Source organism: Paenibacillus phocaeensis, assembly GCF_900021165.1.
Lineage (GTDB): Bacteria > Bacillota > Bacilli > Paenibacillales > Paenibacillaceae > Fontibacillus > Fontibacillus phocaensis.
Genome location: NZ_FCOQ01000009.1, coordinates 339,162 through 396,832 on the forward strand (window position 1 = coordinate 339,162; position 57,671 = coordinate 396,832).

The following is a 57,671-nucleotide window of genomic DNA, read 5'->3' on the forward strand; positions in this document are numbered from 1 at the left end:
CGAAACAGGAAATATGTAACCACAGCTAAACGAACGGAAAACATGATATAATGTTTGATTAAGTCCGCAGCGATCGTCGCTTTTTTTTGTGGAGGGGGATCCATAACTAATACGGCAAAGGAGGAAGGGCTGTGGCATTCGGAGTGTCGCGAGAGGAATTGGAAGCATGGAAACGGACGGTGGCTCGCGGCGAAATCGGCTTCCTGACCCATTTTTGGCTGGATCCGCGGTTTCCCGGCGCCAAGACCGTCACCAAGGTCGGCTGCTCCGATTTGGAGCGGCTTAGAGCCTGGTGCGAAGCCCACGACCTTCCTGCCCGCTATATTCATCAGCGTTCGCCATTTCCCCATTTCGATCTCATCGGACCGAAACAACGGGAAGTGCTGCAGGAGGAAGGGCTCTGGGATCAATTAGAACGGTTCCGCCTCTTATGATAAAAGGCTGTTCGCCGGGTTCATTCCCTAGCGAGCAGCCTTTTGATTTTGATAGATTAATGCCCCGATGGGGCCGACAACCCCACCCGCTCGATCAGGATCGAGCTTTCCTCGTTTAATCCGATAATTTGGATTTCCTTACCGAGCTGGCGATATTTAAGGATCAGCTTCGAGACGGCATTCACCGCCGATTGATCCCATACATGGGACTTCGAGAAATCCACCGCCACCCGCTCCGGGTCACCAGCGGCATCAAACTCCTGCAAAAAATGACTTACCGTCCCGAAGAACAGCTGGCCGGCTACGACATAGGTTTTCACGCCCTGCTCTTCGCGGACGGAGGTCCGGATCCGGGCCATTTTCCAGGCGAAAGAAAGAGCGCTAAGCAAGACGCCGATGCCGATGGACAGGTTATCCGTTGCTACCACGGCCACCACCGTTACAACCATGTCGAGAGCGTCCGAAACGGGAACCTTGCGCAGCGATTTCAGCGAACTCCAATCGAAGGTGCCGATCGAGACCATAAACATGACGCCGACAAGCGCCGCCATGGGAATCCGTTGAACCACGTCACCTAGCACGATCACCAGAAACAGAAGGCCTACGCCGGACACCAGCGTCGACAGCCTCGTGCGTCCGCCGGACTTCATGTTGATCATCGATTGGCCAATCATGGCGCAGCCCGCCATCCCCCCGAAAAATCCGGTCACGACGTTCTTGCGTTTTAAAGTGTATCCTTTTATAATAACAAAGTAATCAAATGTTTAATCATTTGAATTTATTGAGGTGTAAACATGGAAATTGATCAGAGTAGTATAGAGATACAAAGCGAATTGTTGGAAAAGAAACATGCTCTTCTGCAAGAGATTCGTCAATCCACAGAAATTTTTAAGGCGATGGCAGATCCTATTAGACAAGATATTTTAATGATGTTTATGTTAGTAAAACGAATGAATGTTGCACAAGTTGTTGAGAAATCTCATCTGTCAAGACCAGCAGTCTCCCATCATTTGAGAATTCTTAAGCAAGCAGGTATTCTGAGTTCAACAAAAGAAAGAACCGAGGTTTATTACAATCTTACTTTTGGTGACACGGTTATTGAGCGACTTAAAATGTTAGTACAAAAAGCTGAAAGTTTATTAGATGACCCTACAAAAGTACATGAATAAAATATAAAAGGCTTTCTTTTTGATCCAATGAAGAAAGCTTTTTATTTAAATTTAATACTCAAATGATTAATTATTTGATTATTATAAAACTAAATTGGAGGCTGCATATATGAATTATGCAAATAAAACAGCCCTCGTCACAGGGGCTTCATCAGGAATAGGGGAGGTGTTCGCAAAGGAGCTCGCCAAAAAAGGATGCAATTTGATATTAGTTGCTCGGTCAGAAAAACCGCTCAATGAAATTGCCAAAAAACTACAAAAGGAATATTCAATTAAAGCTGTTTCTCTCCCGGTTGATCTTTCAGTTGGGAATGCAGCTGAAATAGTGCAGCAAAAAGTTGAAAGTTTAGGGTTGGAGGTAAATATTCTAATCAATAATGCTGGATTTGGAACTTTGGGAATCTTCAATGAAATTCCTGCTGGACGTTTGAATCAAGAGATCCAATTAAATATAACTTCCTTAACTGAATTGACTCATAAATTTATTGGCTCTATGATTAAGCGAAATGAAGGTGTTATTATCAATGTTTCTTCGATGACAGCATTTCAGCCGGCACCGTATATGGCTGCATACGGTGCAACAAAAGCGTATGTCCTATCGTTTACGGAAGCCTTATGGGCAGAATATAGAGATAGTGGACTACGTATCGTTGCATTGTGTCCAGGAGAAACGAAGAGTTCATTTCATGCTGTATCGGGTTCTACGAATTTGAAAAGCAAACGGATGGAGCCAATTGATGTTGTAAATGCAGCATTTAGGGCGGTAGAAAAAGACAGAGGTTACATAATCGCTGGAAAAAATAATTATTTAATGGCCCAATTACCCCGGTTTTTACCACGGAGTGTTGTTGTGAAATTTGCAAGACGTTTATTTCAATCAGCTTTGACCTCAAATAAGTTAACCTAACGGATACGATAGCAATAAACCGCCTTTTCAACGAAGGCGGTTTTCTTATGGTCAAATATCAACATTAGAATTTTAACATAGCCAAAATAAAAGAGCCTTGCTGATGCAAACGGCTGCACGCCGCCTGCCGTCAGGCAAGGCTCTGGGGAATTGAAGATTATCGTTTATTGAAGATCTCGGTCAGCACCGGTACGATTTGCGATTTGCGGGATACGACGCCCTTCAGCACCGCTTTGTTATCGGCCAGCTTCACGTTGTAGGCTTTCTCGACGGCATCGGCCGCCTTGCCGAGCGCCAACCCAACGGAATCGTTGTTCAGGATATCGGTGACGACGAACAGGAACAGATCGAGGCCTTTGCTGGCGATGATGCCGTTCAAAGCCGCTTCGACCTCGGCCTGACGGGACAAGACATCGTTGACGTCCACCGCGTTCACCTGAGCGATCTCCACTTTCGCCCCGCCCATCTCGAACTCTTTGGCATCCAGGGAAATCAGCTGCTCGATCGTCTTATCACTGAGGTCCGCTCCGGCTTTCAGCATATCCAGCCCGTACTCCTCCGCATTGACGCCGGCGATTTCGGCCAGCTCGCGCGCAGCGGCAACGTCCTGCTCGGTGCAGGTCGGCGATTTAAACAACAGGGAATCAGAAATGATGGCAGACAGCATCAAGCCGGCGATGTTGGCCGGTACAGCCACGCCGTTCTCTTTGTACATTTTATTCAGAATCGTTGCGGTGCAGCCCACCGGTTCCGCCCGGTAATACAGAGGTCCGCTCGTTTCGAAATTGGCGATCCGGTGATGGTCGATGACCTCGGCTACGCGCACCTGATCGATATCGGAGACGCTTTGTTGACGTTCGTTGTGATCCACCAAGATCACTTCCTTGGCTTCGCCGGCAACCGCCTCCACCAGGCGCGGCGCTTCAAAGCCAAAGCGCTCCAGCGCAAACGCCGTCTCCCCGTTGACGCTGCCCAGCCGTACAGGCTCTACGTTCCAGCCCAGCTTGGACTTCAGGTCCGCGTACGCGATCGCCGAACAAATCGTATCCGTATCGGGATTTTTATGACCGAAAATCAATACTTTTTCCATCTCATTACTCCCCTTTAACATGACTTCATGTCAAAAGTATAGCTTATTAGCGGAGGAGCAATCAAGACCGCCGTCCGGGCACCGCTCCTGCAATTTACTTCCCTGGACAAACCGGGTACGATCAAAGAATAATAGCGGGGAAGCGGCATTCAGCAAACGTTCAGGATCATCGTGCATAATGGAGGTACCCTAGTTTAGACATGTAGGGACAGGTGCAAGGGGGATTATAGAGATGAAGCAGGTCAAAGGAGCTAAGGTGCTGTTGGTGGATGATGAGCCGCATATCGCGCAGTTCCTTGAGCTGGGGCTGCAAAATGAAGGATTTGAGGTGCGTACCGCCGGCGACGGCATGACTGCGGTCGCTATCGCGGCCGAGTTTCAACCTCACGTGATCGTGCTCGATGTCATGATGCCGGGAATGGACGGCTGGGAAGTTTGCCGGCTGCTGCGAAAGAACGGCGATCATGTCGCCATCATCATGCTGACGGCGAAGGACGAGGTGGATGATCGGGTGAAAGGGCTGACGATCGGCGCTGACGATTATGTCGTCAAGCCTTTCAGCTTTGAGGAATTGCTGGCCCGGATCGGCGCCCGCCTGCGCAATCAGTTCCCGGCTCTGTTCGGCGAGGTGGTGATCGGCCCGTTCCGTCTGGACGATCGCCGCAAGGAGATCTCCTATTCGGAACGGGTGCTGGAGTTATCCCCTACCGAATACGAGCTGTTGAAATATTTGGTTCTGAACCAGGGGATCGTCTTAAGCAAAACGAGGATTTTGGATAAAGTCTGGGGCTACGACTTTGGCGGCGAGGAGAATATTGTGGAGGTCTACATCCGATCCTTGCGGGAAAAATTGAACGACCGGGAGCACCGGCTGATCCGAACGCTGCGCGGCGCGGGCTACCGCGTAGATCTGCCATGAAGCCCTTCGGCGGCGAAGACCGGACACGAGCTGCCGGGAAGCGGATCGCTGCTGCCGGGAAGCAGTTGGCCCGAAGGCTGCGGAGCGTGATTTCCCCGAGCTCGCTCCGATACCAGCTGTTGTCCCGTTCCCTCCTGATATTGGCCGCGCTCCTGATCCTGATCGGCGTCTTCCAATATGTCATCATGAAGGACTTCTTGTACAAGAACCAAGCCGAAACGATGGTCTCGCAGATGCGCGGCCCGCTCCGGGACGTGTTTGCACGGGCGGGACAGCCGGCCGAACGCTGGGGCCGGCTTAGGCCGGAGGCTGATCCAGCCGGTGACGCGGCGTATGTCGATCGGCCCCACCTCGGAGCCGGAGGCGGGGAGGGAGGCGGCGGACGTCCCACGCAATTGTTTATTCCCGATGCCTCGCTGGCCATTATCAACAGCGACAGCGGTTTTATCGATTTGAATGCCATTTCCGGCGCAGTTGCCCCCCGGCTGTCCGATGCGGAATATGACGCGCTGTTCGAAGAAGCTCCGCCCGGGCGACCGACACCGGAAGGCTACCGCATCCTCGAGGATGTAGCGGGAAAGGAACAGCTAGTCGTCTTCCGATTGGTGGAGTTGCCGGGCGAACAAGGCGAACGGGCCTGGCTCGTGCAGATGGGCACCTATACCGCGCCGCTGCGCGAGGTTGTGATGCGCCAACTGCTGACTTTCCTCAGCCTCTCACTTCTGGCGCTGGCCGGCGGGCTGGCGCTCTACCTGCCGATTTTGCGCCGAACCTTAACGCCGCTGAACCAGATGGTGCACACCGTCGAAGATACGAATGCCGGCAATCTCGGCAACCGGTTCACGGCTGCCTCAGGCCAATCCGAAGTTGATCGGCTGGGCGCCTCCTTTAACGGGATGCTGGAGCGGCTGGAAGCCTCGTTCGATGCCGAGCGCGAAGCGAAGGAGCAAATGCGCCGATTCGTCGCCGATGCTTCCCATGAGCTGCGGACGCCGCTCACTTCGATCCACGGCTTCTTGGAGGTCCTGCTGCGAGGGGCCGCCAACCGGCCGGAGCAGCTGCACGCCGCGCTGAACAGCATGCTGGGCGAGTCGCAGCGCATGAAGAAGCTGGTCGAGGACTTGCTCACGCTGGCCAAGCTCGACCGCACCCCGGTCGTGCAGCGGACCCGGGTGCGGCTGGACGAAGTGATCGCGGAGATGGAGCCGCATCTGCGGATACTGGCCGAAGATCGCGAAGTTCGCTTCGATCTGCAACCGGGGTTGACCGCGAGGTGCGACTGCGACAAAATCAAGCAGGTCGTACTGAACCTGTTTAACAACGCCGTTCAGCACACCGATCCGCAGCGGGGGACGATCGCCGTGCGCCTGTCCGCTCAGTCCAACCTGGCCGAGCTGGAGGTTCGGGACAACGGGCCCGGCATCGCTGCCGAGCATTTGCCGCATGTATTCGAGCGATTTTATCGGATCGATGCCTCCCGCACGCGTAAACATGGCGGAGCCGGGCTCGGCCTCTCGATCTCGCAATCGATCGTCGAAGCCCACGGCGGCAAGATCGAGGTTCGCAGCGAGCCGGGCCAAGGCGCGGCCTTCCGGGTGACGCTGCCAGCGATATAACCGGAGCGGGCGCGGGGATACGTGCCGCTTGGCCGGCCAACGAATTAACCACCTGGGGCCACAACAACAAAGGGATGCTGCACTATCGCAGCATCCCTTTGTATATCCCGGGCTCCGAGCCCTCGATCACAACCGCGCCGGTCGTCTTGGCGTAGAAGTCCTTCGGGCCCGCGCCGCCAATCGCGGCATAACCGTAGCCGTCCATCCGCATCAGATAAAGCGTATAGAGCAGCAGTTGTTTGCCGATGCCCCTGCCCCGCTCCTGTTCATCGACACCGGTCGGTCCGAAGAACCCTTTCATCGTGGTGTCATAGCAGGCAAAGCCGAGCAACTTGCCGTTCTCCGTGGCGATGATGCAGCTAATCGGCGTGTGGGCAAAGGCCACTTCACATTCGCTAACCCAATGCGCGTTGAAGTGCTCGCCTACCCATTTCGCGACAACATGTTTCTCCGGGCCAATCGCCCGGCGAATTGTAATCCCGGTCCGCGCTTCGTACTGCTCTACCGATTCGAACGGGGGCAGGTCGTATAACCTTACTAACATATCGGACATGATTTTCGATCTCCTTTGTTAGAAAGACGTGGTTTTGAGGGCTATTATACGTCTTGCCCACCCATCCGACAACCTTTTTCCGAACCTTGCGCCACCCAACGGGACCGGCCCCGGCCCTCAGCCATACCTCATGTCTCCCGTCACTCTGCTGCCGCTTCGATCACATACTCCTTGTATCTTCCGTAGTCACTTTGCCGGCATTCCAGAGCCAGCTTCGTCCCTTCGGCTTCATAGCTCGTATCCAGCACGTTGGCGTGCTCGTTCAGGTAAGAAACCAGGGACCCCTTATCATAAGGGATCAGCATCGTACACTTGACGTAGTCCTTAAAAATCCGCCGGCGGATTTCATCCACCAGCTCGGCGATGCCGATGCGGGGTTTAGCGGCGAGATAGATGATATCTCCCTGAACGTCCGGGATCGCCTGTTCCGTTCGATCGGATTTGTTATAGGCATAAATCGCCGGGATGTCGGTGATGCCGATTTCTTTTAACGTCTGATGGGTGATCTCGATCATCCGTGCAAATTCCGGGTTGGAATAATCCACGACGTGGATCAGCAGATCGGCTTCGGAGACTTCCTCCAATGTGGAGCGAAACGCCTTGACCAGGTGATGCGGCAGCTTGCTCACAAAACCAACCGTGTCCGTCAGCAGAAAGGCTTTGTTATCCTCCAGCGGAATGTTGCGGACGGACGTCTCCAGCGTGGCGAACAGCATATCCTTCTCCAGCACCTGCTTCTCCTGCCCGGGGCTATACGTCTCAAGCAGCGCGTTCATGATCGTCGATTTACCGGCGTTGGTGTAGCCAACGAGCGAGACGACAGGCACGTCGTTCTTCTTACGCTGCTTACGCTGGGTTTGGCGATGGGCAACCAAAGTCTCCAGCTCGCGGCTGAGCGCGGTGATCTTCTCTTCGATCCGCCGGCGGTCGAGCTCAAGCTTCGTTTCCCCCGCACCGCGGTTCTTCGTGCCGACCCCGCCGCTCTGGCGGCCCAGCGATTCCCGCAGCCCGACGAGCCGCGGCAGCATGTACTTTAGCCGGGCCACTTCGACCTGAAGCTGGGCCTCGCGGGTTTTGGCCCGTTCCGCAAAAATATCCAGGATCAGCAGCGTCCGGTCAATAACCTTGCACGCCAGATCGGACTCCAGATTGCGGAGCTGCGATGGGGATAACTCGTCGTTGAAAATAACGAGATTGCCGCCGTGCGCCTCCATCAGCGCCCGCACCTCCGCGATTTTCCCCGTGCCGATATAATGCGACGGGGTAACTTTAGGCAGATTTTGCGTAAGCACGCCTACTACTTCAATGTCACAGGCCTCCGTCAAATTCGCCAACTCTTCCATTGAATAGTCAAAATCCGTCTGATGATTCAAATTCACGCCAACCAGGATGGCTTTTTGCTCTACTTGCTGTTGCAGTTGTTCTGTCATATTCGAGTTCCTCCCTTTAGGAAAAAAATAAACACAGGCACGGCACCTGTGTTTACGCAAACGGCTCCCAAAACAGCCCGAAACCCGCGAACTCAGGATATCTATCCCGTCCGCGTTCCCGGCCAAATCAGGCATATTCTATTCTAAAGTTCCATGTGGTTCCCTTTATCATAGCACACCTATCCCGTTCGCCCTGCACAGGTGCAGAGCCTTTGGCAGTATTCAATTAGCCGCGCAAAGTGGTGAAACGGAATTTAATGTACAACACGAGGAACCCTCCGTTCTTTTCATAGTGATTCCAGTTTATCACAATTCGTATTCGTTCACAATCCACGGAACATCTGCCCCCCTTGATTCGGCGTGGTCTGAAACAATCTTTCCTTTTTTGCGTATATAAGGAAGAACAACCGACGGACGGCTACCAGCCGGACTTTGCGCTGTTGGAAGAACAACGAAGGAGGAGGCGGAACCTATGAACGGATTTGGTCCCTCTCCGTTTGGCGGAGGCGGTGTCGGGGGCGGCGACATCATGTTTACGATTATCCCCGTATTTATGGTGATTTTTATCATTATCTTCATCGTGCTGATGGTTTCCAGTGGGGTTCGTTATGCCAAGAACGCCCGCTCCCCGCGGGACACAAGATATGCGCGAATCGTCTCCAAACGGATGGACGTGAAGCACAGCTCCAGTCACATGAATGATAACAATGCAATGCACAGCTCGTCCTCCCGGACGTATTATTACATCACGCTGGAGTTCGATAATGGCAGCCGTCAGGAGTATTTGGATGTGAAAAATCTGTACGGCCTCGTTGCCGAAGGCGATGTCGGGTATGCCGCCGTCCAGGGCGACTGGATTGTGGCGTTCGAGCGCGATACGGCACAGCGCCCAAGCGAAGGGACGTATTAGCCGGTTTGCGGCGGATACGAAGGCGATTCCGCACGACACAGGCCGCAGGCCAAGCAGTGTCAAACAAAAGAAGCGCGGTGCAAGAGAAATCTCTCTTGCATCCGCGCTTCTTTGTCCGATATCGTCAGTTCACCGGCAGTCCGCGCTCGCGCGCGAAATTGCCCCAATGCGGCTTACGTCCGTCGATGTCGATGAACCCGTATTCGTCGGAGAGGTCCCAGCTGGTCAAGGATTGGCCGGCTTTGTCGCGAACGTTCGGGTCAGCGGCCAGGGCGGCCACCGCTTGCCCGACGAAATACGGCGTTTCGGATTCGGCATATAACGGTTCCTTCTCAATGGCATCCTGCCAATTGGCTTCCTGGACGCCAAAGTAATCCAGCATCTGCTCGGAGCGCAAGAATCCCGGCGTCACCGCCAATGCCGTCACGTTGTGCTCCTTCAATTCCTCGGCCATGGCGGCGGCCAGGTGGATCGGCGAGATTTTGGCCAAACTGTAATAGACATTGCCCCGGTAATTGTAGGTCGAGCCGTCGGTAATTTCGATGACCAGGCCTTCCTTCCGTTTGATCATCATCGGTACCCCGTAGTAGCTCGTAATGAGGTGGGTTTGAACGGCCCGCTCCTGCATCAGGAGCCCATCGGCCAACGGTTGCTCCCAGAACGGCGTGTTCCAATGGGTTAGGCTCTCCCCGCCCCAAATATCGTTCACCAGAATGTCCAAACGCCCGTCCTGTTCCTTCTCCACTCGTTCGAACAACGCCTTGACCTGCTCCGGCGAGGTATGGTCCGTGCGGACGGCGATCCCGATTCCGCCGCGGGCGGTCACCATTTCGGCCGTCTCGTCAATCGTCTCCGTCCGGCCGATGTCCGACGCCTCTCCCCGAATGCTTCGTCCGGTGCAATAAACCGTCGCCCCCGCTGCCCCCAGCATAACGGCGATTCCCCGGCCTGCTCCGCGCGTTGCCCCGGCAACGACGGCTACTTTTCCCGCTAATGGTTTCTTGTCCATGGTTTCGTACGCTTCCTTTCCTGCTCGAAATTCGCTACGTGCCTTTGTAGGATAACAAAGTATATATGACATCTATTGTCTTATATCCGTGATATAATCATTCCAAGATAAATTTCATTTCGAGCCGAGGGAGGAAATGGAGTGCGTGCGGATCGATTGTTAACGATATTGCTGCTGCTGCAGAATCGCGGAAAAATGAGCTCGCGCCAGCTGGCGGAGCGGCTGGAGGTGTCGGAGCGGACGATTGCCCGTGATATCGAGGCGTTAAGCGCGGCGGGCATCCCCGTATATGCAGAGCGCGGCTCCCGCGGCGGGTGGGTGCTGGCGGACAGCTACCGGACGAATCTGACCGGCATGCGGCCGGAGGAAATCGTTTCGCTGCTATTGACGAACCATAACGAGTTGCTGAAGGATCTCGGGATTCAGGGGGACTTTCAGACTGCTTACCAAAAGTTGCTGGCTGCCGCCCCCGCGCCGATCCGGCAAGACGCCGAGTTGATCCGCGAGCGTATCCATATCGACGGGGCCGGCTGGCACGCCTCAAAGGAGGCTGTCCCTTGGCTCTCTGCTGTGCAGGAAGCGGTATGGGCCGAGCGGAAGCTGAGCATCCGCTACCGCAAGGAGGAGGACGTCACCCAGCGGATCGTGCGTCCCCTGGGACTCATCGCCAAGCGCGATGTGTGGTACTTGGCGGCCGAACAGGAACCGGAAGGCAAGCTTCGAACATTCCGCATCTCCCGGCTGGAGGAGGCACATGTCCTAGATGAGACATTCGTTCGGCCGAGCGATTTTGATCTGGAAGCGTATTGGGAGCAATCGACCGCCCGCTTTAAATCCGAGCTGCCTCGCTATCTCGCGCGGGTCCGGGCCACCGAAACCGGGTTGAACCGGCTGCGCAGAGAGCGGTTTGTCAATGTACTCCACGTGGAAGGGCCCGATAAACAGGGGCAACATCTGATGGAGGTCGATCTCCAGACGCTGGATTGGGCATGCGGGGTAATCCTGAGAGGCGGTCGGGATGTGGAGGTGCTGGAGCCTTCGGAACTGCGGGAACGGGTAACGGCCGAAGCCCGGGCAATCCTCGCGTTGTATGCGCGTTAGGTGACTACACTGTGTCCGAACGCTTTGCAGGATTATCCCTTTGGGTCAGACCGGCCCAGGTTCAATCCATAAGTAGTTCGTGAATAGTTCGTGAGTGGTTCGTGATTAGTTCTAGTTTATCGGTGGTTCATCTGTAATTGTGGTTCATGAGTAATTCACGGGTGGTTCACGGGTGGTTCATGGATGGTTCATGGGTGGTTCATGAGTAGTTCATGAGTAGTTCATGAGTAGTTCATGAGTAGTTCATTAATGGTCCATGATTAATTCACGATTAATTCACGAATAGCTCACGGGTGGTTCGCAATGGGTTCGCAATGGGTTTCTAACTGGAGATCACGATGGGGGCAGAATGGGTTCACAGACGGTTCGTGATTGTTGTTAGTCGTTGTTGGTCGTTGTTGGTCGTTGTTAGTCGTTGTTAGTCGATTGGTGCAAAGGCGGTTCATAATGGATTCGAAAACCATGAGTCGCAAACTCCCCCCCTTACCGAAAGGGATAATGGTGCAAAGAAGCCGCGCAGAGACCCCCACGCCCTCCCGCCAATAAAAATAGCCAGCCAGAATGATAAACCTCCGGCCGACTATTTTCTCTGATTAATCCTGCAGAAAGGCATGCGGCGAAACGTACACGAATCGCTCGCCCCGCGCCATGACATGCGCCTTCCGCTCGGGAAACCGCTCGTACATATAATCCACGAAGTGGCCCGGCTTCTCCGCGTTCACCGCGAACAGGTCATAATGCAGGGGAACCACGGTATCCACGCCGATAGCCCGGGCGAAATGCGCCGCTTCCCGGTAGTCCATGTTGCCGACGATCCCTCGTTGCTGACGGAAATAATCCCGCCCGTTAATCGGCAGCAGCGCGATGTCCGGCTTCAAGGCGCCAACCCGCTCGATCAACTCCGGATAAACCAGCGTATCTCCGGCATGGTAAAGCGTCACACCGTTCAGCTCCAGGACATATCCGACATACCGGGGGTTGCCGTCCGCATCCCGCTCCAACTGCTCATGGGCTGCTGCAATCGGCGTCAATCGCAGCTTGGAGAATAACTCCAGCGGCCGGCGGTCATCCGCGGTGAGAAGCCCCGAGTCCGGGATACCCATCTCCTGCAAGGCCGCCCTGCAGCTCGCCGGCGCGAGAATCGGCGCCGCCGGGCTGCTACGATGCAGCCAAGGCAGCGTCTTGACATCCATATGATCGTCGTGTTCATGCGTAATCAGGCAGAGATCGACGCCTGCTATCTCTTCCGGTGCGATCGGCGCCGGAAATGTACGCCGCCAATCGCCGGCGTCCAGATCGCCCGACAGATAGGGATCCACATAAATGGTGATCCCGTCCCCTTTTACGATCACGCTTTCCTGACCGAGATACCAAATGGCCAAGGTTCCGTGAGGGGGTTCCGTCCGGGCGATCTCCCGGATCAATGCGGCGCCTGTTCGATTTTGTTCTGTCATTGGGTTGAGGCACTCCTTGATCGTTAGGATCCCGCTACAATCGATCGAATCTTCTCCAGCGGCAGCTTCGGCTTGCGGTCATAAGTCAGCAGGCCGTTGATTTCCTGCTCCACGTCCGTCAGCTGGGTATAGCAAAAACCTTGAACCACCGGGGATTGCAGCATCGGTACGATAACATTCTGCAACCGCGTCGCAAAATCCTCCTCGTCTGTCGCTCCCGAATATCCCCAGCCTTCCCATTCGTTCGTCTTAAACGAAATTCCGCCGAACTCCGTAACCAATATGGGCTGCCCCTTGTATGGGAAGCCGGGCACCAGGATCATCCGATTGCCGGGTTTCACGGTCAAGGCGGTTTCGACGGTTGCATACCGCTCCTCCAGCACTTCCTTGCGCCATTCGTAATCATGGATGGTGACCAAATCCGTCGTGACCAGCTCCCATCCGTCATTGGAAATGACCGGCCGCGTCGGGTCCAGCGATTTGGTTAGGTAATACAGCGATAACGCATGGTGTTGCTGCTGTTCGTCGATCAAAATATTGGTTACGCCCCAGCTTTCGTTAAGCGGAACCCAGGCCACAATAGAAGGATGGTTGAAATCCCTCTCCACGGCCTGCAACCATTCGCGCGTCATCCGGCCGGCGTAACGCTCGGTAAACTGGTAGGCATTGGCCATCTCTCCCCAGACCAACAGCCCCAGCTTGTCGGCCCAATACAAATAGCGGGGATCTTCGATTTTCTGATGTTTCCGTGCGCCGTTAAAGCCCATCTCTTTCGTAAGCTCGACATCGCGGCGTAAATCGTCGTCACTAGGTGCCGTTAACAGCCCCTCGGGAAAATAACCCTGATCCAGCACCAGCTTCATATAGTAGGAACGATTATTTAGGTGCAGATTACCGGCTTCCACTGAAATTTTGCGCATCCCGAAATAACTTTGGACCGTATCCACAGCCATACCGTCGACCAGCAGCGTAAGTTCCAGGTCGTACAAGTTCGGTCGTTCCGGTGTCCACCAGCGCCCCAGCCCATGATCGTTAAAATCATCCAGATGAATCACCCGGCGCCCCGATTCGTGGCTTAAGGAGAAGCAGTCCTCCGCAACAAATTCACCGTTAAACGTGATGACAGCTTTCATGCTGGTCTTCACTGAGGCTTGATGTCCCGACAAAAACACCTCGAGACCGATATCGTTCTTGTCGATGTCCGGAATTAACTGGATCCGATCGATTCGCGTCTTCGGCACCGGCTCGAGCCAGACGCTTTGCCAAATACCGGTCGTCCGCGTATAGAAGATCCCCGCAGACTGGTCCTCCCAGTATTGCTTGCCTCTCGGCAGGGAGACGTCGCGACTGTAGTCTGTCGCCTTCACGACAACGGTATTCTCGCCTTCGGCGAGCACATTCGAGATGTCGGCCGTAAACGGCGTATGTCCGCCTTCATGCATGGCCACCAGTTGGCCGTTCACCCAAACCTTGGCTTCGTAATCGACGGCACCGAAATGCAGCAGCAGGTGTTCGGCTTGATAGGACTCCGGGACGGTAAAGGTTCTTCGATACCAAACCTGGTCATGCACCGCCGGATCGCCGATGCCGCTGAGTTTGCTCTGGTAGCAGAACGGCACGTTAATAGTTCGACTGAAATCATGCCCCTCGTGCCAACCCTCCCTTTCGCCGATGCCTTGATCGTCAAATTCAAACTCCCATTGACCGTTCAAGCTCATCCAGGCCTCGCGGACAAACTGAGGACGGGGGTATTCGCTGCGTAATTGCGGGTTTGTCATTTTTACGCTCCTTTAAATCTGCAAATAATATTTTTTGTTTTAATACATAATTTTTGTATCATTCAAGCTAAATATATCCACATCACCCCGTTTTGTCAACGTTTTCAATTTAATTTGTTAGGAATTATAACAGTTTTTCTGTTTTCCAAACTTTTTGTAACTAATGAGCTAACAAACAAAAAAAACCATCGTTCCAAAAGAAACGATGGTTTATCCAAAGCTTAGACACTCGATTGCGAGTCGTCATCTATCGTGTAAGCGACTTGAAGCACTAAATCCTGGTCGTAATCGCCAAATTGCTTGCCGAACAGATTCACGCCGCCTTTATGAATCGCATCCGGCTTAACGCCGATCCGCACGCGCAAGCTCGGCCGTTGGTCGAGCTGCAGATCACTGATGGTGATATCGGAGACTTTCTGCATGTCCAACGTCGTACGCTCGTGGTCAACCCGCCACGTTTTCAATAAGCCGTATTGCGTCGTCCAGTCTTCCCACCAGGGCGGATTTAAAGCGCCCCGCCGATCCCCGAAGTCGCCGGGACTCGTCCACATACCGATCTCCATCCCATTGAGCCAAACGGAGATGTCCGATGGCCAATCATTATCGTAGTTCGGCGCTTCAGAGCACATCTCCATTGAGAGCTCCAGCGACTGGATCCGCGCATTCTGCGGGATCTCCAGCGGGAACTGATACTCCACATACCCTTTGCGGAACCATAAAATCTGCGCCGCAACATGCTTAGGGTGATAGAAGCTGGCCGGCTCATCCTCCCGAATCAGCATGCCTTCGCTGGACGCCATCCCGCACGTAGGATGAACCTCACAATCGCTGTAATGACCAATTGGCATTTCGACCTCGTAGAACTTCATCCCATCTTTCGACGTCCGGATGCTCGTATTCAGCGAGATGAGAATATCGTCGTAATTCCGGCTGCACACCTTCATCGCCCCACGGACAGCCGGAAGCAGTTCCGTATGAATCAGCTTAGCTGACTCCAGCACCTTCACGTTGTTCGCAACCGTTGACACCGGCAGCCCCAGGCTCTCGGCAAGTTCTATAATATTCATGCTCCGCGTATTGAGCAGACGAAGAATGTCCACGCGGGAGCGTGTGGACAGAGCGTGAGCCACCTGAACCAGCTTATCCGGTTCGTGTATACCGACTTCCAGCATAGGATCCTCCGTATCGTATTCCCGAAAAATGATCTTACTTTCTTGACTTTACTACATAAAGCTGTAATAAATCAATATTCCTAAAGTTTATCATCATTCCGGGATCGTCAACGGCATGATATCGAAGAAATCCAATTCAAACTCCCCGCGGTCCTTGGCGAACCGCAGTGTGTTCTTCCCTTCCTTTAACTGAATCCTGGCGGTGGCCAGCCCCCAATTCTCCCATCCCTTCGGCAGGACGGAAAGCGTGACGGGGGTTCCCGAATTCACGCTTAGTTCAATATAGGATGCCTCACCGGCAGGACTCCCGTTCGCAGCTCTCACGAACAAGAGGTATTCTCCCGCTGCTGCTTGGACAGCGTACTCCGCATCACTATCCGCCGCCTCGAAACGCCCCGCCTTCTTCCCACTGGAGGCTGAAGCGCTAGTCAGCGCGGACACCCCGCCGCCAAAAGTCCCTTTCTCCGCTTCATAGCGAGTGCGGCGCGCTTCCCCTGAAGGCAGGGGCAACGGTAAGTTCGGGTCGACGGGAACGCCGAGGTTCGGGGTGTTATCCTCATTCCAGGTAAAGCGTTGCATCCGCACTTCCCGACTCCAGCCCGCGTCCTTATATTTGGCTACATGATAAACGATCCAATCCTCTTTGCCATCGGGAGACGTGGTGAAGGAATGGTGACCCGGGCCATACAACCCGTTCCCGGAGACGAAAATCGGCTCCTCCCTCTTATGCCAGGAAGCCGGGTTCAGCAAATCGCGGGTCACGTCCGCTGTGATTAACCCCAGACAATAATCATTGGTCCAACTGCCGCTCGCTGAGTAGACCAGATTAATCGTCCCGTTTCGAACCGCCACCTGCGGACCTTCGTTTACATGCGGCGAATGGTTGGTCTCCCAGGCATAGGTCGGTCGGGCGATTTCCACACGCTCCGAATCGATCGTCCACGGGTTGCTCATATGGGCGATGTATAGATTTTGACGGACATTTACCTCGCCTTCCCAACCGGACCAGATAAAATACAATTGTCCGTCCAGTTGCAGCACGGTGCCGTCAATCGCCCAGCGGTTGGTCGAGTCGGTGATTTGCCCTTTTTGTTCCCACACGCCTTGAGTCGGGTCGGCTGAGGTATTCTCCATCACGTACATGCGATGGTTCGCATTGTCTCCGTCATCCATGGCGTAGTAGATATACCAAGCGCCATCGATATAATGAAGCTCGGGAGCCCAGATGTTGTGGCCGCCCGTTGGGATGACCCTCCGGGGAGCCGCATCTACGCCGGTCAGGCTGGCGGATCTCCAGACCGTAACATCACCGCCGGTCGTCTTCGTGAAGTAATAATATCCGTCCGTATGTTTGTAAATCCAAGGATCCGCCCCGTTCTGCATCAGGAGGTTATAGAAATCATCCCGATTCGCTGCCCCGGCGCCGGAGCCGGCACACCCCACCTGCGACAGGAGAAACAGACAAATGGCGGGCAGCAGCGTTTTTCCGAATCTTCTCTTTTCCATGCTCATGCTCATCCTTTGATTGATCCGACGTAGACACCTTTGACAAAATACTTCTGCAAGAACGGATACACGACCAAAATCGGCACCGTGGACACGACGATCGCGCAATATTTCACCAGCTCGCGGAACGCGGTGGAACTCTGAGCACTGTCGATGACGACGCCACCCGCGCTGCCGATCGTCGTTGCCGTGGAATCGTTGGCGACCAAAATTTCTTTCATTAGCAGCTGCAGCGGGAACAACTCCCGATCCTTCAGCAGCACCATCGCGTTAAACCAAGAATTCCAGTTTCCAACTAAATAGTACAGGAATATCACCGCCAAAGTAGCCTTGGATAGCGGCAGAATCACCCGGATCAAAATGGCTGCCTGACTTGCGCCATCAATGGTGGCCGCTTCCTCCAGTTCGGCCGGCAGCGCCTGAAAACTTGTTCTTAAAATGATGATATTCCATGTGCTTAAAGCTGTCGGCAGTATCATCGCCCATAGATTGTTATACAAATGGAGGTCCTTCATCAGCAAAAACCACGGAATCAACCCGCCGCCGAAGAACATCGTGATCGTAATCAGAATCATGATGAAATTTTTGAAATACAAATCTTTTCTCGATAAAACGAAGGCCCCCATAATGGTCATGACCATATTGAGCAGCGTACCTAGTCCCACATAGATGATCGTATTTCTGTAACCGACCAGCAGGCTGTTGTCTTTAAAAACCAGCTTATATCCATCCAACGTGAACCCGAGCGGCTTTAGCAAGATTCCGCTATGCGCCATAAGGGCCGTCGGGTCGCTGACGGAAGCAAGTAAAATATGCAGCAGCGGATAAAAACAGATCAAGGTTATGGCTGTCAGCAAAATGTAGTTCATTGCGTCAAAAATGCGGTCCCCGGTCGTCTTCGGCTTCCAGTGCCGATGTATTCTTAGCTTTCGACTGGACATGGTCGCCCCCCTCTCTACCATAAGCTCACTTCCGATGTGCGTCTGGCGATCCGGTTGGTCGCCCAAAGCAGGGCAAAGTTGATCACGGCGCTAAACAAGCCGACCGCGGTAGAAAAGCTGAGACTGGCTTCCCTTAAACCCCTGCGGTAAACGTAAGAGGCGATAACGTCGGCCGTATCATAAGTGAGAGGATTGTATAGCAAAATGATTTTCTCGTATCCGGACGCCATCAGTCCGCCAATCGCGAAAATGAACAGGATGACGATGATCGGGGTAATTTGCGGCAGCGTAATGTACCACATCTTTTTGATTCTGCCGATGCCGTCAATCTCTGCCGCCTCATACAGGGCCGGATCGATCGAACTCATCGCGGCTAAATAAATAATGCTGTCCCAGCCGATGTTCTGCCAGATGCCGGAGAACGTGTAAATCGGCCTAAAAAAGGAGGAGTACCCGAGAAGCGAAGTGTATTCCTTGCCCGTAATCCACTGCACGACTTGCGTCACAACGCCTTCATCCGCCGTGAAGATATGGATGATCCCGCAGACGACCACCAAGGAAATAAAGTGAGGCATATACGTGATCGTTTGTACGGATTTTTTGAATTTCCCGTCGCGGATTTCGTTGAGCATTAATGCCAAAATAATCGGGGCAGTGAATCCGAAAACGATTCCCCACACATTGAGGAGAAGCGTATTTTTGATGACTCTCCAAAAGTACGGTCCCTGAAAGAAATCAATGAAGTGCTTAAATCCGACCCAGTCGCTTTCGGCGAATCCGAGCAACGGTTTGTAATCTTTGAAGGCAATGAGAACGCCCCACATCGGGCCGTAACAAAAGACGAGAAACCAAGCGACCACCGGAATGGCCAGTAAGTAGACGAACCAATTCTTCTTCAGATCCTTTTGAATCGTCTTTTTCGTGTTTTTAGGCTTCGGAACCCCGGCGGAAGGATCGATTTGACTTGATTTGCGGACGATCTCCATGAACGAATCACCTACTCTTCTTATTCCGAATTCTCTGAAACAATAACGAGGGGCCCAAGGCTTATTAACACCCGGTCACCCTCGTTATCTATCGCGCATTTCCTCAGGCTGTCCGTCCTGCGATTATCTGTTGTTATAACGGTCCAACGCCGCCTGATGAATGCTCAGGAATTCGTCCAGCCCCATCTTCTTGGCTTCGTCCAGGAACTTGTCATAAGCGTCTACCGGCAGCTCGCCTTTGATGATTTTGGCAAAATATTCGCCTCGGAGCGTGGACAACTGGTTGCCCAACTCCGCTTCCCGCGAGGCTTCTTCTTTCGTAAACGAAATCGGAGGTATCGCCGGGCTCGCGTCCATGTTCTCGGTCCAAACCTTTCTGATATCGCCGGAATAGCTGCCTTTGGCTACGATCAGTGCATTGGAATTGTGTTCGTCACGAATGTTCGGCCAGCTGTGTCTGCGGTACTTATCCAGTGCAACGGCCACCGGTTGGCCGTCGGGATCGTTGTACATGTAGCTATTTTCCGGATAATAAGGCTTGCCGTTCTCATCGATCAGATGTACCGTACCGTATTCGCCGTAGTTATAGATTTCCCAGCCCTTTTTCGTGTAGGCGAAATCCAGCCAGGCCATCGCCGCTTCAACGTTATCGGCCTGGGTCGTGACCGCGGCTTCGGTCCCCGTACGCTTGAAGTTCTTATACGTTGTTGCGGCTTTATCCCCTTTGTTCAGCACCGGGTTCAGTGCGCCAACGAAGTCAATATTGTTCTGTTCTTTCCAATAGCTCCACATCGTATCGGGCGAATCCATCATGACGGCGGTCTTGCTCGAAATGGCGCTGGACATTCTTTGGTTAAAGTCGGCCGTCGCCCAGTCTTTGTTCAGCAGCCCTTCTTTATTCCATTGCTGCATCATCGCCAAGTATTCCTTCGCCTTTGGTTGGGCCGGGCCCCAGGCCACCTTGCCGTTATTATCCAAGAACGTCCAGTCCCAAACGCCGTAGGCACCGTTCAAAATGCCGGTAAAAATCTGGCCATAGTTCGACCCGTAGTTCAGCGGTTCGCTGTAACCGACTTCCTTGGCTTTGGTTAGGAACGCATGCCACTCGTCAATCGTTTCCGGCACCGGAAGCCCCGTTTTGTCCAGCGCCTCCTGCTTGATCAGCATGCCGAACCACATCCATTCCGAATAAGGGGCAATGCCGTAGAAACCAAGCAGCTTGCCGCTATCGGTCACCGTCGTTTTTCTTCTCGTCTCGTCGGAATTCCGCCAGGCGGTGTAGTTCGGAGCATTCTTCTCCATCAAATCGGTCAGATCCAAATACGCGCCATCGTTGACGCCCGCCTCTAATCCTCCCGGATATCGGCCGGGTTCGATAATGATGTCGGGCAAGTCACCGGAAGAGATCATCAGGGTGAACGCATCCGCTTCCTGCCCTACCGGCGGGGTGATGAAGTTGACCTTGATCCCCGTCAATTTCTCCACTTGCTTCTGGATGGCGTGGTTGTTCATATCCGGAATATTGCGGTTGGCGGGCATCCAGACATCCAGCGTCACATCCCCTTTGAAAGGATAAGCGGAGTAGTCGTTCGGAATTTTCTCGTCAAAAATATCGCCCAAATAAGTATCGTTCAGCGTGGTATTGATTTCATTGATTTGCTCCGGAGTGGGCGTCGTATTCCCGCGGATGTCCGCGCTGATATCCATAAACGTCGTGTTGTTGCTCTGCGGCTCTTCGGACACATTCTCGGCGGTATCGTTCCGGGAAACATTGTTCGAACCGCCCCCGCTGCACGCGGCAATCATCGAGACCGCAAGAATCATCACGAAGAGAAGACCAAAGCTACGTTTCGATTTGTTGTTCATAGAACCCTCCCATAAATTAATCTCAAACTTAACGAACCCCCGATATCATCGCTGCTTCTCATCGCCCCTTTCGCATCGGTCCAGCCCCCTCCACCATCGCACACACTCCCAATAACCAATATTATTGTTTTATTACAATTATTTTGTATATTTGCGTTGATTATAATTCCGCAGCAACCTAATGTCAACGCTTTCATTTTACTGGTTCTTAATTTTCTTTCATGCATTCATGTGGTATGGCAGATCAAACGGTTAATTCCAAAAATATTGCAAATAATTTCACTTGTTTGTTTCTCCCGCGGGCCGTGGGATTGGCGTGCCAATGCCTGACGGAACCCCAAAATCCGGCATCCCGTCCGCTTTCCACCCGAAGCTTTGGAGTCTTGTGCTGCGGGGAGAACCCGCCGAGCGTTGCTGATGGGCCTCGGAATAATTATAAGCGTGGTAGACGATCCAATCTTCGGTGCCGTCTGGCGAAACGGTGAAGCTGTTGTGCCCCGGCGCATAGACTCCGGCCGACGGATGTTTGGCAAAGACAGGGCCGCTCTGTTTGATCCAGGAGTCGGCGTTCAGCAGGTCCGCAGTCTCCGGGATCCGCGTCATGCCGAGACAGTAATCGTCCGACCAGGTGGCGCTTGCCGAGAAGACGAGAAAAATCCAGCCGTTGCGCCGCAAGAAGACGGGCCCTTCGTTAATCGCCATCCCGCCTTGCTTCTCCCAAGGCTCCGTTGGAGCTGTAATCCGCACATTCGGACCTGTCAGCGTCCACGGATTGGTCATGCGGGCAGCGTAAATCGCCGATCCGTAATCGGGAAAGTGACCGTATCCGGAATAAAAGAAATACAGCTCGCCCTGGTGCTGCAGTACGGTTCCGTCCAGTCCCGGAAATTCCGTGTTCACCGCGCTTTTAAATCGCCACTCGCCATTCATCGGATCATCGCCCTTAAGTTCGAGCACACAGACGCGTCTCGTCTCGTCCCCGCCGCCGTCATTGGCCGTATAGTAGATGTACCAGCGCCCGTCGATGCAGTGCAGCTCCGGCGCCCATAGATTTCGGGAAAAAGGGCCGGTTGGCTCAGGAACCCATACGGTCTTCGGTTGAACCTGCCCCAGTCCGGTCAACGCCGGACTATGCCAAAGGGCGATCCGGTCGCCTAACGTGACCGACATATAGTAGCTTCCATCGAGATGCCGAATCACCCAAGGATCAGCACCGTTTGACAAAATCGGGTTCGCAAATGTTTTTGATTCCATACTCATCCTCCTAAACCTAAAATAGGTCCAAAATCACAACAAAATTTTGTTTTATTACAAACATTTTATTAAATTTTTATCACCTTAATCCCTTGTCGGCCGATTGTCAACGTTTTCATAGAGAGCGGAACAAAAAAAAGCTTATGCCAGCGCGCCTTTACGTGACATAAGCTTTTTTTGACGGCACTTCAGTCCTCTCCGTTTTTTAAAATTCACGATATCCTTCGTTCATTTTTCGAATAACCTCTAGCGGCACCTTGGGCTCCCTATTCCAGGTCAACAAGCCGCAGATTTCGGTTTCGGTATCCGTCAATTGCGTGTAACAATACCCTTGAACCAGTTGGGAAGACACGTAGGGATGAATCACGTCCACCAATTGGGCTATAAACTGCTCCTCGTTCTCCGCTCTTGGTTCCACTACAGGCGAGCTTGGCTCGACCTGGTAGTTGACTCCCCCGAATTCGGTACACAACACCGGCTCGCCTTGATAGGAAAATCCGGGGTTATAGATGAACTTACGCCCCTCGAGCCCCGGCATGTCGGTAAGGATATGGTCAATGCTCGAGTATCGCCGCTCCAATATCTCAGGGTCTCTACAATAATCATGCACCGTACATAAGTCCGATTTGCAATGCTCCCACCCGTCATTGGAAATCACCAATCTCGTAGAGTCAACCGATTTCGTAATATGGTACAGAGATTGCGCATGGTGCTGCTGTTTCTCGTTGTAATAGATATCCGCAACTCCCCAGCTTTCATTTAGCGGAACCCAAACGACGATGGAGGGATGATTGTAATCACGCTCGAGGACTTCTTTCCATTCCTCGATCATTCGATAAGCATACTGCTCATTGTAGACATAGGCAGCCGCCATTTCTCCCCAAACCAACACACCTAGCTTGTCACACCAATACAGGTATCGAGGGTCCGCCACCATCATATGCTTACGCATTCCGTTGAATCCCATTTCCTTACACAATTCGACATCACGGCGCAGCGCTTCTTCCGTCGGGGCCGTCAACAGGCTTTGGGGAAAATAGCCTTGATCCAGCACGAGCTTCATCTTATAAGGCCGGTTATTCAGGCATAGCTTCCCGCCATCGACCGAGATCTTGCGCATTCCGAAATAACTGTCAACTGAATCCACCGTCTGTCCGTCCACTTTCAGCTCAAAATGAACGTCGTACAGGTTGGGTTTCTCCGGCGACCACCACCGACCCAGGCCGTGATCGTTGAAATCCCGCAGATTGACGCGCCAGCTTTCGGTTCCGGCAAGGAGGCGTCTGCGTTCTTCAGCGATCACTTCTCCGGCAAATTCGATACGCGTATCCAATTCGATCCGGTATCGTTCATCCCAGCCATCAATAAAGGTTTGAATTTCGATTTCATTCGTATCCAGATGCGGCGTGAATCGAACCTTTTCCAAATAAACGTCATCCACAAACTCAAGCCAGACGGACTGCCAAATCCCGGTCATGTTCGTAAACCACATCACCTCTCCTTTGGCCTTCCAGTACTGCTTGCCCCGAGGAATCGTCAAATCCTGAAGATCATCCCGAGCCATCACGGTGATCCGGTTATCCTTCCCGGCAATCAGATCGCTGATCTCGAATGAAAAGGAAGAGAAACCGCCTCGGTGGTTGCCTGCCGGCATGCCGTTCACCCAAACCCGGCACTCGTAATCCACTGCACCGAAATGCAAAATCACTCGTTTCCCCGCATATTCATCAGGGATCGTAAAGGTTTTCTCGTACCAGACGCGCTCATGTACCCCTTTGTCCTCGATGCCGCTAAGCTCGCTTTGGTAACAAAAGGGCACGCGGATTTCCATTGGAAATTCCGCTGACCCTTGATGCCACTTCTCCTTAACCCCGAGATTTCGATCATCAAACGCAAACGACCACGATCCGTTCAGGCTGCGCCACGATGATCTGACAAATTGCGGACGCGGATATTCCGATCTAGGTTCTGTCATGGTAGTTCTAACTCCTCCTCTGGTCCAAACTTCCCTTCGTTAAATCGCCGGATCGTATCCAAAGGAAGTTTCGGTTCGCGATCAAAGGTTAGCAACCCGTTGATTTCTTGCTCCACGTCGGTTAATTGCGTATAGCAGTAGCCTTGGATTAACGGCGAATCGTGCATGGCCTGAATGACGGCCTTCACCCGCTGTTCGAAATCCTTAACATCGCTGGCTCCCGAGTACCCCCAACCGCTCTGAACTCCAGTCTGAAATGAAATTCCTCCAAATTCCGTCATCAAAACGGGTTGTCCCTCGTAACGGTAGCCCTTCACATACATATCCCGATTTTGCGGAGCGTCGAGCGCCGTTTCAATCCGGCTGTATTTTTGGGTTAAATCCTCGTAATCCCACCGATAGTCATGAATCGTACACAAGTCCGATTGCGCATGCTCCCAACCGTCGTTGGAAATAACCAGCCGCGTTGGATCCAACGATCTGGTGAAGTGGTACATCGCGATGGCATGCTGACGTTGCTGCTCGTCCACCTTCACGTTCGGGATCCCCCAGCTTTCATTCAGCGGCACCCAAGTGATGATCGAAGGGCTGTTGAAATCGCGATGAATGGCTTCGGCCCATTCGGCTGTAAACCTTTTCGCGTAATTCTCGCTGAAAGCATAGGCATTGGCAGCCTCTCCCCAAACGACGAGTCCCAATTTGTCGCACCAATACAGAAAGCGTGGATCTTCGATCTTCTGATGTTTCCGGACGCCGTTGAACCCCATGCGCTTGGTCAGCTCCACATCGCGTCGCAGGTCCTCATCGGACGGAGCCGTTAAGATCCCTCCCGGAAAGTAGCCTTGATCCAGAACGGCCTTCATATAAAACGGACGGTTATTTAGACACAGCTTGCCGCTGTCCACGGATACCTTGCGCATCCCGAAGTAACTACGGACTGAATCGAGCAATTCGCCGTTAACGAACACCCGGTATTCCACCTCATACAGATTCGGATGTTCCGGGCTCCACCATCGTCCCATGCCATGGTCGTTGAAATCATGCAGTTCGATCCGTCGCTTCTGCTCTGGGGCTGTCATCTTGCATTCATCGGCAACCAGCGTTTCTCCCTCAAAGGAAATGACGGTCTGCAGCGTGATTTCCGCCTGTTCCGTCCAGCCCTCCAGAGCGTAATGAATCCCGATTTCATTCCGGTCGATATCCGGATAATAATACACCTGGCGCAAATGAATCGGCGCTACCGCCTCCATCCATACAGGCTGCCAAATTCCTGTCGTCGAAGTATAGAAGATCAGTTCGGATTGTTCTTTCCAGTATTGCTTGCCGCGCGGCAAGGTGACGTCCTTGCTGAAATCCTGGGCACGCAACGTGATTGTGTTTGAACCGGACTCCCTCAGCGCATGGGTGATGTCCGCCTTAAACGGGGTATGTCCCCCTTCATGGGTTACCACCATCTGGCCATTCACCCAAACCGTAGAAGCATAATCCACCGCTCCAAAGTGTAAAATGATCCGCTTTCCCTTCATTTCCTCGGGAATATCGATCGTTCTCTTATACCATACGGTATCGTGGAATTCTGTAACACCGATTCCGCTTAACTCGCTTTGATAGCAGAAAGGCACACGGATCGTTTGTTCTAACTCCTTATCCCTATACCACCCTTCAGTTATGCCAACTTGCTGATCGTCAAACTGAAATTGCCATTCCCCGTTTAAGCTTAGCCACAAATCTCGCTCAAACTGGGGGCGCGGGTATTCCCCGCGCGGATTTATGCCGTTCATGTTGTTTGCATCTCCCCTCATGATTGCCCCAAGCCAACATAATTAATTTCTTTTTCAAATTCCTTCTCCATTTGATCCAGCGCTTCTTGCGGGGTTAGGAAATCCCGTAAAACCGCCTGAATTGCATTCTCCATAATATCGTTCAACTTCGATGAGACGAACGGTACGTCCGGATCGACCAGAATTTTAGCCGCCGATAAGGATTCCAGCAGGGCCGAATACATCGGATTGGAAGCCATCACTTCCGGACGTTCATAATTGGATGTCCGGGTCGGATCCATGGTGTATCCGATTTTCAACAATTCCCCGTCTTTCGAGGTAACGTATTCTAGGAACTTGTAGGTCGCTTCGGGATACTTGGTCGTATTCGTCATCGCGATCGCCCAACCGCCCATTGTCGGCGACCCTCCTGGCGTAACACCAAAACCAACCTTTCCTTTGACCTTCGATTGTTCGCCTTCGATTGTGCTGAACAGCCCCGGCCATTGTTCCATCATGGCCACCTCGCCGCTGGCGAACAAGGCGTTAGCTTCATCCCATCCCAATTGAAGCCATTCCGACGGGGCATATTTGCGCAACTCAAGCATCGTTTCCATGGCTTTCAGGCCCGCTTCGTTATTAAATGCCGGTTTGAAATTTTCATCAACGTCTTTCCCGCCGAATGCCGCCAACCGATTTTGCCAGATCAAACGGCTGTTGGTCTTGGATGCCATTGAACTATACCCGTATTTGGTCGGAGAATCGGGATTATATTTCTGCGTGAAGAACTCGGCCGTCGCCAGGAAATCCTCAACTGTAGTTGGCACCGCCAGCTCTTTCCCTGTTTTCTCCTTATACTGCTTCTGGATCTCCGGGTCTTCGAACAGGTCTTTACGATAGAAGAATAGCTGCGAATCCGGCTTGTACGGGAAAGCAACCAACTTCCCTTTATATTTGCCATAGCTCTCCAACAAGCTTGGGATAAAATCTTCCAAATCTAAATTGGGGCTTCCGATGGAATCCACATAAGGCTGCAAATCCTGGATCAGTCCACCTTCCGCGTAACCGTGCACGTTAGCCACCGGCATCAAAACGGCATCAAAGTGATTTCCTGTATTCAGGTCGAGCTGGATTTTCTCCACGTCGGTTCCTGCCGGAAAACTTTGAATTTCCACCTTCGCGCCCGAAGCTTGTTCGAAATATTGGGCGGCATTTTTCAAAGCGTCCGCAAAATCACCCGCTCTTGTGGCAACTATAATCTTTTGTCCTTCGTATTGCCCTCCCAGTGTTCCTCCTCCGTTCAGATCCTCCAACTTGATCCCGAGCACGTCAGGGGCTTGCACCGTGATTTCTTTGATTTCTCCCTCGCCTTTCGGCGCTGCAGCCTCATCCTTTTTCGCACCGCATGCCCCAAGCACCAGTGTGGATGCCAATAAGCATGCCATCGTCAGTTTCCACTTTCTTCTCATCTTCAGTTCCCCCTAGAAAGTATATTCTTTTTTTAACCTTTGACTGCTCCGGCGGTAATCCCGGCTTGGACGTATTTTTGCGTCGTTAACGCAAGAATGAGGGCCGGTATGAAAGCGATGGTGCCCGCAGCAGCCAAGGTGCCAAACGGCGTGTCCTTCTGCAGTTGAATCATGCCGCTGATCCCAAGCGGAAGCGTCTTGTTTTGATCCGTGAATACGAGAACCAGCGACAAGCTGAACTCATTATAGGCCGCCAGGAATACCAAAATGGAAGCTACGACGATCCCTGGCACGATCAAAGGCAAGGCGATCCTCCAATAGGTGCCGAATTCGCTGCAGCCGTCAATGCGGGACGCTTCAAACATCTCGGTCGGCAACTCATCAAAGAAGCCCATAAACAGCCAGATGGCCAATGGCAGCGAGGCGGTAATGTAAACGATAATGAGCCCAAACAGCGTATCGAGAATCCCTAGTTTCTGAAAAATAATATAGTATGGGATGATAAACACGAGCCCGGGAACCATCCGCATGACGATAATGGCATATTGCCAAAAGGCTTTGCCTTTGAACCTGAACCGCGAAAATCCGTAGCCGGCAAATGTGGCAACGAAACAAGTGCATACGGTTGTCGTTACGGCGACGATTAAGCTGTTCAGAAAATACGTTCCGATTTGATGCTCCGTAAAGACCTCGACATAGTTTCCCAAAACCCACTGGGAGGGAAAAAATTCAGGAGGTACTTTCATGATTTGGCCCACCGACTTGAACGACGTCGTCACAGCCCAATAGATGGGAAACAAAAACAGGACGACGAATAGCAGTAACAACAGGTAGAGCGCGCTTTTCTCGGCATAATGCTTTTTCATAGTTCTCCCCCCCTTTCTATTGTCGTTCGTTACGAAGCACTTTCAGAAATAACAGCGTGACGACGACGATGATCGCAAAGAAGATCAACGCTCCGGCAGACCCTGCCCCAACGTTCATATAACGAAACGCTGTCTTGTAAATCATCGTTCCCATCGTCTCTGTCGAGTCCCCTGGCCCACCGTCCGTCAAGATCATGATCGAATCGAATATCTTCAAAGCGTCCATCACCCGCAACGAAACGACCAGCGCAATAAAATTTCGAATCAGAGGCAGTGTAATCTTAAAGAACGTTTTGAAGCGGGTAGCCCCGTCGATATATGCACTTTCATAAATATCCTTTGGTACCGTTTGCAAAGCTGCGATCAAGATGAGCATACAAAATGGGGTGGAGCCCCAAACATCGATGAGAATAATGGCGATCTTTGCCGGCAGCGTTTCTCCTGTCCAGGCGACCGCTTCCAGCCCGAGTGACTGGATTAAATAATTGATTGGGCCGTAAATGGCACCAAACAAGATCTTCCACATCGTTGTCGACACGACGGGAGCCAACATCATCGGTAGAATAAATAGGCTTTTGAAAATCCTTGTCTGCCTGCTAACTTTCTCATTATTCAAAATCAGTGCCAGCACCATGCCTAACGTTACGTTTATAGCCACCGTGAAGAAGGTAAAAACCAGCGTCCACCCGATCGACTTCATAAACGGACCATTGCTGAACATATATCGGTAGTTTTCCAATCCCCCAAACTTGATCATGCTGTTTGGTAATGAAAGGTTATAGTTCAGCATGCTGATGTATACGGAGTAAAGCAAAGGCACTATAGCCAATAAAGTGATTAGTAATACGGCGGGGCTAATGAAAATATAGGGCAGCATTCTCTCTGAAAGTTTTTTCGTGCGCCCTGTATCCGCTTTCATATAAATCCCCTCACCCCTTTCTGTTGCGCTTTCCATTGCTGAATTCCTTCCCCGCAGGTTAGGTTTGTACTGCTTAACGTACTGTGCCACCTCCTAGTGAAAAACATGCAAGGTTCGAGGCAGGACCATTCAAACCCTTTGTAGAATACATATTAGTATATATAAATAAATTATCATATACTAAATATAGTATAAAGTTTTATGTAATTTTAAAATTCCCTTTTGTATCATGGTTTTTTAATTCAAAAGTTAATATAATGATGTGACTTCCGGTTTGTATGGACACATCTTTCCTTTAACTATATAATCAACTTAGTATACTAATTCCAGTTGGATGTGAGTGAAAATTGACCAAAGAACAGCCATTGTATAAACAAATCCAGGAGAAGATCAAGGAACAAATTCGGCAGGGCGCATTGCGTCCCGGGGATCGGGTCGGATCGGAGAAAGAACTTTCCAAACTTTATCGCGTCAGTCAGATTACAACTAAAAATGCGCTGATTGGCCTTGCTGAGGAGGGCTGGGTTGAACGGATTCAGGGCAAGGGGACCTTCGTTTCCCTTCAATGGGACCCTGTTCGCCTTCCCCCGGCTCATCCGATGATTATCGGTGTGATCTTCCCAAGCATGAAAACTCGAATTGATCAACAACTGCTGAATTATATTGAAAAATATGCCTACGAGGAAGGATTTCAAATTTTGCTGCGGGTCACGCGGGAGTCTGTCGAGCGGGAAACCGAGGCCATCCGCCAATTGCTGGATTTTGGCGTAAAAGGCCTGATCATTTTTCCAACCGAAGCGGAGAACTATAACGAGACTATCATTCAACTGGCATTCGACAAATTTCCGGTTGTCCTGGTGGATAGATTTTTCAAAAATATCCGCATGGCCAGTGTGACCTCAGATAACGTGCAGGGGGCTTTTGACGCGATCGACTATTTATTGTCCAAAGGACACCAGCATATTGCCTACATTTCGCCGGAAATTACGAACTCGGTCACGGAGGATCGGGCCGCGGGTTATGAAAAGGCTTTTCTTAAGCACCACTTCCCGATCGATAAGACCTTGTGGTGCACGCTTGATTTGCCTGTCCTCCAACAAAATCAGGCTAAGCGGAAAATTGCTGATTTTTTAAGAGACAAGGAGCATATCACAGCCATTTTCACCGTAAATGTTCAGCTGGCCCATAATGTTTACGAGTACTTAAGCGATCGGCATTTACTGGATCAAATCGAGCTGGTGACCTTCGACAACCCGGAATTGCCCGGTGTGTCCTATGTGGCCCAGAACATCGAGGAGATCAGCCGCAAAACCGTAGAATTGTTGAAAAGCCAACTGGACGGCCAGGACGCTCCACAACATCATCTTGAACCCGTTCAGCTCTATTTGAAGGACAGGAAGAAGAGATCGGCCGTCCTTATGCAAGAGCAGCAATAAATAAACCCCTGATTTCTTCACATGCAGAAATCAGGGGTTTGCTCTTCTCTCACCTGCTAAACCGCGCTAAACCTCCCGCTTCAAAATGGCGATCCCATTGACCGGCAGCTCGATTGCGCCCTCCGCCGCCCGGCCGGTCTCGACATCGGTATAGCTGCGGCGGTCGAGTTCGACGCGGGCGGCGCGGCCGGAGAAATTCTGCACGAAGACGTATTCGTGCTGGCCGTCCGTCCGCACCTGTGCGGTCACTCCCGCCGGCAGGTCGGTATCCAGCGCCCGGCGGACACCGGCGTCCTGAACGAGCTTGCCGTAAAGCACCGCGTAGAAGGCCGGATCGCTGACGCGGGCCGCCAAATAATACGCTTTGCCTTGGCCCAGTTCGTTGACCGTGAAAGCCGGCTTCCCGGCGTAGAAATCGTCGCGGTACACGCCAAGTACCTGGGAGCCCTCCGCATGGATATGCTCGCACAGCTCATGAATGTCATACGTCCCGCGAAGGCCCAGCGGATTCCCTTCTTCGAGAATCAGCGCGTTGCGGTCATGATCGTGCAGACCATCGATTTCCTCCGCCCACACGCCAACCGTCTTGCGCAGCGGTCCCGGGAACCCGGTCAGGTGGCACAGGTCGTTCTCGTCGACAATCCCCGACCAATACGTCACAAACAAGGTGCCGCCGTCCTTCACGAACTGCTCGATCTTGGCTCCGGTTTCTTCCCGGAGCAAGTAAGCCATCGGGACGACAAGCAGCTTGTAGCCGCTGAAGTCGTCGAACGAACCGATGATGTCCGTCGGTACGCCCAGCTCCCACAAGGCGCGGTACTGCTGCATCACGGTCTCTTCATAATGGATGCCTTTGTTGCGCGGACCCTGTGCGTCGTTGATCGCCCAGCGGTTATCCCAATCGAACAGGAGGGCCGCTTCCGCCGGAACGGCGGTACCCAGCACCTCTGTCAACTCCGACAGGGTCTGGCCAAGCGCGGCGACATCCTCGAACACTCGAGTATGCTCATGCCCAACATGATCGATCACCGCGCCGTGGAATTTCTCGCTGGAGCCGCGGCTTTTGCGCCATTGGAAATATTGCACCGTATCGGAGCCGTGGGCCACCGCCTGCAGGGAGGAAAGCTTGTGCATGCCCGGGCGCTTCAGCTTGCTGACCGGCTGCCAGTTCGTGAGCGAAGGCGTGCTTTCCATCAGCATAAACGGCTTTTGTTTCAACGAGCGGAACAAGTCATGATTGAAGGCAAACCAGGCCCCCACGCCGGCGTCGGAATCCGCCTCATGCCACATCGGGTAAGCATCCCAGGAGATGACGTCCACGACCTTCGCAAACTCGCGGTAATCCAGCCCGTAGAATAAATCCATCATATTTACCGTGCAAGGCAGATCCGGGTTGATCCGCTTCAGCGGTTCGATTTCATGCTTGTAGAAATCGATCGTTTGGTCGGACACGAACCGGCGCCAGTCGAGGTTCTGCCCGTGCACCATCATTTCGCCGTGCGGGGCCGGGGATTCCACCTGCGACCAGGAGGTATACGTATGGCTCCAGAAGTTCGTCCACCAGGCGCGGTTGAGCGCATCCAGCGAGCCGTACTTCCGCTTAAGCCAGGTGCGGAAGGCTTCCTGACAGTAGTCGCAGTGGCACTCTCCGCCGTATTCGTTGGACACATGCCAGCCGACTACCGCCGGATGACTGGAATACCGCTCCGCCAGCCGGGTGTTCATCTGCGTTACTTTTTCCCGGTAAACAGGGGACGTAAAGCAATGGTTATGGCGCATGCCATGAAGGTTGCGCACGCGGTTCTTCTCGACGCGCAGCACCTCCGGGTACTTCTCCGACATCCAGGCCGGCCGGGCACCGCTTGGCGTTGCCAACCAGGCGTAAATGCCGTTCTCGGCAAACGTGTCCAGCGCGCGGTCCAGCCATTCGAAGCGGTAAACGCCTTCTTCCGGCTCCAGCGAAGCCCAGGAGAAGATGCCAATCGCCATCACGTTGCAGTGGGCCAGCTTCATCATACGGATGTCCTCCGCCAGGACCTGCGGGTCATGCAGCCATTGATCGGGATTATAGTCGGCCCCGTGCATGAAGACCGGCAACTTGTCGCTGATTGGCGGGAATTTCATCATCGGTTTTGTGTTTCTACTCATAGGTATATCTCCTCTCCGTTTCTGATCTGTATTGAAGTAGATTGAATTCCAACGACTTATCGCGAAATGCAAAAGTGCAGTTGATCTCCCTGTCACGCCCCGCTTGCGGCCCTTCAAATGCAAAAGTGCATCTGATTTCCGGGCACCGGCCCCTTTTTGTCTCAATCGCCTTCAGCCGGATGTACTTATGCACTTCACTCGCTTCATAAGGGAATTTCCCCGTAAATCGAATGCACTTTTGCAGTTCGCTCTCCCCAACGGCCGTTACGGTTACTCTTTCGACGAAATGTAACTAGGAACGAAAAGGAGGGGACGGGCGTCCCCTCCTTCCACCCCGCCGCTTATTGCGCTTGAGCAGCTAAGAATGCGTCGATTTGACTCTGCAGCTCTTGTTGAATTTTGTCCAGACCGGCCGCTTTCAACTGTTTGTTCAGGTCGGCTTGCCCTTTCTCCAGGTCTTTGATCAGACCGTATTCCAGCGGGATCGCGTAACGCAGCATCACGTTGCCTACGTTCGCGACTTCATTCTTCACTTTGGTATCGTCAAACACGAAGGTCTCCAACGGGAAGTGGTACACTTTGGACTGCCAGTCCGCCAACATTTGATTACCTTCTTCCGGATAGGAAGAGTCGGTACGGTTCAGCAGCGAGTTCCAGCCCCATACGGAGTATCCCGACAAGTTGTAGTTGTTGAAGCTTGGTCCCGGGCTGTATTTGTCGTCGCCGATCGGCTCGTAATGCTTCCCGGCGATGCCGTACATCGTCAAGTCATGGATTTCCTTATCGTTTTGCAGCAGGTCGATCAGCATCAGCGAACGCTCTGCGTTTTTGGAAGTCGCGTGGATCGCCATCCCGTTCTGCGTGGAAATCGCCCCGATTTTCTTCTTATCCGGCGTCAAGTCCGCGACCGTGACTTCCATTTCCGGCTTGTCGCGGCGGATTTCGCCGACGTTGCTCGAAATCGTTCCCAGGTTTTGCGCGTAGGAGGAAGTCTTGCCGGCTTTGATGTCCTGGAAGACGTCGTTCTTGTTGCTTACGATGTTCTTGGACCAGCCGTTGTTATCGGCCAAATCCTTATAGTACTTCACCAGCTCGGTGAATTCCGGCGTATCGTATACGTTGAAGACTTTCCCCGTAGCATCGTCCAATTTGTAAGCGAGCGGGAAGTTATAATCGACCAGGTTCCACTCGTTTTGCTGCTCCAGCAAAATTTGATCCAGCTCATGCCATTTCCATCCGTCGGCCGGTTTCGCGCCGAAAGGACTGATGCCTTTCTCGCCCGCCCCGATCGCTTTCAAGTAAGCCGCATAAGTTTCCGGGCTGTTGACCGGATCCAGATTGTACTTCTTGCGCAGGTCTTCGCGCACCAGTACGACCTTGTCGGTCACTTCCTGATTGTTGTTCGGCACCATGTACAGCTTGCCGCTCACTTTGGCTTGATCCCAGGAGGCTTGCGGCATCGCTTCCCAAGTCTTCGGAGCGTACTTCTGCAGCATCTCCTCCGTCAGCTCCAGGAATCCCCCCTTCAGCACCTGGTCATTATAGAACGCCCAGTTCGCGGTGTAAGCGATGTCAAAATCCTCATTGGCTGCGAATTTCAGCGGATATTTCTGGGTCCAATCGGCCCAGTCGAGAAACTCGGTTTCGACGGTGGCGTTAATTTTCTCTTTCAGCAGCTTGTTCAGTTCGCCATAAACCTCATCATAATCCGTCGGTTTACTGCCGACCATCAACAGCTTCAGCGTCACTTCCTGGGACGTATCCACCGCCCCGTCAGTTGTTGCGGTATTGGCCGCCGCATTGTTCGGAGCCGCCGTATCCGGCGTATTGGCACCGCCGCCTGCGTTATTGCCCCCGCCGCCGCAAGCGGACAGCAAGGTCGTCAATGCCAGTACCATAGCCACTAGAAACATTGCTTTCTTTTTCAGTTTCATGACGGATGTTCCCCCTAAAATTATGATAGGAAAAAAATTTGAGTTGCTTCCTCTATCTGATAACCGGGTTGCCCCGAGGTCACCCTTTCACCGCACCAATCGTTAATCCTTGCACGAAGTAACGTTGGATGAATGGATACGCGATCATGATCGGGCCGGTGGCCACGACCGTCATCGCCATCTTCAAGCTCTCCGTCGGGATATCCGACGAGACGACGGCTCCCGCCGCCATCATCGCTTTGCGCATCCCGTCCATGTTGCCAAGCAAGCGGTACAAATAATACTGCAGCGGCATCAGGTCGGAATTGGAGATGAACAATAGCGCGTTATACCAGTCATTCCAGTAGCCCAGGGCGATAAACAGCCCGATGGTGGCCAGCGACGGCTTCGACAGCGGAAGGACGAACCGCAGATAAATCTGGAAGTCGCCCGCCCCGTCGATCTTCGCCGACTCGATAATCGCCTCCGGAATGCTGCTCATGAACGATTTCATCACGATGATATAGAAGACGTTCATCAGCATCGGCAGAATCAGCACGAGCAGCGTATCCTTGAGATCAAGGTAGTTCACAATCAGCAAGTACCAAGGAACAAGCCCGCCGCTGAACAGCGTAGTGAAGAAGAAGAAGAACGAGAAGTGGCTGCGCCATTTAAAATCCTTGCGCGCCAGCACATAAGCCGTCATCGAGGTGAGAAACAACCCGAACAGCGTGCCCAGCAAGGTGACGGTAATCGTTACGCCGTACGCCTTCAGCATTTCTTGCGGATATTTGAACAGAATGCCGTAGGCTTCCAGCGAGAATGCAGTCGGGATGAGCTGGAACCCGTCCTCGATGATCTTGCTCTCCTCCGTCAGGGAAGAGGAAATAACCAGGATGAAAGGAAAGAGACAAAAGACCGCCAGCAAAGTGAGCGCCACATATCCGATGAGCTGCAGCAGCAGACGGTCGACGGATTTGCGTCTTTTCGCTTCCGGCTTCACGGCCGGTTGCAAGTTTGGGGCCATCGTACTCATAAGCGTTAACCTCCACTCGTTTCATTCATGTTGATTCGTCCGGTTGTCCTTCTATGCCGCTTAGAACAAAGCGCGGTCCTTGTCGTATCTGCGCACGGCATAGTTCGCCAGCATAATGGTCGCGAAGCCGAGAATCGACTGGTAGAACCCTGCCGCGGCGGACATCCCGATCTCGTTCGAGGTCGTGAGCATCCGGAACACGAAGGTGTCGATGACATCGGTCGAGGAGAACAATAAGCCGTTGTTGCCCACCATGTTATAGAACATTCCGAAATCCCCGCGAAAAATATTGCCGATCGCCAGCAACACCAGAATAATCACCGTCGGATAGAGGTTCGGAATCGTGATTTTGCGAATCCGCTGGAATACATTGGCGCCGTCGATCTCGGCGGCTTCATACATCTCCGTGTCGATGCTCGTAATGGCGGCCAGGTACATGATCGTCCCGTAACCCAGCGTTTTCCACGCCGACACCACAATGAGGATCACCGGCCAGTAAGCGGCCGTGTTGTAGATATCGATCGATTCCAGGCCAACCGCGTTCAAGAGTACATTGATCGTCCCGTAATCGAAGTTAAACAGGTTGTAGGCAATCGCGCCGACGACAACCCAGGAGATGAAGTACGGCAGGAACATCACCGTCTGCGTAATTTTGCGGAACCATTTCCCCGCCACCTCGAACAGCAGGATCGCCGCAAAAATCTGCACCACGTTGTTCACCACGATAAACGCGATATTATACAAAGCGGTGTTGCGGGTAACCCGCCAGGCGTCCCCGGAATCGAAGAAGAACCGGAAGTTGTCCAGCCCGTTCCAGGGGCTCCCGAACACCCCGCCCGTGTAGTTGTATTGTTTGAAAGCCAGGACGATCCCCGCCATCGGCACGTAGGCGAACAGCAGGAAGAACAGGACGGCCGGCGTCAGCATAAGCAGCAGAACTCGATATCTCTTCACATCGTTCCAGAATCCGCTTCGCTTCATGTTTCGAACTCCCCTCTTGGTTGTCTCTATATCCACAGTATAGAGGAGAGCGCTTACCTTCGGGATTCAGGGAAACAACAAAAAGTAATACATATTCCACGATGGCGAAAAATGAGCGGAAATTTAAAACGACCCCGTCTTCCGTGAATATACCGGCGAGACGAGGTCGGGTAAACGATCTTCAGATTTTATGGGCTTTCCGGTATTCTCCAGGGGTCATCCCCATCGCCTGCTTAAATTGGCGGTTGAAGTAAATGATGTTCTTATAGCCCATCCGCTCGGCGATTTCGTAGATTTTCAGCGTTGGGTCGGTCAACAGCTCGCAGACGCGTTTGGTCTTGAGTTCGTTCAGATAATCGCTGAAATGCCGGCCCATTTCTTCCTTGAACAAGTAGCCGAGATAATTCGGCGTGAAATCGAAATGGGCGGCGACGTCCTTCAGCGTCATTTTTTGCTCCAGATTCGATTCGACATAGGACATGATTTCCTGGATCAGCTTGCGTTTTTGCTTCTGCCGCTTGACGTACAACAGCTCGGACAATTCAAAGAACCGCCTCCGTAGCCACGAGGTGATATCATGGATCGTCTCAAATTGGAACAGCAGCATCGGCTGGTGCGTATCCCATTTCAGCAGCTCGTACAAATTCTCGTTGATCTCGCGCAGATCGGCATGCAGCTGGGTGGTGATGCGAATGATCAAATCGTAAACCTCGTTCTTCTGGGCCAGCGGGGAACCCTGATAGAACAACTCCAGCAGGCAGTCGTCGATCGTTACGAGGTCATAGGTCAAAATGGCCTTCAGCATCCGCTCCAGGATCTCATCGGTCCGGGCACCGGCAAATCGACTCTCGCCCGGCTGGACCCGGCTTTCGCGAATCAGCCGGTCCTTGCCGACCAGCCACTTGGCACTGAGCGCTGCCTGAGCCTGACGGTAAGACGCCCGCAGCCCCTCTTCCTCAAGTGCACAACCGCCGACCCCAACCGTTACGGAGAACGGGGAGATGCCGCGGACCGCCCGGATCAGCTCCTCCAAGAGCTCCAGGAACACGGTTTCCGGAACGGATGCGAGCAGCACAAACCGCGTCGGCTGGCTGACGATGAACGTGCCCAGCTTCATTTCGATGGCAAAATGCCGGAGGAACGCCATCACCTTCTGAATCTGCTTGCGCCGTTCCTCCTCCGGCATATCGCCGGTCTTCCATTCCAGGTCATCGATTTCGATGAGAGCCACCGCGGTTCCAGTCTGGAAGAGCGTGTGCAAAAATCCGCGAATATGCCCCTCCACCTGCTCTGGAGAAATCTCATTCAACCAGCGCAGCAGCAGTTCCTCATTCACGAGCGTAAGCGCCTCCGTAAACGTGCGGTCCTGGTCCCGTTCCCGTTTGATTGCAGCGCACAGCTCACCCAGCATTTTGTAGAGCTCTTGATCCTCCACGGGCTTCAGCAAATAACCCGAAGCGCTGATCTTGATGGCCTCTTTGGCGTACTCGAAGTCTTCATGGCCGCTGATGAACACGATCTTGACCCCCGGCTGGATGGCCTTCGCTTTGCGGGCGAATTCAATTCCCGACATAATCGGCATCCGGATATCGGACAGAATCAGATCGATCCGCTCCCGCTCCATTGCCTTGAGCGCGTTAAAGCCGTTATTGGCCGTCGCCGCAACCTGCAGGTTCAACCCGCTGCTAAGCACTCTGCGGCGCAGCCACTCGAGATCGACCGCCTCGTCATCGACAAGCAATACGTTGATATTCATAACCGTCATTCCTTCTGGTAATTTTGCTCTTTATCTCGAGCATACTTGCCGTTCCTTGCTCTGAACATAGCGGTTTGCAATGAAAACCTATACAAATTCACCGATTCCATGTCTCTCAGCCATCCGAATCGCAAGGTTATTCCAGGGACGGAAGCTCCCCGGGGTTCGCCGGAAGAAGGATTTGGACCGTGGTTCCGCCTCCGTAGATACTGGCGATCCGAATTCCATATTTGTCGCCGTATCGCAGCTTGATCCGCTCGTTTACGTTCTTCACCCCGTAGCCGCCCGATTGGCTCGGACCGATCAGCAGCCGCTGCACCGTGCCCGGCCGCATCCCGATCCCGTTGTCGATGACCTTCAGTTCGAGGTTCTCGCCTTGCCGTTTCCCCGTGATAATAATCGCGATCGATTCGCCGAACCAGGCATGCTTAAACGTATTCTCTACAAACGGCTGCAAAATCAGCTTCATCACCTGCACCTGCATGAGCCCCGGATCCACGTCCAGATGGACGGAGAACGCCCCGGCGTATTTCACCCGCTGGATATCCAGATAGGTCTCCACCTGCATCAATTCGTTCTCCAGCGGGGTAAATACGTTGCCTTGATTCAGGGTTAACCGGTAAAACCGCGACAAGCCTTGGACCATCTCGGTCACCTTGGCCGTCTCGCCCAGATTGGCCAGGCTGCTGATCGTTGATAACGTATTATAGAGGAAATGCGGATTGATCTGCGACTGAAGCGCCTCCAACTCGGCTTGCTTCTTCTGGATTCCCTGCACATACACGCTGTTGATCAGCCCCTGGATATTGGCGGCCATGACGTTAAACGCATCGGCGATATGCACGAATTCGTCGTTGCCCGAGAAGCGGATCCGCTTCTGGAAGTTCCCTTCCTGGAACGAGCGGACGAGCCATACGATCCGTTTCATCTTCCGGCCGGACAACCCCGCCACGATATAGCCGATGAAGGCCATGCCGACGAAGCTGATCCCGCATACGGTAAAAATCACACGCTGCAGCCGGCCGGCATCCTTGGTTAGATACGCCTTCGGAACCAGCGCTTCAATCACGAAATCGGAGCCGGGAATCGGTTCGTGCAGCCTTAGATAATCATCATGCCGGGCTCCCATTTCGGCGTTGCCCCGCTGGTAGAGCAAGGCGCCTCCCGACGCCGAGTTAATCAGGCGTACCGTGATCCCCTGCTCGACGGGGAAGGTGGAGAAGTCGCCGAACAAATCATCCAGGGAAGCGGTGATGCGGACGTAGCCGATCACGGTCATGTTCCCGCTATACGAAACCAGGCGGCGAATATGGGAGATGTTCCCGAGCCGCTGATCGGTGTCGATCTGCAGCCAGATATTGTCCCGCTCGGAATCTTTGAATTCCTTATACCAAGCGCTGTCCTGGATGTCCTCAAAGGGGAGGATATAATAATCGCTGTCCTTGATCGGGTCTTCCAGATTATCCCCCGAGACGATGTTCAACTCGCTGTTCAGCGTATACAACATCAGCCGGATATCGTTCCCGAACAGCTTGAGCGGGGCGGAAATTTCCGGAACGATCGTATCGAGCATCACCAAATAAATGTCATAGGGTTCACCTTGGGTTTGCAGCGCCCGTTGAAAGGCCAGGTTGCCGAACAGGTTGTCCGACATCCGCTGAATCTCGTCCATCTGGTAGCGGATGTTGTTCCGGGCCTGCTCCATGCCGGTGCGGATGTTCGTCTCGGCCATCTCCGTCCGGGATTGAATCAGCATCGTATACGAGACGTAGCCGATGATCGCATCCGTTAACAGCACGAGCAGCAGGTAGGGAATCAGCATTTTGTAGGTGAAGGGAATGTATTTTTTCATCAGATCGCCAGGCTTCCTCATGGATTTAATCGCTTTCAATCAATTTCATATCCATCATATCGGCCCTGGTCCGGAAAATAAACCATCAAAAAAAAACCAACCCGGGCCGCTGGCTTTCTCTAGCCATCCGAATTGGTTTAGGGAGGATCCTTATAAAACTTCCGCGTTCTTTACGGCATGTTCCCAACTGGGAAAATAAAACAAAGCGTTGCGCATCAACTCTGGATCGTTATGCTTAACCTGCTTCTTGCTCAGCGAAACGCCTTCACTCTGCAACCGTTTGATTCGGCGGACAACTTCATCCGCTCCAAGAGTGGCATCCATACAGCTTTGCTCCTTCCGTATCAGGTTGTCTATAGGCTTTCTATAATTTCGCCAATATATACTTTTATTTCCAATTTATTTCATTCAATAAAAATGCCTGCTCTTGTTATCGCCTACACCCCGAGCGTCGGTTACAACGTAACGCCGTCCCCCGAACGAGGGAGTTGCCCGCCCCTCCCCGTCAGGAACATCCGAATCGCCCGCCGGTTCGCGTACGCCAACACCAGCAGATTGACCAGCCAGACCCCCCATATCGCCCGAGGTGCACCGACGGACATGAGATAAACCGAAAGCAGCGCCATCCCGGCCACAACTTGGAAGCCGTCCGCTTCGCGCGACGCATATTTTCCGTTCTTATAGAATGAAAATGCCGCAAGCAGCACTGCGAGAATGACCGCATAGGCCAACGCCGCCTCGAACCGGGTGAGCGCACTCCAAACGCCGAAGGTTACCGCAATCGTTTTCCCTCCTTTGAACTTAAGGAAAGGGGAGAAGGCGTGACCCAGAATCGGCGCCGCGGCGACAACGGTCATCCCGTACCCCCACCCCAGCACGCCCGATTCTACCAGGAACACCAGCGGCACATACCCCTTCAGAACATCCAGCAGAATTCCGGCCAGCCCCCAGCGATACCCGGCTGCCTGCCACAGGTTGAACGCACCGGGATTGCCGTCGCCCACCTGCTTGAGATTCTTCCGAGCCAGCTTGCCCAGCCAATAAGAAAACATCAATGCCCCGCACAGGAACTCGGCAATAGCCATCCAGAAGATCATCGGTCTCCCCTGCTTCCAACCTGCACGTCCCGGCCCTTCCACGTGACCGATCCGCGAAAGGCGACCTGATAAGCCGAATAGACCAGCACCACCAGAAAGAATATCGTGGACAACACGTGAAGCAGCGGCATCCACCTGCCGAATTTCCCTACATAACGCACCAGAAAATAAAGCTGCGCGGCATACAGCAAATACCCCACCAGCAGCGGATAAACCCAGGACGTATTCCAAAGGAACAGCGCCCCTTCGGAGACGATCAGCCCGATCAGCCACAGGGCGACCAGCACCGTGGTGGCCAGCCGCAGCTTGGCCGTGCTCAGCACCGCACCTTTCCCGAACCCCTCCAGCTCGCTGCGAATTCCGTTCGGGTACATGCGGAAGGAGACCAGGCCGCCGCCGAGATAGTTGGTGACGCGAATGCCCGCCGCCCGGAATTTGGCGCCAAGGTTCAAATCGTCCAGCAGCTCCGAACGTATGCTGTCATGGCCTTGAATAGCCTCGTAGTCGCGACGCGTTGTCACGATACACGAGCCGTACAGCCCCTTATGCGGGCTGTTTCGCTCATAAGGCGACGTAAACGCAAATACACCCAGGACGTTGGTGATCAACGCCAGGCGTTCGTAGAACTTCTCCGTGACATGGAACGGCACGGCGGACAGGGCGCCCCCGGCTTCGGCCCGGGCTTGCAGCAGCGATTCAAGCGCCCGGGGAGCCAGACGAAGATCGGCATCCAGGAAGGCGATCACCTCGCCGGTGGATTGCCGGTATCCGTTCCAAACCGCCCAGGTTTTCCCCGTCCAGCCGGGTGGCAACACGTCGTTTCGAATCACCTTTACCCCGTAACCTTCAGCAATCTCATAAGTTCCATCCTCGGAGAAATCGTCCACCACGATGATCTCGTAGGGCAGATAGGTTTGCTCTTGCAGGGAACTCAGCAGATGCGGCAAATTCCCTGCCTCATTCCGTGCCGGGATAATGACCGACACCTTCTCGCCCCCCGGATAAGAGGCGCCCCGTTCGGGAAGCACGACGGCGCGGAACAACAACCATCCCGCCGTCCATCCGATTGCCAATACGATCCAAATTCCCATCGCTGCCCCACCTCTCCGCATGCCGGAAATAAAGTGAAATTACGTATATGAGTATTCTATGTTCGTAATAGCATAGATGTCCGAAAAAGTGTCAAAGACTACCGCTAGTGTAGTTGACATTCGCGGATTTTTCAATGGACTCGGACGATAAATTTACGTTTGAGGAATAAAGGAACAAACTTCCCTTATTTTTGCGTAAGCGGCCCCTCACCTGATCCATAACGGTAAAAAATGGCCTTATTTTACGGGAATAGTCCCAAATTACCGTTTCAGCAACCGATTCGACGGGAATAAGACCATAAAGTGGCCTTATTTCCGCAAGAAGAGACTTCAAATTGAAAATAAGGCCACAAACTTCCGCTATTGAGACGAGGATATACAAATAGAGGGTCGCCCCTCCGTCATCGGTGATGACGATAGGGGCGCCCTCTTTCTACTCCTCATATCGGTATGATGATGTTAGGATAACGTGCCAAAGATGTCGTCCAGCGCAATATCCGCTACCGCCATCACTTCGTCCGCCGCGCCATAATACATGCGAACGGTATCTCCGACCAGCAGCGCACCGCAGGAGAACACGACTCCGCCGAAAAATCCGTTCACCTCATAATCCGCTTCCGGCTCGATAAACGGCCGAACCGATCGCCCGATGACTTTTCCCGGATCTTCCAGATCAAGCAGCACCGCCCCCATACAGTATCGATGGCTGGCATCCGCCCCGTGGTACAATGCGAGCCAGCCGCGCTCCGTACGAATCGGAACCGCGCCTCCGCCCATTCTCGCCGAATCCCAGCCTTGCTCGCTGAGGCCCATCAGGAAGCGGTGGTTGCCCCAATGCAAGAGGTCCGGCGATTCGGCGATCCACATCTCCGGGGCGCCGAACGATTTCGGAACCGGACGGTGCAGCGCGTAATATTTGCCGCCGATTTTTTCCGGGAACAACATGACGTCTTTATTCTCGGGAGCCAGCATCAACCCGTGCCGTTTGAACGTGCGGAAGTCTTTCGTCTCCGCCAGACCTGCGCCAACGCCGCGAATGGACGCCGAACTGTAGGTGATGTAATACGTATCCCCGATTTGGGTGACTCGCGGATCCTCTATCCCCCAAGCTTCCAGGGCATTCTCCGGGAACAAGGCCGGCTGCGGATCGACTTCGAAATGAATGCCGTCCTTGCTTCTTGCCACACGGAGATGGGAGAGGGACGTAAGCATGATCACCCGTCCGTCCATGGCCACAAAGCGTGAATCGGAGAAATCGTAACGCGGATCGGTATCCTCATAACGCTCCACGATCACCTCGGTCCCCGCTTCGTTTAACCGCGGAACCAGCACCTCACCGGCCCGGACCGAAATCGGCGCTTCCGCAACGCGAAGGAGCAGAATCGTTTCGTCTTTGTATTTAGCAACACCGGCGTTGAAGGCTCCCAACACTTTAAAATCAGGACGCGAAGGCTGAACATCCTCCGTTCGGATCAAGGGATTTTGCGCGCAGCGTTTCACATTCATAGATGAAGAACCTCTTTCTGTTTTGTTATTTGCCAGATACCACAGCGTCGATTTGCGCTTGAATCTCATCGATGACTTTTTGTCCGCCTACGCCCATGATTTTCTCCTCCAACATCGCTTTGCCTTTATCCGCAGCCAGCACGCCTTGCGCCAGCGGCAGGAATAAAGAGTCGTGGAACGGCGTGATTTTGGCGTATTCGGTTTTCACTTTTTCAGCGTCGAAGGTGAATCCTGCCGTTGGGCTGAGTGTAAAGTTAGCCGGGTCGGCGGAGAAATCAAACCATTTCTTGTCGTCCGCCATCATCGTATCCGGCGTGCGGTTGAGCGTTGGACGCCAAGTCAGCGTATAGCCCGGGAAAACATAACTCGAAAGCACTTTATAACTGGAATCGCCGACAGGCTCCCAATCCTTCCCTTGGATACCGTATTCCATCAAATCGTGGTTCTCCTTGATCGACAGCCAATTGGCAACATCCATAGCCAGATCGGCATGCTTCGAGGAAGCAGGAATGCAAAGGAAATTCCATTGTTGGAACGCGGTATACGGTTTAGCTTTATCGCCGTTCGGCACGAAAACCTCCAGCTTGTCGCTTCCGTCCTTCAGCATTTCCGCATATTTCAGCCCTTCCACACCGTCGGCCGCATAATAAGTGGCCGCGTATTTGCCTTGTTTGAACAAGGTTTCGGCATTTTGCTCCTGGGCGATGTTTTTGGACAAGATCCCGTCTTTATAGAACTTGGTAACACGTTCGAAAGCGTCCGCGATCATCGGGCTTTCCCATTGTCCGACGACTTTCTTGTCTTTGGTGGAATAAGCGAACATGTTGACGCCGATTTCGAGCACTTCATCCAGAGCCATATTGGCGGAATCGCTCAGGATAAACGGCAATTTATCCGCTTTGATCCCGTTGATGACAAACGGTTTGATGTCCTTTTCATTTTCTTTAACCGCATACAAGAACTTCTCCAGATCGTCCAGCGTTTTCAGCTCGGGCAACCCGTATTTTTCGCGCAAGTCCTTGCGGATCAGCAAGCCGTATACCGAGCCTTGCGTCGTTCCGAGCGGAATTCCCATAATCTTGCCGCCGAACTTGTTGTATTCCCACATCTCGTCGGGAATGGATGCCTTCAGCTCAGGCCGTTCCTCTACCATCGCGTCCAACGCTTGGAGCGAATTGCTGGCGATCATCTGGTTCATGGACAGCCATGGCGCATCCAGGTACATGTCGAAATCCTCGCCGGCGGACATTTTAACCGCTACCGTGTTGCCGTAATCCGACCACGGGAGGAAGTTGATATTCAGCGAGGCGCCGACGTTGTCTGTTTTTAATTTGTCGTTGACCGCTTTCAACACCTCATCAAAACCAACCGGTTTATCCCCCGGAAGATAAGCCTTCAACTCCACGACTTCTTTCGAAGCATTGGAAGCGGAGCCTGCCCCCGAATTTGCATTGCTGCTATTCGCATTCCCCGGCTCGGCATTCCCGCCGTTGCCCCCGCAGCCGGCCAGCAGCAGCGTTGAGGCCAGTACGGTAGCCATAGCTGTGCCAAACATTTTTTTGAATTTCATTGAGTTAACCTCCCTGTTAATTGTGTGTTCATCAAGCATCTATGCTTAACCGGAAGATTCCGGTTAATGCCGGAATCTTCGGTTACCCTTTCACGGCTCCTACCGTGAGGCCCTTGACAAAGTATTTCTGCAGCATCGGATACAGCAGGATAATAGGTCCGATCGTCAGAACGGTCGTTGCCATGCGCACACCGTAAGTCGGAGGCGTGATTGCGATGGCTGCGCCTGAAGGAATCAGGTTTTTCGCGGCCTCCATATTGGATACCATTCGACGCAAAATCAACTGCAGCGGAAACAATTTTTCATTATCCACAAACATGAGTCCCATAAACCAGTCATTCCAATAGTTCAACGCATAGAACAGGCCGACGGAAGCCAGGATCGGCTTCGAGATGGGCAGGATGATCTGGAAGAAAATTCTCATTTCGTTGGCCCCGTCGATCCGGGCGGCTTCCTCCAGTTCCTCGGGAACGGTGCGGAAGAAGCTGACCAGCAGAAAGACGAGAAAAGGCTGGCATAACAGTGTAAGAATAAGCACCCAGACAGTATTTTGCAAATGCAGCCACTGGCTGACAACGATATAAAACGGAATGATGCCTCCCGAGAACAACATCGGCAGATAGCAGAAGAGCAGGAACGGCGTCCGCAAGACATTCCGTTTATTCGCCAACGAATAGGCCAGCATGGCCGAGATGCAAAGCGCGCTTAGCGCCCCGACGACGGTGACCAGAACGGTCACTCGGTAGCCGCTGAACAAGACATCGGACTGAAGCACCGCTTTGTATGCGGCCAAAGAAAACTTTTGCGGAAATAAAGTATACCCATGCGCGATCAGTTCGCCCTCATCGGTGAAAGAACCGATGACCATCAGCAGAAAGGGGAACAGACAGAATAGGGTGAACAATAGAATGATCGTATAAGCGGTCACCGAAAAAATCCGGTCCGAAACACTCTGTCTCATCGTTATGCCTCCTAGAAAAGTGTGCGTTGAACATCCACTTTAAATCTGAGTTCAAAAAGTCGGGTTCTCAGGACCAAGAAGGTTGGATGAAGCCAGGGCCTGAGGAGCGGAGCGTACGTTTTGGGTACGTGAGCACCGGAAGGCCCGGCTGAATTCAAGATTCGACGTCGAACCCACTCCCTCGAACCGCTTCGTCCTGGGAAGACGACTTTTTGAACATCCTCTAAAATAGTGCGGATTCTTTGGATACCTTGCGGGTCACCCCATTAGCAACGAGCACGAAAATCAGGCCCATCACCGATTGGAACAGCCCGACCGCCGAGGACATCCCGAAATCGTGCAATTGTCGCATCGAGCGGAATACGAAGGTATCAATGACGTCGGTTGTCGGATACAACAGGGAGTTGTCCCCGATAATGGCGTAGATCATCGCAAAATCCCCGTTGAAAATCTTGCCTACAGCGAGCAACGTCATGATCATGATGGTTGGCACCAGCAACGGCAAGGTGATGCGTAACATAATTTGCAGCTTGGAGGCTCCGTCGATGCGGGCCGCCTCATATAAATCCTCCGGAATACCGGTAATCGCCGCCAGGAAGATAATCGAAAGATATCCCGCTCCTTGCCAGACCCGAATCACGGTTAGAATGGCAGGCCACAAACTTGACTCAAACATCCAGTTGACCGGCTCCATGCCGAGATTTTGCAGCCAGGTGTTAAGCATCGGCTCCTCCCCGCCGAACATGGACTGAACAATCATCCCGACCACGATCCAGGACATGAAATAAGGCAGGAAGATGAGGGATTGCGAGATCCTCTTAAAATATTTGTTGCGAATTTCATTGAACATTAGCGCGATAAGCACGGCGGCGACGGTCGTAAACAAGATAAACAGCGCGTTCAGCACCAACGTGTTGCGCAGGACGGTCCAAAAATCGTCCGAGGTGAAGAAATAGTCGAAGTTTTTGAAGCCGACCCATTTGCTTCCCGTGATCCCTTTAGAGAAGTCATAATCCTTGAATGCAATCGTGATCCCGTAAATGGGAAGATAACTGAATACGAGGAAAAACAGCAGGCCGGGAACAGCCATCACGTATAGGAAAGGATTTCGGGCGATATGTTTTAGCTTGGATCCTCTCCCTTGGTTTCGATCGTACTGCATGGTTTCAAGTCCTCCCTTATGTGTCTAAACTCGGTTTCCGGTGTTTTGTCGTCTTGCGGTCCGATGTCGTCACCATAACAAGCCCGGGGTCGGAAAGACAATTCCGGCAAACTCCGATTCTTCCCGCAAGCGCGAATTTCGCCTTTTCCCAAAAGCATCACTTTTCCAAAAAGGAACGATTTTGCTGACGGAAATCCCCAATATGCTACAATAGGTCTGCACTTTAAAACGGCTTTTTGAACTACCTCTTTAAGCAAACAGAGAGAAGTAACGGGGGTTACGGTATGCCAAAATTCAACTTTCCGCTCCTCGCTTCATTCAAGAAGCACCCAACTTACATGAAAATCATTTTTTATTTTGTCGGCGCAAATGTACTCGTCCTGGCCATCTCCTTCCTGCTGCTGTACTGGCAGTCGTCCAGAACGCTGCTGAAGGAAATCGGCGATCATTCCGAATCGCTGCTGCTGAACAGCGCTCGAAATACAGCCGGACTCATGGAATGGTCCCTGGATTACAGCTTCGCCTCAAGCAACGACAGCGACCTGAAAGTGTACGCGCTTTCCGATCATTACACGGATTATGAGACTTACAACGTATGGAACCGGCTGGGGGAAATCAAGAACGCCAACCCCGCGATCGATTCCGTCTACCTGATCAACGACTACACCGACACGGTGGTCGATTCCCGGCTTGGCCTCAATGACGCCGCGGCTTTTTATGATCAGGATATTCTGGAGCGGCTGCGCGATTCGAAGCTGGCGGACCGGGCCGTTCCCTTGCCCCGGACCCTGACGCTCCCCCTCAGCGGTGAAGCGGCGAAAGATGTCATTACCATCGTCAGGCTGTACGAAAAGGGCAGTTCCATTTCCGCCTTCGTCATGAATATAGATACCGATAAATTAATGAACTTGCTTCAGAACAATTCGAACTATCCCAACCGGCAAGTTACTGTGTTAAACGATCGGAATGAGGAAGTGTTCAGCACCGCCCGCCTTAGCGGCGAGCAAGTCTTGGAGCTTGGCCGTCAGGGCGAGCTGAGAAAGAGCGGCTGGGAGCTGTTTAAACCTCATGATCAAGAAGAGCAGCTGATGGTTTACTCGACAACTTCGATTAAAGGGATCCAAGACTGGACGTTTATCGAGAGCATTCCGAAAGCGGTCATTCTGGGCCGGATTTCCGTGCTCCGCAACATCAGCCTATCCCTGTTTCTAGGCCTGTTCGTTGCCTCGCTAACCGTCATCATCCTGATCTCCAAACGGGTATACTCTCCCATTCAGGAATTGGTCAGCAGTGTTATGCGGCAGTATCGGGCCGAACAGTTGGAGGATCGAAAGTCGGGAACCGAGCTTGATTATTTATCCAGTGTCTTTACGGCGCAGAAAGAACAGATCGATGAATTGACCGAGCACTGGCGGCACAACAAAATTCTCGGCAAGGAGCGGTTCCTGCGCGAATTTTTAAGCGACGAAGCCGGTTCCCCTGCTGAAATCCGCAGGCATTTCAAGGAGTGGGAGATCGACCTGCCGGAGACCCATTTGTCCGTTGCAATCTTTCGGATTGACCACTTTCCGGAGTTTACGGGGATGTATTCGGAGAAAGATCGCCGCCTGCTTCGCTTCGCGATGGCGAATATTATCCAGGAGTCGCTGCATGCTTCGGATCACCGGCTGCAAACCGTCGATATGGGGAACGACCACATCGCCGTCATCCTGTCGGCGGCCGCATTGTCCCCCGATTTTGCGGACAAGCTGCGCGAATCACAGGAACTGCTGCAACAATACTTGTCGATCGGGACGACCGTGGCCTGGGGCAGAACGCTCCATCTTCTGACCGACATGCACGAGGTCTATTTGGAAACCTACGAATTAACGCAGGAGCGATTCCGCTTCGGGCACGGCGCGATGATTCTGAAGAGCCAGTTGTCCGGCGCCCCCGGCGTCCTGTTCCATCTTCCGCTGGAGAAGGAGCGCCAAATGGCGCAAGCGATCCAGAAAGGGAACCGGGAAACGGTGCTGCAGATTATGGCTTTTGCCGTAGAAACGCTGAGGGAGTTGCCTTATTTTGAGTGTAAAATGTCGCTGATCGCTTTGTTTAGCGATATGCGCCGGTTGATGCAGGACCAATTGCATCAGCCGCTGCCTAGCTCATGGGGATTGACCTCGCTCGAGAATCAGATCATTCGGCTGGAGACACTTGAAGACGTAGCCCTCTGGATGGAAAAGCTGCTGGACAAAACGTTGGAGGACATCATTGCTGCCCGCAGCCTGTCCAGAAATACGGTGCTCATCGAGCAAGTGGAGCGTCTGATTGGAGAACGGCTTAACGATCCGAACCTCTCCTCGAAAATGCTGGCCGATGAGCTGGGGTTGTCCGTGAACTATTTGCGCAGCTTATACAAAGCGGAAACGAACCGATCGATCACGGACACGATTTCGGAAAGACGGCTGGATTTGATTTGCCGCGAGTTGCTGACTTCCGATTCACCGATCGAACCGATTATCCAGAATAATGGATTTTCCTCTCTGAATACTTTCTACTCTGTCTTTAAGAAGGCGTACGGAATGACTCCGGCTCAGTATCGGAGAGCGCATAAGAAGGACATGAAATCAACGTGAACTACAGGTCGGCCCTCCACAAAAATCGTTAAATATTGAAATTGTGTTGTTTTTGGGAAGTTCGTAAATCTGCGCTTGCAGGAAAAATTGGTGTTTGCTGGAATTGCCGTTGCAACAGGGGCTTGGTAAGGTTACGACACAAATAACGGGACCCGCCGATCCGATGCCGGTCCCGATGAAAGGAGAACAAGACAATTTCGAAAGCGCTGTCATCAACCAAAACCAAGGAGGTCCTGTGGATGGTTAACCAAATGCAAAGATCCTCAAAGCGATGGAGATGTCTGACTGCACAAGGGGGGAACTCATGAGTAAACTGTTGAACTCGTTGATGGCTTTCATCCTTTTGGTAGGAACATGGGGCAGTATGTCTATGAATGTTGTGCACGCTTCGGAACCCAGTACGGTGAACATGGATCAAACGGTTGTAGAACGCGGACAGCCGTTAACCATCCATTATACGGGAGCTCAGGGTCCACAAGATTGGATTGGTCTTTACCGCAAAGACGAAACGCCGAAAAAAGGAACCAACGCTTGGAAATGGGCTTATGTGAGTGACTTGCCTGACGGAACGACAACCCTTACGGACAACAGCGAGGGTCGAAAAGAATATCCAAGTTTAAAAGATCTGGCGCCCGGCGAATATTATCTCGCCTATTTACTCGATGACGGTTATACGGAAAACGCCGACCGCTTCTACTTTCAGATTGTTGACAAAGAAGTCACGCAGTTGAAAGCGACTCCCGAATCGGTGACGTTAAAGCTGAATCCGCAAGAGGACAGCGCACAGCTGCAGGTTGAAGCCACGTATCGTACAAATGAAACCGAGGATGTAACAGCGGCCAATGACATCCAGTATGTCAGCAGCTTGCCGCAAGTGGCCACGGTGACCTCCACCGGACTGATTAAGGCCGTATCCGCGGGGACCGCCGTGATCGACATTACGTTCCAAGGGAAATCGACGACGGCTGAAGTCACGGTAGATTCGACGGCGACGGGCCCCGACCCGAAACCGGAAATCGAGCTGACCGTGATGAGCTTGAACCTTTGGGCGGGGGATGCCATCAAGAAGAACGGCAAGGATCGTGTCGTCCAATTTCTCGAGAACTTGATCCGAACGGCAGATGCAGATGTGATCGGCATCCAGGAATCCAACGATGAGGTCGTAACTCAGGCGGCCGCATCGTTAGGTTATCATGTCAGCATGAAGACAAGCCCAAATGTCAGTCTCATGAGCAAATATCCGATACTCGATGTCGATAAGGAAAAAGATTACTACCTCATTGAAGTAGATCCGGGCAGAGCTGTAGCGATCAGCAATGTGCATTTATCCTCCTCTCCTTACGGTCCTTACAGCATCGCAGATGGCAAGACCGTCGAGAGTGTTCTTGCCGACGAAAACCTCAAGCATATGACCGAGATGCGCAACCCGTTCAGCAAGCTTCCTGCGCTCGCCGGGCAAGGAATGCCCGTCTTCTTGACTGGAGACTTCAATGTACCTTCGCATCTGGATTGGACGGAGGCGACGAAAGACCGCTATTTCGGCAAGGTGGTGGAATGGCCGGTATCGAAGAAACTCCAGGAATTAGGCATGGTGGATTCCTATCGCTCCCTGCATCCTGATCCGGTTGCAACGCCAGGCATCACTTGGGCCGTCGAAGGCACCGAATGGAGAACGCCGGAAGTATACGATCGGATTGATTACGTGTATGCCGGAGGCCCCGCGACAACGCTAGAAAGCAAATTAATCGGAGAAAAGGCGGTCAAAGGTGGACCGATATCCTATGCGGACATCCAATTGGATCCCTATTTATCCGATCACCGCGCCGTGGTATCCAAATTCAAGGTGCAGCCGCGCAGTTACGCAGACTTGAATCTGCCATCGACCCCCAAGCCCGATTACAGCAGCACGCTGAGCATGGATCAAACGGTCATAGAACGCGGGCAGCCGTTAACCATTCATTACACGGGAGCGCAAGGCCAAAAAGATTGGATCGGGATTTACCTCAAAAACGAAACGCCGAAAAAAGGAACCAACGCCTGGAGATGGAGTTATGTGAACGACCTTCCCGACGGTACGATAACACTGACAGACAAAAGTGAAGGTCGCAAAGAGTATCCGAGTCTCAAGGATTTTCCGCCGGGCGAGTATTACCTCGCATTTTTGCTAAATGACGGTTACACGGAAAAGGCGAATCGCTTCTATTTTCAAATGGTTGACAAGGCTAGTACTCCTCAAGAGATCGCGGATATGAAAATAATGAAACAGCGTATGGTTGATTATTACATCTCTAGAGACATCATCAACGACGGAACAAACGGTCGGGTCGAATGGACCTTCAAATCCGAGGCAGGCACTTACTTATCCAGTCAACAACCGGATGGAAGCTGGGGAGATGTCGATTACAAGAGCACAACTTCCGCTGCCAACGGGAGAGGCTGGTCGCCTTACCTTGCCTTAGACCGGATGCAGTCGATGGCACAGGCATTTGCCGACCCGAGTGATCCCTATTATCATAACCCCGAGCTGTTAAAGGGGATTCAAAAGGCCCTGGATTATTGGTTCACAGTGAAGCCGACTTCAACCAACTGGTGGGAGACGGGAATCGGCAAACAGCTAAGGCTGGAGAAAATTGCGCTTCTCTGTGAAGGTTATTTAACGGCAACCCAAGTCTCCAATATTATCGATACGTTAGACAGCAGCCCTCACACGGTCGATGGGGCGAATTCGTCCTGGTACAATCAAAATTATATGTACCGCGGCTTATTGCTGGAGGATGCCCGGATCGTTCGGAACGCCGTGGATGCGTTCAACATCCTGTCGAATGTGACGACGACGGTGACGGGAATCCAGTCGGATATGTCTTTCTTCATGCATGGCAAGACGAATTATACAACGGGCTACGGAAGAAGCTTCGCCAGAGATATGTCGTTCTGGGCCTACATTACCTCGGGCACCGTGTTCTCCTACAGCGAGGCGGCGATTGATTCGTTATCGTCCTACTTGTTGGACGGCACAAGGTATCTCGTGAAGGGCGATGTTGCCGATCTGGGCATGGGGATGAACGGACCGGACTGGCCGGATTACGCGAGCGCGGCTTTGACCTTCTATGAAGACCCGATGCAATGGATGCAGACGGCCAACCCGAAGCGGGCTGCGGAATTTGCTCGTTTTCTTGAAAACATTCGCGAAATCGGCACGAACACAAGCAACGGACTGGACGCCAACAATATGACGCAATGGCAAACGCTGGTCGCCTCCCATATGCGAACCGGCTACGGAATTACAGTCAAGATGGCCTCCAGCACGGTTAAAGGCGGCGAATGGAGAACGATTCATCCCAGCGGTTACAACCTGCTGTATTGGACGCCTCAAGGAGCTACCGCCATTCAGAGAACCGGCGACGAATACAGACCGGTTTACCCGTTGATGGATTGGGCCCATGTTCCCGGCACCACGGCTCCATACACACTCACGAAAGACGGCAATTTCAACAATCCGAGAACCTTTGTAGGCGGGGTAACCAATGAGCGTTATGGAGCCACCGCATTTGATTTCAACAAGTTGAGCACGAGTGGAAAGAAAGGTTATTTCTTCTTCGATGATGAAATGGTGGCGCTTGGCGCAGGAATCGCTTCGACGAATGCCGCGCCGATTCACACGACATTGAACCAAAGTCAAGCGGTAGGCGAAGTTCTCGTAGATGGCCATCCGATCGCGGACGGAACGACGCAAACGACCGGACGCTGGGCCTATAACGATAACATCGGTTATGTCTTCCCGAATCCAACGGAGTTTCAAGTGCAGCGGGAGACAAAAACCGGAGCATGGAGCGACGTCATCTCGGGAAGTTCAACGACTCCGATGACCAAACCGATTTTTTCGATTTGGCTCGATCATGGCGTAAAGCCCACAAACGCGTCCTACCAGTACATTGTATTGCCAGACAAAAATGTAGATGAAGTCAGCAACTACGCGAGCGACAACCCGGTAAGCATCCTTTCGAATACATCATCCGTCCAGGCAGTTCGGCACCAATCTCTGGGAATCGCGGAGTTGCTGTTCTATCAACCCGGGACGGTGACGGTGAGAGACGGCTTGACGGTGACCGTTGATCAACCCGCCATGGTGATCCTTGACGAATCCACGGCACCTACCCGTATTTCAGTCGCCAATCCCGAAACACCGGGGATCACGGTAAACGTGACGCTGGACCGAAATGGAACCACATCCACGACGAGCTTCAGACTCGGCAAAGATACGTTCACCGGCCGAAGCCTGACTCTAAATGAAGGAGAATCCATTGACGACAGCGGATTCGATCTCGCTTACAGTAAAGGCGCGGTCGCTTCATCGAGCAAAGACAACCATTTTGCCTCGAATGCCACGGATCTTTACAGAACTTCCTATTGGATTTCAAACGATTCGGATCATGAATGGATTTATGTGGATTTGCAAAATCAATATTCGATCCAGCAAGTTAGGTTAAACTGGGAAAATGCCTACGGGAAGAGTTACAAAATCCAGGTCTCGAACGACGCGGTCGACTGGACGGAGGTTTACTCGACCTCGACGGGGAACGGAGGAATCGACGACATCACTTTCAGCCCGGTCACTGCCAGATACGTCCGCATGCAGGGCGTTCAGCAAGGCGCCGGAAACGGTTACTCACTTAAAGAATTTAACGTGTTCGAAGCGGTCCCGCCCAATCTTGCCGAAGGCAAGCCGGTAACGGCAAGCTCGTCCAAAGCTGCGGACGTAAAGGCCGAAAATGCGGTTGACGGCTCACTGAACACCCGTTGGGGATCTAACTACTCCGATCCGCAGTGGATCTATGTCGACCTTGGCGCCAGCAAGTCTATTCAGGAGGTTCATCTGCATTGGGAAAGCGCGTACGGGAAGGAGTACCAAATTCAGGTTTCCGACGACGCAAAGAATTGGACGACCGTTTATAACACCACAACCGGGGACGGCGGAGTCGACAAGATCTCCTTCGCACCGGTGAATGCAAGATATGTTCAGATGTATGGCACGAAAAGAGGAACCACCTACGGCTACTCCCTCTGGGAATTTAAAGTATTTCCAGCTCTTGCTACCGCCCCGGACGCCCCTGCCGATGTGCAGGCCGTCGGTTATGACGGGGCCGCCGTAGTGAGCTTTGCCCCGCCGATCCATAACGGCGGAAGCGAGATTACAGGTTATCAGGTAACCGCGTGGGCAAACGGAGTAGCTGCCGCGACGACGGAAGGTTCCGCCAGCCCGATCACCGTGACTGGATTGACGAACGGTATAGCGTATACGTTCACGGTGATCGCAAGGAACGGCACATGGGAATCGGCCTCGTCCGCCCCGTCGAACGAAGTCATCCCGTCTCCGAATGGGACGAATGTTCCGGTTCCGCCTGTGAATTTAACGGCGGCGCCCGGCGACCAATCAGTAACCTTAAGATGGGCCCCTTCGGCGGAAAGCGTCACTTATTCGGTATACCAATATGAAGGCGTGGGGGCACCGGCCAATCCGGACAACTGGCAACGGGTCCAGGCCAGCGTAACAGAAGCCACGTATACCGTCACCGGATTGACGAACGGCAGGAGCTATACGTTCGCGGTGAAAGCCGCAGACGCGAGAGGCGAAAGCGACTTCTCCCATGCCGTGACGGCGACGCCGAAGGCTTCGCGGCCGGAGACGCCTAACCCTCCGCAACCGGAGACGCCGGTCAGCAGCAGCGAAACAGGTTATAGCAAGGATACTTCCATCATTGAATCAACGAACGGCAGCATTCTTATTCCGAAGGGACGGGCCGGCGTGGTCAGCCTTGATCAAGAACTTACTCTTACGATAAACACGGGGGCGGCGGAGCAGGAGCTTAGCATCAAGATCGAGAAGCTGCGCAGTACCGCAGACCTCGTATTCGATAAGGTAACGCTCGTCAGCAACATCTTTGAATTAACGAAAAATACCACCGGCAACTTCAAGAAGCCGATCGTCCTCTCGATGCTGTTCAATCCGTCTCTCGTAAGGGACAATCAAAGAGTCGCCATCTTCTACTATGACGAAGCAGAGAAAGTATGGATTGAAGTCGGCGGCATCGTGAATGGTAATCAAATCACGGCCACGGTGGAACACTTCACCAAGTTTGCGGTCATGGCTGTGGACGAGAAGGAGGACAATACTGGCGAACCCTACGAACCGGTACCATCGTTCACTGACATCACGGGACATTGGGCGCAGAACGCCATCCTGAGCGCGGCGGGCATGAAGCTTGTCAGCGGCTATCCGGACGGAACGTTCAAACCGAATTCCGCCGTTACCCGCGCCGAATTTACGGTCATGCTGGCCAATGCGCTGAATCTGGAAGGAGCAGGTACAGCGGCGGCTGCATTTACGGATGAAGTCAGAATCGGCGGATGGGCGAAGCAAGCTGTCGCGAATGCGGTTGAAGCAGGCATTGTGAGCGGGTACGCGGACGGCAGCTTCCGGCCGAATGAGCGGATTACCCGGGCGGAAATGGCAGCGATGAGCGCTAGAGCACTTAAACTGACTGCGGAAGCCAACGCAACCACCGGATTCTCGGACGATAAGAACATCCCGATTTGGGCGAAAGGCGCCATTGAGGCGATTCGCAAGCTGGGAATCATGAGCGGCCACGGCGATAATGAGTTCGTTCCGAACGGGAAGGCCACCCGGGCAGAAGCGGTAACCCTGTTGGTCCGGATGATGGAACAATAAAACATAAATAAAAGCAGGCGTAGCGCAGGAACGATTTTGCTCCTCATGCTGTGCCTGCTTTTCTTCAGTTATTGCCACGGGCTTCCGTGACAGAGAGCGGTTTAATCGAGAGGACCGGCTCGTCTCAAAAGCCAAACCACCCCTTCAGCAAAAACCAGACCACCGGCACCAACAACGCCGGGAGCATATTCAAGGTTTTCGCCTCGATGATCTTCAAGATCGATAAGCCCGAGCTTGCAATCAATACGCCGCCGACGATCGAGATTTCGGTCAGCAGCGGAGCCGTCAGAAAAGGCGCCAAGTAGTCGGCGCTTAGATAAATCGCCCCCTGCCATAGAAAGAGCACGACAGCGGTTAATGCAATCCCCAGGCCATACGAGGAAGCCAGCACCATAGAGGTCACGAGATCCAACGTAGCGTTCATATACAGGTAAGTGTGATCCCCGTGAAGTGCACTTTCAATCGGTCCCAGGATCGACAAGGTGCCGATACAAAATAGCAAGATCCCCGTGGATAACCCCTGCCCCAGATTCGAGGCAGAGAACCGCCCGACCAATCTTTGAAAGCCCCCGTCGATATCCAGTGCCGTTCCGATCAGACTCCCCGCCGCCAAGCTGATGATAAACAACACGGGAAAAGAGCTGTCCTTCATATGCGTGACTGCGGCATTAATCCCCAGCAGCGCAGCAGCCAAGCCAATGGCGGTAAACAGCGCAGCCTGATATTTTTCCTTCAG

The 57,671-nt window shown here is 52.9% G+C and carries 41 protein-coding genes and 1 pseudogene (1 of these 42 only partly in view); 10 read left to right on the plus strand and 32 right to left on the minus strand.

The genetic code is table 11. The features are described from left to right. Nucleotides 1-131: 131 nt before the first annotated feature. Nucleotides 132-434, plus strand: coding sequence for a hypothetical protein (locus BN3795_RS04700; RefSeq protein WP_068783556.1), 303 nt, complete (start codon nt 132-134; stop codon nt 432-434). A 56-nt stretch (nt 435-490) separates the two neighbouring features. On the opposite strand, the pseudogene BN3795_RS04705 reads toward BN3795_RS04700, so the two are convergent. Next, nucleotides 491-1,150 (minus strand): annotated as a pseudogene (locus BN3795_RS04705) (SulP family inorganic anion transporter); the annotation flags it as partial. Between the two features lie 78 nt (nt 1,151-1,228). Here BN3795_RS04705 and BN3795_RS04710 point away from each other — a divergent pair. Together BN3795_RS04710 and BN3795_RS04715 are read left to right on the plus strand one after the other, a co-directional pair. Then, nucleotides 1,229-1,603 (plus strand): ArsR/SmtB family transcription factor, encoded by a 375-nt coding sequence (locus tag BN3795_RS04710; protein ID WP_068783558.1) that lies wholly within the window; start codon nt 1,229-1,231, stop codon nt 1,601-1,603. Between the two features lie 109 nt (nt 1,604-1,712). Beyond that, nucleotides 1,713-2,510, plus strand: coding sequence for an SDR family NAD(P)-dependent oxidoreductase (locus BN3795_RS04715; protein ID WP_068783559.1), 798 nt, complete (start codon nt 1,713-1,715; stop codon nt 2,508-2,510). A gap of 157 nt (nt 2,511-2,667) precedes the next feature. On the opposite strand, the gene BN3795_RS04720 is transcribed toward BN3795_RS04715, so the two are convergent. Further along, nucleotides 2,668-3,600 (minus strand): manganese-dependent inorganic pyrophosphatase, encoded by a 933-nt coding sequence (locus BN3795_RS04720; protein WP_068783560.1) that lies wholly within the window; start codon nt 3,598-3,600, stop codon nt 2,668-2,670. Between the two features lie 232 nt (nt 3,601-3,832). Here BN3795_RS04720 and BN3795_RS04725 point away from each other — a divergent pair, with 232 nt between their 5' ends. Together BN3795_RS04725 and BN3795_RS04730 are read left to right on the plus strand one after the other, a co-directional pair. Further along, nucleotides 3,833-4,519 carry a response regulator transcription factor gene (locus BN3795_RS04725; protein ID WP_068783561.1) on the plus strand — a complete coding sequence of 229 codons (687 nt, stop codon included), beginning with the start codon at nt 3,833-3,835 and terminating at the stop codon, nt 4,517-4,519. Then, on the plus strand, nt 4,516-6,135 hold the full coding sequence (locus tag BN3795_RS04730) for a sensor histidine kinase (protein ID WP_110945013.1): 1,620 nt from the start codon (nt 4,516-4,518) through the stop codon (nt 6,133-6,135). Before BN3795_RS04725 ends, BN3795_RS04730 begins: the two co-directional genes overlap by 4 nt. 82 nt (nt 6,136-6,217) lie before the next feature. Here the strand turns inward: BN3795_RS04730 and BN3795_RS04735 are convergent, their stop codons facing one another. Both BN3795_RS04735 and hflX read right to left on the minus strand, forming a co-directional pair. Further along, nucleotides 6,218-6,688: a GNAT family N-acetyltransferase gene (locus BN3795_RS04735; RefSeq protein ID WP_068783562.1), complete on the minus strand. Its 471-nt coding sequence runs from the start codon at nt 6,686-6,688 to the stop codon at nt 6,218-6,220. A 140-nt stretch (nt 6,689-6,828) separates the two neighbouring features. Beyond that, nucleotides 6,829-8,118, minus strand: coding sequence for a GTPase HflX (gene hflX / locus BN3795_RS04740; RefSeq protein ID WP_068783563.1), 1,290 nt, complete (start codon nt 8,116-8,118; stop codon nt 6,829-6,831). 472 nt (nt 8,119-8,590) lie between these two features. Here hflX and BN3795_RS04745 point away from each other — a divergent pair, with 472 nt between their 5' ends. Beyond that, on the plus strand, nt 8,591-9,028 hold the full coding sequence (locus tag BN3795_RS04745) for a DUF2500 domain-containing protein (protein WP_068783564.1): 438 nt from the start codon (nt 8,591-8,593) through the stop codon (nt 9,026-9,028). Between the two features lie 124 nt (nt 9,029-9,152). Here the strand turns inward: BN3795_RS04745 and BN3795_RS04750 are convergent, their stop codons facing one another. Further along, a complete protein-coding gene (locus tag BN3795_RS04750; RefSeq protein ID WP_068783565.1) occupies nt 9,153-10,037 on the minus strand; it encodes an SDR family oxidoreductase in 885 nt (294 codons plus the stop codon). 141 nt (nt 10,038-10,178) lie between these two features. On the opposite strand from BN3795_RS04750, the gene BN3795_RS04755 reads away from it, so the two are divergent. Beyond that, on the plus strand, nt 10,179-11,138 hold the full coding sequence (locus BN3795_RS04755) for a helix-turn-helix transcriptional regulator (protein WP_068783566.1): 960 nt from the start codon (nt 10,179-10,181) through the stop codon (nt 11,136-11,138). 593 nt (nt 11,139-11,731) lie between these two features. On the opposite strand, the gene BN3795_RS04760 is transcribed toward BN3795_RS04755, so the two are convergent. The 13 genes from BN3795_RS04760 to BN3795_RS04820 all read right to left on the minus strand — a co-directional run bounded on the left by BN3795_RS04760 (nt 11,732) and on the right by BN3795_RS04820 (nt 29,120). After that, nucleotides 11,732-12,592, minus strand: a complete 861-nt coding sequence (locus BN3795_RS04760; RefSeq protein WP_068783567.1) for an MBL fold metallo-hydrolase — start codon at nt 12,590-12,592, stop codon at nt 11,732-11,734. Nucleotides 12,593-12,615: 23 nt separating this feature from the next. Further along, nucleotides 12,616-14,370, minus strand: a complete 1,755-nt coding sequence (locus BN3795_RS04765) for a glycoside hydrolase family 2 protein (RefSeq protein WP_068783568.1) — start codon at nt 14,368-14,370, stop codon at nt 12,616-12,618. A 221-nt stretch (nt 14,371-14,591) separates the two neighbouring features. Further along, nucleotides 14,592-15,542, minus strand: coding sequence for an ArsR/SmtB family transcription factor (locus BN3795_RS04770; RefSeq protein ID WP_068783569.1), 951 nt, complete (start codon nt 15,540-15,542; stop codon nt 14,592-14,594). A gap of 93 nt (nt 15,543-15,635) precedes the next feature. Beyond that, nucleotides 15,636-17,054: a family 43 glycosylhydrolase gene (locus BN3795_RS04775; RefSeq protein WP_068783570.1), complete on the minus strand. Its 1,419-nt coding sequence runs from the start codon at nt 17,052-17,054 to the stop codon at nt 15,636-15,638. A gap of 2 nt (nt 17,055-17,056) precedes the next feature. Beyond that, a complete protein-coding gene (locus BN3795_RS04780) occupies nt 17,057-17,989 on the minus strand; it encodes a carbohydrate ABC transporter permease (RefSeq protein ID WP_068783571.1) in 933 nt (310 codons plus the stop codon). 14 nt (nt 17,990-18,003) lie between these two features. After that, a complete protein-coding gene (locus tag BN3795_RS04785) occupies nt 18,004-18,975 on the minus strand; it encodes an ABC transporter permease (protein WP_068783572.1) in 972 nt (323 codons plus the stop codon). Nucleotides 18,976-19,098: 123 nt separating this feature from the next. Beyond that, complete coding sequence (locus BN3795_RS04790) at nt 19,099-20,841, minus strand: extracellular solute-binding protein (RefSeq protein ID WP_068783573.1); 1,743 nt, start codon at nt 20,839-20,841, stop codon at nt 19,099-19,101. A gap of 279 nt (nt 20,842-21,120) precedes the next feature. Next, on the minus strand, nt 21,121-22,095 hold the full coding sequence (locus BN3795_RS04795) for a glycoside hydrolase family 43 protein (RefSeq protein ID WP_068783574.1): 975 nt from the start codon (nt 22,093-22,095) through the stop codon (nt 21,121-21,123). A 205-nt stretch (nt 22,096-22,300) separates the two neighbouring features. Continuing rightward, entirely contained in the window at nt 22,301-24,070 is a 1,770-nt protein-coding gene (locus tag BN3795_RS04800) for a glycoside hydrolase family 2 protein (protein WP_068783575.1), read from the minus strand. Then, on the minus strand, nt 24,067-25,851 hold the full coding sequence (locus BN3795_RS04805; protein ID WP_068783576.1) for a glycoside hydrolase family 2 protein: 1,785 nt from the start codon (nt 25,849-25,851) through the stop codon (nt 24,067-24,069). The genes BN3795_RS04800 and BN3795_RS04805 overlap by 4 nt, the downstream gene beginning before the upstream one ends. A 17-nt stretch (nt 25,852-25,868) precedes the next feature. Continuing rightward, complete coding sequence (locus BN3795_RS04810; protein ID WP_068783577.1) at nt 25,869-27,299, minus strand: ABC transporter substrate-binding protein; 1,431 nt, start codon at nt 27,297-27,299, stop codon at nt 25,869-25,871. A 32-nt stretch (nt 27,300-27,331) separates the two neighbouring features. Next, nucleotides 27,332-28,165, minus strand: coding sequence for a carbohydrate ABC transporter permease (locus BN3795_RS04815; protein WP_068783578.1), 834 nt, complete (start codon nt 28,163-28,165; stop codon nt 27,332-27,334). A 16-nt stretch (nt 28,166-28,181) separates the two neighbouring features. After that, nucleotides 28,182-29,120, minus strand: a complete 939-nt coding sequence (locus tag BN3795_RS04820) for a carbohydrate ABC transporter permease (RefSeq protein WP_068783579.1) — start codon at nt 29,118-29,120, stop codon at nt 28,182-28,184. Between the two features lie 311 nt (nt 29,121-29,431). Between BN3795_RS04820 and BN3795_RS04825 the strand changes: the two genes are divergently transcribed. Further along, nucleotides 29,432-30,520, plus strand: coding sequence for a GntR family transcriptional regulator (locus BN3795_RS04825; RefSeq protein WP_110945014.1), 1,089 nt, complete (start codon nt 29,432-29,434; stop codon nt 30,518-30,520). A 66-nt stretch (nt 30,521-30,586) separates the two neighbouring features. On the opposite strand, the gene BN3795_RS04830 is transcribed toward BN3795_RS04825, so the two are convergent. The 13 genes from BN3795_RS04830 to BN3795_RS04885 form a co-directional block, all read right to left on the minus strand. After that, entirely contained in the window at nt 30,587-32,668 is a 2,082-nt protein-coding gene (locus BN3795_RS04830; RefSeq protein ID WP_068783580.1) for a beta-galactosidase, read from the minus strand. A 341-nt stretch (nt 32,669-33,009) separates the two neighbouring features. After that, on the minus strand, nt 33,010-34,602 hold the full coding sequence (locus BN3795_RS04835; RefSeq protein ID WP_068783581.1) for an ABC transporter substrate-binding protein: 1,593 nt from the start codon (nt 34,600-34,602) through the stop codon (nt 33,010-33,012). Between the two features lie 79 nt (nt 34,603-34,681). Continuing rightward, nucleotides 34,682-35,617 carry a carbohydrate ABC transporter permease gene (locus BN3795_RS04840; protein WP_110945015.1) on the minus strand — a complete coding sequence of 312 codons (936 nt, stop codon included), beginning with the start codon at nt 35,615-35,617 and terminating at the stop codon, nt 34,682-34,684. Between the two features lie 60 nt (nt 35,618-35,677). Beyond that, complete coding sequence (locus tag BN3795_RS04845) at nt 35,678-36,598, minus strand: ABC transporter permease (RefSeq protein WP_068783582.1); 921 nt, start codon at nt 36,596-36,598, stop codon at nt 35,678-35,680. 181 nt (nt 36,599-36,779) lie between these two features. Further along, complete coding sequence (locus tag BN3795_RS04850; RefSeq protein WP_068783583.1) at nt 36,780-38,354, minus strand: response regulator; 1,575 nt, start codon at nt 38,352-38,354, stop codon at nt 36,780-36,782. Between the two features lie 136 nt (nt 38,355-38,490). After that, nucleotides 38,491-40,206, minus strand: a complete 1,716-nt coding sequence (locus BN3795_RS04855; protein ID WP_068783584.1) for a sensor histidine kinase — start codon at nt 40,204-40,206, stop codon at nt 38,491-38,493. 150 nt (nt 40,207-40,356) lie between these two features. After that, complete coding sequence (locus BN3795_RS25460) at nt 40,357-40,530, minus strand: hypothetical protein (RefSeq protein ID WP_198524648.1); 174 nt, start codon at nt 40,528-40,530, stop codon at nt 40,357-40,359. Between the two features lie 131 nt (nt 40,531-40,661). Next, on the minus strand, nt 40,662-41,303 hold the full coding sequence (locus tag BN3795_RS04860) for a glycerol-3-phosphate acyltransferase (protein WP_068783585.1): 642 nt from the start codon (nt 41,301-41,303) through the stop codon (nt 40,662-40,664). Continuing rightward, nucleotides 41,300-42,394, minus strand: coding sequence for a glycosyltransferase (locus BN3795_RS04865; RefSeq protein ID WP_068783586.1), 1,095 nt, complete (start codon nt 42,392-42,394; stop codon nt 41,300-41,302). The genes BN3795_RS04860 and BN3795_RS04865 overlap by 4 nt, the downstream gene beginning before the upstream one ends. Before the next feature lie 459 nt (nt 42,395-42,853). Then, nucleotides 42,854-43,900, minus strand: a complete 1,047-nt coding sequence (locus BN3795_RS04870; RefSeq protein WP_068783587.1) for a glycoside hydrolase family 130 protein — start codon at nt 43,898-43,900, stop codon at nt 42,854-42,856. A 25-nt stretch (nt 43,901-43,925) separates the two neighbouring features. Next, nucleotides 43,926-45,470 (minus strand): DUF3502 domain-containing protein, encoded by a 1,545-nt coding sequence (locus tag BN3795_RS04875; RefSeq protein WP_068783588.1) that lies wholly within the window; start codon nt 45,468-45,470, stop codon nt 43,926-43,928. A gap of 82 nt (nt 45,471-45,552) precedes the next feature. After that, nucleotides 45,553-46,431: a carbohydrate ABC transporter permease gene (locus tag BN3795_RS04880; RefSeq protein ID WP_068783589.1), complete on the minus strand. Its 879-nt coding sequence runs from the start codon at nt 46,429-46,431 to the stop codon at nt 45,553-45,555. Between the two features lie 223 nt (nt 46,432-46,654). After that, complete coding sequence (locus BN3795_RS04885; RefSeq protein WP_068783590.1) at nt 46,655-47,593, minus strand: ABC transporter permease; 939 nt, start codon at nt 47,591-47,593, stop codon at nt 46,655-46,657. 284 nt (nt 47,594-47,877) lie between these two features. On the opposite strand from BN3795_RS04885, the gene BN3795_RS04890 reads away from it, so the two are divergent. Further along, nucleotides 47,878-50,208, plus strand: a complete 2,331-nt coding sequence (locus BN3795_RS04890) for a helix-turn-helix transcriptional regulator (RefSeq protein ID WP_068783591.1) — start codon at nt 47,878-47,880, stop codon at nt 50,206-50,208. Nucleotides 50,209-50,512: 304 nt separating this feature from the next. Beyond that, entirely contained in the window at nt 50,513-56,935 is a 6,423-nt protein-coding gene (locus BN3795_RS04895) for a polysaccharide lyase family 8 super-sandwich domain-containing protein (protein ID WP_068783592.1), read from the plus strand. Nucleotides 56,936-57,059: 124 nt separating this feature from the next. On the opposite strand, the gene BN3795_RS04900 is transcribed toward BN3795_RS04895, so the two are convergent. Further along, a protein-coding gene (locus BN3795_RS04900) for a DUF554 domain-containing protein (protein ID WP_068783593.1) crosses the window boundary here: on the minus strand, nt 57,060-57,671 show its 3' portion. 72 nt of this gene lie beyond the right edge of the window; only the last 612 of its 684 coding nucleotides appear in the window; the start codon falls outside the window, past its right edge — the gene reads right to left on this strand; it ends in the stop codon at nt 57,060-57,062.

Bases quoted from the DNA above. Each gene is read 5' to 3' on its own strand.
- BN3795_RS04895 (WP_068783592.1), top strand. From the start codon at position 50,513: ATGAGTAAACTGTTGAACTCGTTGATGGCTTTCATCCTTTTGGTAGGA.
- BN3795_RS04815 (WP_068783578.1), bottom strand. From the start codon at position 28,165: ATGAAAAAGCATTATGCCGAGAAAAGCGCGCTCTACCTGTTGTTACTG.
- BN3795_RS04860 (WP_068783585.1), bottom strand. From the start codon at position 41,303: ATGATCTTCTGGATGGCTATTGCCGAGTTCCTGTGCGGGGCATTGATG.
- BN3795_RS04765 (WP_068783568.1), bottom strand. From the start codon at position 14,370: ATGACAAACCCGCAATTACGCAGCGAATACCCCCGTCCTCAGTTTGTC.
- BN3795_RS04770 (WP_068783569.1), bottom strand. From the start codon at position 15,542: ATGCTGGAAGTCGGTATACACGAACCGGATAAGCTGGTTCAGGTGGCT.
- BN3795_RS25460 (WP_198524648.1), bottom strand. From the start codon at position 40,530: ATGGATGCCACTCTTGGAGCGGATGAAGTTGTCCGCCGAATCAAACGG.
- BN3795_RS04760 (WP_068783567.1), bottom strand. From the start codon at position 12,592: ATGACAGAACAAAATCGAACAGGCGCCGCATTGATCCGGGAGATCGCC.
- BN3795_RS04865 (WP_068783586.1), bottom strand. From the start codon at position 42,394: ATGGGAATTTGGATCGTATTGGCAATCGGATGGACGGCGGGATGGTTG.
- BN3795_RS04785 (WP_068783572.1), bottom strand. From the start codon at position 18,975: ATGGAGATCGTCCGCAAATCAAGTCAAATCGATCCTTCCGCCGGGGTT.
- BN3795_RS04790 (WP_068783573.1), bottom strand. From the start codon at position 20,841: ATGAACAACAAATCGAAACGTAGCTTTGGTCTTCTCTTCGTGATGATT.
- hflX (WP_068783563.1), bottom strand. From the start codon at position 8,118: ATGACAGAACAACTGCAACAGCAAGTAGAGCAAAAAGCCATCCTGGTT.
- BN3795_RS04850 (WP_068783583.1), bottom strand. From the start codon at position 38,354: ATGAATATCAACGTATTGCTTGTCGATGACGAGGCGGTCGATCTCGAG.
- BN3795_RS04715 (WP_068783559.1), top strand. From the start codon at position 1,713: ATGAATTATGCAAATAAAACAGCCCTCGTCACAGGGGCTTCATCAGGA.
- BN3795_RS04880 (WP_068783589.1), bottom strand. From the start codon at position 46,431: ATGAGACAGAGTGTTTCGGACCGGATTTTTTCGGTGACCGCTTATACG.
- BN3795_RS04725 (WP_068783561.1), top strand. From the start codon at position 3,833: ATGAAGCAGGTCAAAGGAGCTAAGGTGCTGTTGGTGGATGATGAGCCG.
- BN3795_RS04835 (WP_068783581.1), bottom strand. From the start codon at position 34,602: ATGAAACTGAAAAAGAAAGCAATGTTTCTAGTGGCTATGGTACTGGCA.
- BN3795_RS04820 (WP_068783579.1), bottom strand. From the start codon at position 29,120: ATGGAAAGCGCAACAGAAAGGGGTGAGGGGATTTATATGAAAGCGGAT.
- BN3795_RS04855 (WP_068783584.1), bottom strand. From the start codon at position 40,206: ATGAAAAAATACATTCCCTTCACCTACAAAATGCTGATTCCCTACCTG.
- BN3795_RS04780 (WP_068783571.1), bottom strand. From the start codon at position 17,989: ATGTCCAGTCGAAAGCTAAGAATACATCGGCACTGGAAGCCGAAGACG.
- BN3795_RS04710 (WP_068783558.1), top strand. From the start codon at position 1,229: ATGGAAATTGATCAGAGTAGTATAGAGATACAAAGCGAATTGTTGGAA.
- BN3795_RS04720 (WP_068783560.1), bottom strand. From the start codon at position 3,600: ATGGAAAAAGTATTGATTTTCGGTCATAAAAATCCCGATACGGATACG.
- BN3795_RS04830 (WP_068783580.1), bottom strand. From the start codon at position 32,668: ATGAGTAGAAACACAAAACCGATGATGAAATTCCCGCCAATCAGCGAC.
- BN3795_RS04730 (WP_110945013.1), top strand. From the start codon at position 4,516: ATGAAGCCCTTCGGCGGCGAAGACCGGACACGAGCTGCCGGGAAGCGG.
- BN3795_RS04845 (WP_068783582.1), bottom strand. From the start codon at position 36,598: ATGAAGCGAAGCGGATTCTGGAACGATGTGAAGAGATATCGAGTTCTG.
- BN3795_RS04735 (WP_068783562.1), bottom strand. From the start codon at position 6,688: ATGTCCGATATGTTAGTAAGGTTATACGACCTGCCCCCGTTCGAATCG.
- BN3795_RS04840 (WP_110945015.1), bottom strand. From the start codon at position 35,617: ATGAGTACGATGGCCCCAAACTTGCAACCGGCCGTGAAGCCGGAAGCG.
- BN3795_RS04805 (WP_068783576.1), bottom strand. From the start codon at position 25,851: ATGAACGGCATAAATCCGCGCGGGGAATACCCGCGCCCCCAGTTTGAG.
- BN3795_RS04750 (WP_068783565.1), bottom strand. From the start codon at position 10,037: ATGGACAAGAAACCATTAGCGGGAAAAGTAGCCGTCGTTGCCGGGGCA.
- BN3795_RS04890 (WP_068783591.1), top strand. From the start codon at position 47,878: ATGCCAAAATTCAACTTTCCGCTCCTCGCTTCATTCAAGAAGCACCCA.
- BN3795_RS04775 (WP_068783570.1), bottom strand. From the start codon at position 17,054: ATGAGCATGGAAAAGAGAAGATTCGGAAAAACGCTGCTGCCCGCCATT.
- BN3795_RS04875 (WP_068783588.1), bottom strand. From the start codon at position 45,470: ATGAAATTCAAAAAAATGTTTGGCACAGCTATGGCTACCGTACTGGCC.
- BN3795_RS04800 (WP_068783575.1), bottom strand. From the start codon at position 24,070: ATGACAGAACCTAGATCGGAATATCCGCGTCCGCAATTTGTCAGATCA.
- BN3795_RS04885 (WP_068783590.1), bottom strand. From the start codon at position 47,593: ATGCAGTACGATCGAAACCAAGGGAGAGGATCCAAGCTAAAACATATC.
- BN3795_RS04745 (WP_068783564.1), top strand. From the start codon at position 8,591: ATGAACGGATTTGGTCCCTCTCCGTTTGGCGGAGGCGGTGTCGGGGGC.
- BN3795_RS04795 (WP_068783574.1), bottom strand. From the start codon at position 22,095: ATGGAATCAAAAACATTTGCGAACCCGATTTTGTCAAACGGTGCTGAT.
- BN3795_RS04810 (WP_068783577.1), bottom strand. From the start codon at position 27,299: ATGAGAAGAAAGTGGAAACTGACGATGGCATGCTTATTGGCATCCACA.
- BN3795_RS04870 (WP_068783587.1), bottom strand. From the start codon at position 43,900: ATGAATGTGAAACGCTGCGCGCAAAATCCCTTGATCCGAACGGAGGAT.